At 54.9% G+C, this 51,646-nt stretch carries 35 protein-coding genes; 20 read left to right on the top strand and 15 right to left on the bottom strand.

Annotation, left to right across the window (positions count from 1 at the left end; all coding sequences use genetic code 11):
* The 4 genes from JW953_07630 to JW953_07615 all read right to left on the bottom strand — a co-directional run.
* Positions 1–365: hypothetical protein (locus JW953_07630; protein ID MBN1992562.1), on the bottom strand; the 365-nt coding region annotated here is incomplete at its 3' end.
* 35 nt (positions 366–400) lie between these two features.
* Positions 401–2,818, bottom strand: a complete 2,418-nt coding sequence (locus JW953_07625; protein ID MBN1992561.1) for an SUMF1/EgtB/PvdO family nonheme iron enzyme — start codon at positions 2,816–2,818, stop codon at positions 401–403.
* 83 nt (positions 2,819–2,901) lie between these two features.
* Complete coding sequence (locus JW953_07620; protein ID MBN1992560.1) at positions 2,902–3,243, bottom strand: hypothetical protein; 342 nt, start codon at positions 3,241–3,243, stop codon at positions 2,902–2,904.
* Positions 3,244–3,440: 197 nt separating this feature from the next.
* Positions 3,441–5,765, bottom strand: coding sequence for a sodium-translocating pyrophosphatase (locus JW953_07615; GenBank protein ID MBN1992559.1), 2,325 nt, complete (start codon positions 5,763–5,765; stop codon positions 3,441–3,443).
* A 602-nt stretch (positions 5,766–6,367) separates the two neighbouring features.
* Here JW953_07615 and JW953_07610 point away from each other — a divergent pair.
* From JW953_07610 to JW953_07595, 4 genes are read left to right on the top strand one after another with little or no spacing between them, the layout of a single operon-like run.
* The gene (locus JW953_07610) at positions 6,368–7,294 is read left to right on the top strand and encodes an ABC transporter ATP-binding protein (protein ID MBN1992558.1); all 927 of its coding nucleotides are present in this window, start codon (positions 6,368–6,370) and stop codon (positions 7,292–7,294) included.
* Positions 7,291–7,998 (top strand): ABC transporter permease subunit, encoded by a 708-nt coding sequence (locus JW953_07605; GenBank protein ID MBN1992557.1) that lies wholly within the window; start codon positions 7,291–7,293, stop codon positions 7,996–7,998. The genes JW953_07610 and JW953_07605 overlap by 4 nt, the downstream gene beginning before the upstream one ends.
* The gene (locus JW953_07600; protein ID MBN1992556.1) at positions 7,998–9,560 is read left to right on the top strand and encodes a GldG family protein; all 1,563 of its coding nucleotides are present in this window, start codon (positions 7,998–8,000) and stop codon (positions 9,558–9,560) included. Before JW953_07605 ends, JW953_07600 begins: the two co-directional genes overlap by 1 nt.
* A complete protein-coding gene (locus tag JW953_07595) occupies positions 9,557–10,123 on the top strand; it encodes a DUF4340 domain-containing protein (protein ID MBN1992555.1) in 567 nt (188 codons plus the stop codon). Before JW953_07600 ends, JW953_07595 begins: the two co-directional genes overlap by 4 nt.
* Here JW953_07595 and JW953_07590 read toward each other — a convergent pair.
* On the bottom strand, positions 10,083–12,491 hold the full coding sequence (locus JW953_07590; protein ID MBN1992554.1) for a PAS domain S-box protein: 2,409 nt from the start codon (positions 12,489–12,491) through the stop codon (positions 10,083–10,085). The genes JW953_07595 and JW953_07590 overlap by 41 nt on opposite strands.
* Before the next feature lie 37 nt (positions 12,492–12,528).
* Positions 12,529–16,143: a protein kinase gene (locus tag JW953_07585; protein ID MBN1992553.1), complete on the bottom strand. Its 3,615-nt coding sequence runs from the start codon at positions 16,141–16,143 to the stop codon at positions 12,529–12,531.
* A 319-nt stretch (positions 16,144–16,462) separates the two neighbouring features.
* On the opposite strand from JW953_07585, the gene JW953_07580 reads away from it, so the two are divergent.
* The gene (locus JW953_07580; GenBank protein MBN1992552.1) at positions 16,463–19,333 is read left to right on the top strand and encodes a PD40 domain-containing protein; all 2,871 of its coding nucleotides are present in this window, start codon (positions 16,463–16,465) and stop codon (positions 19,331–19,333) included.
* A 29-nt stretch (positions 19,334–19,362) separates the two neighbouring features.
* Here the strand turns inward: JW953_07580 and JW953_07575 are convergent, their stop codons facing one another.
* From JW953_07575 to JW953_07555, 5 genes are all read right to left on the bottom strand, one after another.
* On the bottom strand, positions 19,363–20,298 hold the full coding sequence (locus JW953_07575; GenBank protein MBN1992551.1) for an alpha/beta fold hydrolase: 936 nt from the start codon (positions 20,296–20,298) through the stop codon (positions 19,363–19,365).
* A gap of 166 nt (positions 20,299–20,464) precedes the next feature.
* Complete coding sequence (locus tag JW953_07570; GenBank protein MBN1992550.1) at positions 20,465–21,700, bottom strand: tyrosine--tRNA ligase; 1,236 nt, start codon at positions 21,698–21,700, stop codon at positions 20,465–20,467.
* Between the two features lie 57 nt (positions 21,701–21,757).
* Entirely contained in the window at positions 21,758–23,329 is a 1,572-nt protein-coding gene (locus JW953_07565) for a cellulase family glycosylhydrolase (GenBank protein ID MBN1992549.1), read from the bottom strand.
* A gap of 56 nt (positions 23,330–23,385) precedes the next feature.
* Complete coding sequence (locus tag JW953_07560; protein MBN1992548.1) at positions 23,386–25,581, bottom strand: glycoside hydrolase family 3 C-terminal domain-containing protein; 2,196 nt, start codon at positions 25,579–25,581, stop codon at positions 23,386–23,388.
* Positions 25,582–25,593: 12 nt separating this feature from the next.
* Positions 25,594–27,756, bottom strand: coding sequence for a LysM peptidoglycan-binding domain-containing protein (locus JW953_07555; GenBank protein ID MBN1992547.1), 2,163 nt, complete (start codon positions 27,754–27,756; stop codon positions 25,594–25,596).
* Positions 27,757–28,054: 298 nt separating this feature from the next.
* Between JW953_07555 and JW953_07550 the strand changes: the two genes are divergently transcribed.
* The 3 genes from JW953_07550 to JW953_07540 are packed head-to-tail and all read left to right on the top strand — an operon-like array spanning position 28,055 to position 31,324.
* Positions 28,055–29,053, top strand: coding sequence for a hypothetical protein (locus JW953_07550; protein ID MBN1992546.1), 999 nt, complete (start codon positions 28,055–28,057; stop codon positions 29,051–29,053).
* A gap of 16 nt (positions 29,054–29,069) precedes the next feature.
* Positions 29,070–30,692 carry an AAA family ATPase gene (locus JW953_07545; GenBank protein ID MBN1992545.1) on the top strand — a complete coding sequence of 541 codons (1,623 nt, stop codon included), beginning with the start codon at positions 29,070–29,072 and terminating at the stop codon, positions 30,690–30,692.
* Positions 30,686–31,324 carry a dTMP kinase gene (locus JW953_07540; GenBank protein MBN1992544.1) on the top strand — a complete coding sequence of 213 codons (639 nt, stop codon included), beginning with the start codon at positions 30,686–30,688 and terminating at the stop codon, positions 31,322–31,324. Before JW953_07545 ends, JW953_07540 begins: the two co-directional genes overlap by 7 nt.
* Before the next feature lie 47 nt (positions 31,325–31,371).
* Here JW953_07540 and JW953_07535 read toward each other — a convergent pair whose 3' ends face one another.
* Positions 31,372–31,773 (bottom strand): zinc ribbon domain-containing protein, encoded by a 402-nt coding sequence (locus tag JW953_07535; GenBank protein MBN1992543.1) that lies wholly within the window; start codon positions 31,771–31,773, stop codon positions 31,372–31,374.
* Between the two features lie 84 nt (positions 31,774–31,857).
* Between JW953_07535 and JW953_07530 the strand changes: the two genes are divergently transcribed.
* The 8 genes from JW953_07530 to JW953_07495 all read left to right on the top strand — a co-directional run bounded on the left by JW953_07530 (position 31,858) and on the right by JW953_07495 (position 45,967).
* Entirely contained in the window at positions 31,858–32,481 is a 624-nt protein-coding gene (locus JW953_07530; GenBank protein ID MBN1992542.1) for a guanylate kinase, read from the top strand.
* Positions 32,478–33,257, top strand: a complete 780-nt coding sequence (locus JW953_07525) for a rhomboid family intramembrane serine protease (GenBank protein MBN1992541.1) — start codon at positions 32,478–32,480, stop codon at positions 33,255–33,257. The genes JW953_07530 and JW953_07525 overlap by 4 nt, the downstream gene beginning before the upstream one ends.
* A gap of 29 nt (positions 33,258–33,286) precedes the next feature.
* Entirely contained in the window at positions 33,287–34,126 is an 840-nt protein-coding gene (amrB, locus tag JW953_07520; protein MBN1992540.1) for an AmmeMemoRadiSam system protein B, read from the top strand.
* Between the two features lie 2 nt (positions 34,127–34,128).
* Positions 34,129–37,248, top strand: coding sequence for a primosomal protein N' (gene priA, locus JW953_07515; protein ID MBN1992539.1), 3,120 nt, complete (start codon positions 34,129–34,131; stop codon positions 37,246–37,248).
* Between the two features lie 23 nt (positions 37,249–37,271).
* Positions 37,272–38,585 (top strand): hypothetical protein, encoded by a 1,314-nt coding sequence (locus tag JW953_07510; GenBank protein MBN1992538.1) that lies wholly within the window; start codon positions 37,272–37,274, stop codon positions 38,583–38,585.
* A 336-nt stretch (positions 38,586–38,921) separates the two neighbouring features.
* The gene (locus tag JW953_07505; protein MBN1992537.1) at positions 38,922–42,464 is read left to right on the top strand and encodes an SBBP repeat-containing protein; all 3,543 of its coding nucleotides are present in this window, start codon (positions 38,922–38,924) and stop codon (positions 42,462–42,464) included.
* Between the two features lie 38 nt (positions 42,465–42,502).
* Positions 42,503–43,693, top strand: a complete 1,191-nt coding sequence (locus tag JW953_07500) for a hypothetical protein (GenBank protein MBN1992536.1) — start codon at positions 42,503–42,505, stop codon at positions 43,691–43,693.
* A gap of 177 nt (positions 43,694–43,870) precedes the next feature.
* Positions 43,871–45,967 carry a glycosyltransferase family 39 protein gene (locus JW953_07495; GenBank protein ID MBN1992535.1) on the top strand — a complete coding sequence of 699 codons (2,097 nt, stop codon included), beginning with the start codon at positions 43,871–43,873 and terminating at the stop codon, positions 45,965–45,967.
* An 11-nt stretch (positions 45,968–45,978) separates the two neighbouring features.
* Here JW953_07495 and JW953_07490 read toward each other — a convergent pair whose 3' ends face one another.
* The 3 genes from JW953_07490 to JW953_07480 all read right to left on the bottom strand — a co-directional run bounded on the left by JW953_07490 (position 45,979) and on the right by JW953_07480 (position 48,482).
* The gene (locus JW953_07490) at positions 45,979–47,769 is read right to left on the bottom strand and encodes a hypothetical protein (GenBank protein MBN1992534.1); all 1,791 of its coding nucleotides are present in this window, start codon (positions 47,767–47,769) and stop codon (positions 45,979–45,981) included.
* Entirely contained in the window at positions 47,766–47,954 is a 189-nt protein-coding gene (locus JW953_07485) for a hypothetical protein (GenBank protein MBN1992533.1), read from the bottom strand. Before JW953_07485 ends, JW953_07490 begins: the two co-directional genes overlap by 4 nt.
* Before the next feature lie 126 nt (positions 47,955–48,080).
* Positions 48,081–48,482, bottom strand: a complete 402-nt coding sequence (locus JW953_07480; GenBank protein MBN1992532.1) for a response regulator — start codon at positions 48,480–48,482, stop codon at positions 48,081–48,083.
* A gap of 381 nt (positions 48,483–48,863) precedes the next feature.
* On the opposite strand from JW953_07480, the gene rpsF reads away from it, so the two are divergent.
* The 4 genes from rpsF (at position 48,864) to JW953_07460 (ending at position 51,432) form a co-directional block, all read left to right on the top strand.
* Positions 48,864–49,151, top strand: a complete 288-nt coding sequence (rpsF, locus tag JW953_07475) for a 30S ribosomal protein S6 (GenBank protein MBN1992531.1) — start codon at positions 48,864–48,866, stop codon at positions 49,149–49,151.
* 35 nt (positions 49,152–49,186) lie between these two features.
* Positions 49,187–49,612 carry a single-stranded DNA-binding protein gene (locus JW953_07470; GenBank protein ID MBN1992530.1) on the top strand — a complete coding sequence of 142 codons (426 nt, stop codon included), beginning with the start codon at positions 49,187–49,189 and terminating at the stop codon, positions 49,610–49,612.
* Between the two features lie 194 nt (positions 49,613–49,806).
* The gene (locus tag JW953_07465) at positions 49,807–50,052 is read left to right on the top strand and encodes a 30S ribosomal protein S18 (GenBank protein ID MBN1992529.1); all 246 of its coding nucleotides are present in this window, start codon (positions 49,807–49,809) and stop codon (positions 50,050–50,052) included.
* 882 nt (positions 50,053–50,934) lie between these two features.
* A complete protein-coding gene (locus JW953_07460) occupies positions 50,935–51,432 on the top strand; it encodes a peptidyl-prolyl cis-trans isomerase (protein ID MBN1992528.1) in 498 nt (165 codons plus the stop codon).
* Positions 51,433–51,646: the final 214 nt, after the last annotated feature.

The raw sequence follows: 51,646 nt of genomic DNA, 5'->3' as shown, positions 1-51,646 counted from the left end.
GGTAATGAAATAAACGGGGGTTTGCTCGGTGATTTTATATCTTGAACGCATGGGCGGATTAAAATCCGATAAGACAGGTTACGGTTTGAAAACCGTAACCAGCGATAAGCCGCGATAGTGATGGTTGCAGTTTTGAAACTGCAACCGGTATTAGGCCGAGTTAACTCGGCATAGAGGCTGGTTACGGTTGAATAACCGTAACCATCGGTAAGATTCAGATTTTCAGCGGGCCAGAGACCAGAGGTTTCAGAGACCAGATTCCCCAAAAACTGGGGGGCGCACCACCCGAAAACCGAGATACCAGAGCCTGCCGTTCGGACCGTGCCCGAGGCGCGACGCGCAACACACGTGCTCAGCGTTCTCATAAAACGATCCTCCCCGCAACACCCGCCCAACATTTTTACTCAAATAGTCCGCCGTCCACTCGTCCACAACCCGAAAAGGATAAGGTTTTTTTTTGCCAAAACGTGCTGCACCATTCCCACACGTTGCCGCTCATATCAAACACGTTGTAGGGGCTGGCTCCTGCGGGGAACATGCCCACGGCGCAGGGTGCGCCCAGGCCGGTTTGGGCCATATTGCACCGGGTGGCCACCTTCTGGTGGTCTCCCCACGGATAGGGCCGGCCGTCGGCGCCACGGGCGGCTTTTTCCCATTCGGCCTCGCTGGGCAGGCGCGCCGGGCAGCCCCACAGCTCGCCCAACCAGCGGCAAAAGGCCACCGCCTCGTACCAGCTTACGCCCACCACCGGGTGGTTGGGCAGGTTAAAGGGCGGGCCAAAATCATAGGGCCGGTCGCGGGGTTCTTCATCCGCCCATCCTTTGAACTTGCCCTCCCGCCAGTAACCGGCGGCAACGGCTTCGGGCCAATAATCTTTATGCTCATACCCGCCGGCCGCCACAAACGCGCCGTATTGTACATTGGTGAGGGGATATTGGCTAATTTGAAAGGCAGGCAGGGTAACGGGGTGGGCGTCTTGGCCCTGGCCCATGATAAATTCACCGGCGGGGATGGCGCGCCAGGCAATATGGGGCAATCCATCTTCCGTTACCCCTACACCAGGCCGCGGGTCGCCCAGGGCGGCCAGGGTTTGCCCGGCTTCGGCGCGTTCGGCGGGCTGTAATTGGCCGTGGGCCAGCAGGGCGGCCAGGCAGGCCCGGGCCTGGGGCAGCAGCTTTTGGCCCTGGCGATACTTGGCGGCGTCTGCTGCGCCCAGCACGGCCAGCATTTCGCCCACGCGCCACGCCAACTGCCAACCGGGGGCGTCGCCGGGAGCGGGTTGGGTTTCGGGCAGCATGTCGGCCAGGGCCGCCAATAAGGCCCGGTGGCCCAGGGTTTGCATGTTAAAAACCAGGTTGCCGGCGGCCAGCAACAGGGCTTCGCGCCAGGTGTCGTCACCGGCCAGGGCCGCGGCCTGCTCGCCAAAATCGTCCTGGTTAGAAAGGTAACACCCGGCCAGGTATTCCTGAAAGGTGCGGTGGGGGAAACTGTAGTAGGGTTTGTCCTCGCCGCCCCGGCCAATCAGCAGGTGCGCCCGTTCTTCGGTGTACTGCATAAAGGCGGTTACCTGCTCGATGTCTTTAAGATGTTTGCGGGCAAGGGCAAAAACGCGCTCGCCGGGAATATCGGCGGCGCGGCCGGCCGCGCCGCCGGGAGCATGATGGGCCTCCCAGCCAATCTCTTGCAGCAGGGCTTGCAGGGTTTCCAGGCTGGCCCCTTTGAGGGAGGCGGGCAGTTCGTGCTGCGGGCCTTCTTTTTGCACCTGCCAGCGCACCAGCATAATTTCAATACAGGCCTGGTAAAGTTTGGCCCGCTCGCGGGGCAACGCGCCCCGGTAGGTTTGCACAATGGCCATAATGGTCAGCAGCATGGGGTTTTGGGCCAGGGAATGGACGCGGGGGTCCTGGGTAGCCACGTTGATCAAATGGGTGGTCAGTTGTTCGGCCTCGCGGGGCGATTTGTTGCCTTTTTGCACCAACACCTGATACCAGGCTGTGATAAAGCCGGTGATTTGGGCCTGCTGCAACGGAGCCAGGATCACCCGCTCGTCGGCCCTGGCGGCGGCTTCTGTTTCAATAAAAGAGAGTTCGCGGCAGGTGGCAATCCAGGGGCATTGGTTGAAGGCGCCGCGGGCCAGCGCGCCAATGGACTGCCAGGCCTGGCGGCGGCGGTCGGGCGGCACTTCGTCCACGCCGTCCAGTAGCAGCATGGCCTGGCCCCGACGGAGGGTTTCGTAAAGCGCGGGGGCGGTATCGGTTAAGCCCCTTTCGGCCAGGTCCAGTTTTATCAGTTCCCACAGGGCCAGGGGCGAGGCAACATTGAGCGAGACGTCAACAAATCGGCGCATCACTACCAGCACCGGCACGTACAACGGGCGCTGCCAGGCCAGGTAGCCCAAGGGTTCATCTTTTTCCTGCGGGCCGCGGGCCTGGCGTTCCGGCTGCTCAGGATAAACGGGCCAGCGCAGGCGGGCCAGCCACTCCGCTTGCTGCGGTGGGGCCAGGTGGGTCTGGGCCAGGCACAGCCCCAAAAATTTCAAAAAGGTAAACTTGCCGGAGCCGGGGTCGCCCAAGACAATCAACTTATCGCGCTGGTTGGCCGCGGCCAGCACAGCCTGGGTTTGCCCGGCCTGCCCATCCTCAAGCGTTATGGGCCGGGCGGTCTGGGCATCCAGGCTAACGTACACCTGGTTGAGGTTGATATTAACGCACTCGCCGGTGGGGTCAAAGGGGGCCAGCGGCAGGTCGTCAAAGATTTTGACCATTACGCCCAAATATTTAGCCAGTTGCTCAGCCCGGTCCGGCTCCGACGGGGGCATAAAGATATTCTGCTGGTTGACGTTAATGTCGCCGCCGGCCTGCACATTCTCAAAGTGAGTTGAACGGCCGCCCTCCCCCGCGTCTACGTCAGGGGCCGGTCTTTTGGGGAACCGCTTTGGCCTTTGCCAATGACGATGTCGTCTTTTACCTCAACGCCTTCAACGTCAATGCCCGTTCCCTGCGCCGATTGGCCCTCTTCAATCAGCAAGCCGCCTGCGGTAGCTTTGGCATCTTTTACCCTAACCCCGGCGGGGGGCGGCGGCTGGGTTTGAGCCTGGGGCGGGCGGCCTTCATTTTCGGCTTCAACTTGCACGTCAAGCCCCAGAAATTTCAAACTCAGGCCCAATCTCTGGCGAAAGGCAATGATTACGGCCAAAATGACCAGGGCAATAATGATCAGCGCGATAACCTGGAGCGTGTCCATAATGTTCCCTCCTGATTGATGTTTATGGAGCGCAAAGCCAGCTTTGCAACCCTATGACTTAGGCTTTTTGCCACTACGATTATATCACACAAAAGAGAGATTGCCGAACAGATTATAGGGTGAACTGCTACCTGGTTAAAAAAAGGCCTGCCCGGTCTTAAAGACCGCCAGGCCTTTTGATAAGGCAACAGTAGCTATTACCCGCCCAGAATCATGCCCAACAAACCGCCGGTGCCTAACTGCGAGATCAAACCGGCAAACACAATGGACACCATTGACATCAACTTGATGAGGATGTTGAGTGAGGGGCCGGTGGTGTCTTTGAAGGGGTCGCCGACGGTATCGCCCACCACGGTAGCTTTGTGCGAGTCGGAACCTTTGCCGCCGTACGCGCCTTTTTCAATGCCCTTCTTGGCGTTATCCCAGGCTCCGCCGGAGTTGGCCATCATCACGGCCACGGTAAAGCCGGTGGCCAGGCCGCCGGCCAGCAGGCCCATCACGCCGGGCACGCCCAAGAATAAGCCCACTACAATAGGCATCCCAATACCCAACACCGACGGCGCAATCATTTCTTTCTGCGCGCCGGCGGTGCTGATCTCAACACAACGAGCATAGTCCGGCTTTTGTTCGCCTTTCAAAATGCCGGGAAATTCTTTGAACTGGCGGCGCACTTCTTGCACCATTGACCCGGCCGCGCGGCCTACCGCGCTCATGGTCATGGCGGAGAAGAGAAACACGGTCATGGCCCCCATAAAGATGCCCATTAACACCGCCGGGTTTAACAGGTTGATATTGTAGTAAGCGGCAAAGTCGCCCATGGTCATCTCGGCCACTTTTACCATGCCGCTGTAACCCGGAATGGGCACTTCGGTTACTTTTGTGCCCAGGTGAATCAGGCCAAACCGGATTTCTTCCAGGTAAGAGGCCAGCAGCGCCAGCGCGGTGAGGGCGGCGGAACCGATGGCAAAACCTTTGCCGGTGGCGGCGGTCGTATTGCCCACCGCGTCAAGCTGGTCGGTGCGTTGGCGCACTTCCGGCGGCAGGTGCGCCATTTCAGCGTTGCCGCCCGCGTTATCGGCAATGGGACCGTAGGCGTCGGTGGCCAGGGTTAAACCCAGGGTAGAAAGCATGGCTACGGCGGCCAAACCAACCCCGTACAGGCCAATCAGGGTGTTGCTCGCCCCACCGGGGAGATAAAAGCTCACGGCAATGCCCAGCACCACAGAGATAACCGGGATAGCGGTGGAGCGCATGCCCACGGCCAAACCTTCAATAATCACGGTGGCCGGGCCGGTTAAACTCTGGTCGGCAATGCGTTTGGTAGGCGGCCTATCGTCAGACGTATAATACTCGGTGGCGCGGCCAATGATGACCCCCACCACCAAACCGGCCACAATTGCCAGCCAGAGCATCAACGGCTTGTTCAAATCCAGTAGATAAACAATGCCCAGGCTGACAATGGCAATACCGATGGAACTATAGGTAATACTGTTATTAATTGCGCCCATCAGGTCGCTCATGGTGGCGCCTTCTTTGGTGCGCACCAGGTAAATGCCAATAACCGACAGAACCACGCCCACGGCGGCCAGGGCCAACGGCGCGGCCATATAGCGCAACTGCATGCCAATTTCGCTAAAACCCTGCAAAAACGCTGGATTGGTGGCGGCTTCGGTGGCTACGGCGGCCACGCCCAGGGCGGCGCTGGCCAGGATAGAACCGGCATAAGATTCATACAGGTCGGCGCCCATCCCGGCCACGTCGCCCACGTTGTCGCCCACGTTGTCGGCGATGGTGGCGGGGTTGCGGGGGTCGTCTTCGGGGATGCCGGCTTCCACTTTACCCACCAGGTCCGCGCCCACGTCGGCCGCTTTGGTATAGATACCGCCGCCCACACGGGCAAAGAGCGCCTGGGTAGAAGCGCCCATGCCAAAACTCAGCATAATCACTGTAATTTGGGGCAGGGGATTCATCTCCCCAAAGAAGGAGACAGGGAAGAGATAGTACAAAATCAAGAACCAGGCGGCAATGTCAAGCAGGGCAAAGCCGACCACGACCAGGCCCATTACCGCGCCTGCGCGGAAGGCCACTTGCAGGCCGTCGTTCAAACTGCGGCGGGCCGCATTGGCCGTGCGGGCCGAAGCATTGGTGGCCGTTTTCATGCCAATAAAGCCGCACAAACCGGAGAAGAACCCACCGGTGAGGAAGGCAAAGGGAATAACCTGGTTCTGCACGCCAAAGCCGTAAGCCAAGATGGCAAACAGCAAAAAGAGCACCACAAAGGCAATGATTACTACCTTGTATTGGCGCCTGAGATAAGCCATGGCGCCTTCGCGCACGGCCTGGGCAATTTCGGCCATTACCTCGGTGCCTTCGCTTTCCTTCATCACCGAATTATAGAAAACGAAAACAAAAACAAAGGCAATAAGAGAACCAATTGGCCCTAACCACCACAGCCAGGGTAGTGGTTCGGGCGCATCCTGTGGCAGCGGCGCCGCCAGGGCGGTTGGCGCAGTAAAGAGCATTATCAAAAGACTAAATAGAATAACTTTAAAACGCGACATAGATTGACTCCTCAAAAACTGAATGTATTTTTATGAACGCCTTGGCTAAGGCGAAATAGCCTGAAATGTTACCGAGGGCCGCAGGGCTTTTTGCTCGTATTTACAATTTTGCTTATCGGTGTGTCTTTTTAACCCTAACAGTATAGGTCAATTAAGGTATCAAATCTAGTGGAAAATGTCACTATTAAAGCGGACAAATGACACATGCCGGGCAAAAACTTTATCCGGGCAAAAAAAATGCTTCGCCGGTGCTGCGAAGCCTGAGCTACACTGCTCGATATTTTTACTCTACATTAAATCCCTTGCCAAGCAGCGATTGTAAATCAGTTATGGTCAATTGTCAAATCGAAAAGAATCCCGAACTATTTTGGGCTTTCTCATTGACTTTTTATTGAATCTTAATCTTGCTTTAATCACAAACCCGTACTATTTTAAGGGTAGACCCGACCGCTACCAGAGGTGGTTCTGGTTTGTTTACCTCTTTGCCCGGCCAAACCCCGGACAAGGCAAAGGTGTCTGCCCAACTATATCCCCAATCTGGTCAGGAGATTTTTCGCCTCGCTATGATTCAAGCCGACAACCTCACCAAGTATTACGGCCCGCGGGCCGCCATTCAAAACGTCAGTTTTCACGTTAACCCGGGCGAGATCTTAGGTTTTCTGGGTCCAAACGGCGCAGGGAAAACCACCACCATGCGTATCTTAACGGCCTATATGCCCCCCTCTACCGGCACAGCCTCCATCAATGGTTTTGACGTTTTTTATCACAGTTTGGAGGTGCGCAAACGGATTGGCTATTTGCCGGAATCGGTGCCGCTTTACCAGGACATGACGGTGGGAGATTATCTGGATTACGTGGCCGCTTTGCGTAAAGTAAATGGCCGGGGCCGGCAGGTGAAAGAGGCGCTGGAAAAGGTAGACCTGGGGCATCACTGTAACGTGTTGATCGGCAAACTCTCCAAAGGAATGCGCCAGCGGGTAGGCATTGCCCAGGCCATTGTCCACGACCCCGAAGTGCTGATCCTGGACGAGCCGACCATTGGCCTGGACCCCAAACAAATCATCGAAGTGCGTAAGTTGATCAGGGCTTTGGGCGCCAACCACACCGTTATTTTGAGCACCCACATCCTCTCGGAAGTAGAGCAGATTTGTAACCGGGTGCTCATCATCAACAAAGGCCAGATTGTGGCCGAAGATACGCCTGCCGGCCTGGTCGCCCGGTTAGAGGGCGGCGAAAGAATCAGGCTTAAAACCGTGACCGCGCCAAACAATGCTGTGGAGATATTAAAATCTCTGCCGGAGGTGAGCCAGGCCAGCCAGATAGAACCCGGCGAGTTTGAGTTGGAATGTGTAAGGGGCCTTGACTGTCGCCCGGCCATTGCCCAACGGGTGGTTGAAAACGGGTGGGGTCTGCTGGAATTACGCGCCATCAGCGCCAGCCTGGAAGATATTTTTCTGCAACTCACCGCCGACCAGGAACTCAAACAATGAATACTTTGGTTGTGGCCAAACGCGAACTGGCCGCTTTTTTTGTTTCGCCTGTGGCCTACGTGGTGGGAGCGGCTTTTTTATTTATCACCGGCTTATTCTTTGTTTTTACGGTGGTCCTGGGCGGAGTGGCTACCCTCGGCCAGGTTTTTCAGGTGATCAGCATTGTTCTGTTATTTGTCGCCCCCATCCTGACCATGCGCTTGCTCTCCGAAGAAGCGCGGTCGGGCACGCTGGAGTTGCTATTAACCGCCCCCGTGCGCGATGGGGAGGTGGTGGTAGGCAAATTCCTGGCCGCTTTTCTCTTTTTTCTGGCCATGCTGACCCCCACGCTGTACTATCTTTTTCTGTTGACCCGCTACGGCAATCCCGACCTGCCGGTCACGTTTTCCGGCTATTTGGGCGTGATTTTGCTGGGCGCGGTTCTGCTTGGCTTTGGTATGCTTACCTCGGCCATGTCGGCCAATCAAATTGTGGCCGCGGTTTTGGGGGTGGCGTTGGGGTTGACGTTTTGGCTGGCCGGCGGCCTGGGCAATACCTTCCCGGGTTTCCTGGGCAGCCTGCTTGAATACCTCTCACTTCAGCAGCACTTTTTTGACTTTCTGCTGGGCCTAATCACCTCTACCAATATCGTCTATTTTCTCAGCGTTACGGCGGCCTCGCTCTTTTTGGCCACCCGGGTGCTGGAAATGAGGAGATGGCGATAATGGCCGAAAAAGCTTCACCCCCAAACAGCTACTCGCTTCGCGCTTATGCCGGGGTGATTGCCCTGGTGGGTTTACTGGTTTTAATTGGCAGCGGCATCACCTACTTTCTGAACCCGGCCTGGGCGGCGCAAACCCAAATTGGAGCTGGTATTGGCGCGGCGCTATTGTTGACCGCCGCATTTTTGCGCCCTGAGGCCATTCGCGCCGCCTTGACCGGGCGACAGGTTAAATATGCCTCCAACGCCGCGGTCAAAAGCCTCGCCTTTATCGGCATTTTGGGATTGATCAATTTTCTGGTTGTTAAGTATGAATGGGAATACGACCTGACCGAAACCGGCCAATTTACCCTGTCTGAACAGACCATGCAAATTTTGCAGCAATTGGATCGCCCGGTAGAAGTGATTGGCTTTTTTCAAAACAGCGACCCGCGCCTGAAGCTGGCCAATGATTACCTGGAACGTTATCGTCATTACAGCGACCGTTTGCTGGTTGAATTTCACGACCCCGAGATAGAGCCAATTCTGGCCGAAAAATACGAACTCAGCAACTACGGGTTGGTATTTGTCAGCGGCGATAATCGGTACGAGACTTCCGGCGTAGACGAGCAATCTATTACCAGCGGCCTGGTCCGGGTAACCAACAATGCAGACCGAAACGTTTATTTTATCACCGGCCACGGCGAGCACAGCCTTAACGACGGCGCGGAAGAGGGTTACAGCCAGGTCAAACAGGCCCTGGAACAGGAAGGTTACCGGGTTGAAACCCTTAACCTGGCCGCCAGCGAAACCATTCCCGCCGATGCCACCGTGCTGGTTCTGGCCGGCGCCGACCGCGAACTGTTAAATACGGAAGTTAAACTTGTTGAGGATTGGTTGACCGCCGGCGGCAAGCTGATGCTTTTGGTTGACCCCCTGGAGCCGGCGCCGTTGGCCGGAATGTTGAAAACTTACGGCCTGGCCCTGGGCAATGATTTTGTAATAGAAGACGCCAATTATTCTCTGGTTACGTTAGGGCCGGACGGGCTGGTGCCGCAAATCATTGCGCCGCTGATTTACCAATACCCCTATCACGAAATTACCCGCAGCCTGAACGGTTTTCAATCCTTCTATCCCATGGCCCGGTCAATTACCATAACGCCAATAGAGGGCATTGGCAAAATAACCTGGCCGCTTCTGTCCACCAGCGCGGGCAGTTGGGCAGAAACAGACTTAGAAACGGCCCAACCTGAGTACACTCCAGACGTTGACCTGGTCGGCCCCCTGCACCTGGCCGCAGCCGCCGAAGACATTGAGAATGGGGTCAGGCTGGCCGTGTTTGGCGATGCCGGATTTGTGACCAACCAAAACGCCTCGCCGCAGTGGGCCAATCTGGACCTATTCGTCAATACGGTGGATTGGCTGGCCGAGGAGGAAGACCTGATTTCCATTCGGCCCAAATCGCCCACCAATCGCAATCTGTTCCTCACCTCCATGCAAATTACCGTCACCATCTTGACCACGCTCATTATCATCCCCCTGGCCGTATTAATAGCCGGGCTGGGCCTCTGGTGGAAACGACGATGAACTTTAAAACCACAATAGGCCTGATTATTTTATTGGTTGCTTTGGCAAGCTATATCTACTTTTTTGAAATCAGGGGAAATGATGATGAGGCGGGGCCAACCGACCCCACCATTTACGGCCCGGAGTACGGCGAATACGACCTTGTGGCCCTGGAAATTGAAGGCCCGCAAGGGACAGCCCACTTTGCCCGGACCGATGAAACCCTCACCCAAGAGTGGGAGATGTTAGCACCAACGCCGGTTCCGGCGGAAGCGATTGATCAGGTTCGGGTTAATGGCGCGGTAACGCGGCTGGGGTATTTAAAACCCAGCCGGGTTATCACCCATGTCACCAACCTGGCCCAATACGGCCTTAACCCGCCCCAGTTAACTGTTACGCTCATTATCTCAAACGGACAAAAAATCATTCTCTACACCGGCCATGAAACGCCGGTCAAAGACAATCGTTACCTGCGCCTGGCCGGAGACGAGCAGACAGTCTATTTGGTATTTAGCTTTGCCATTAATGAACTGCATCGCCTGCTTAACGAGCTACCCCTGGCATTGACACCGGTTGCGCCGTAGGGGATGATAATGCTTTTTCTATCACTCTGGCTAACTCTTCCACATTGAACGGTTTAGAAATGACGCCCTGGAAGCCATACTGTTCCGGGCTGGCCATAACGGGATCGTTGCTATAGCCACTGGCCACAATGGCCTTAAGCTGCGGGTCGTGCTCTCTCAGCCTGGCTATTGTTTCGCGCCCGCCCATGCCGCCGGGGATGGTCAAATCAAAGATAACCAAATCAAACGGCTCGCCGGACTCTTTGGCCTGCAAATAGCGTTCAATGGCTTCTACCCCGTCTGCCGCAGTTTCAACCGCACAGCCTATTCGTTGTAACATTCTGCCGGCCGTATCCCGCACCGTATCCTCATCGTCCATGAGCAATATTTTACCGGCCAAGGTGCCGGCGCAGCCCGTTGCCTCTTTCTTTTCCGGCTGTTTGCCCGAAGCGGGGATATACAGGGTAAAAATAGAACCTTTTCCTTCCTCAGACTCCGCCTCAATAATGCCCCCATGTTTGGTCACAATGGAATAACAAGAGGCCAATCCCAAACCACTGCCTTCTTCTTTGGTGGTAAAGTAGGGATCAAAAATTCTTTCCAGAGTTTCCTCAGACATGCCCACTCCCTGGTCTTTAACCGAAATTTTAACATAGCGGCCCTCTTTGAGGCCGCGCGGGTCAGGTTGAGTGTTGCTGACCACGTAATTAGAAGCCGAAATGGTAACGGTTCCTCCGGCGGGCATGGCCTGGTCGGCATTGAGCACCAGGTTATGAATAACCTGGTTGATCTGATCGCTGTCTACTTCGGCAAAATATAAATCCTCGGCAAAATCAAGGGTGTAAGCCACGTTACTGCCGCGCAAGGCAAAACCAGCCGATTCTTCGATAAGAGACTCCAGGGAGGTGGCTTTGGTCACCGGGGTGCCGCCCTTAGAAAACGTCAGCAGTTGTGAGGTGAGGCTGACGGCATGAGACACGGCCTTTTCGATAGCGGTTAAACACAGCTCCATATTCTCTTTGTCGTCCATGTTGACTTTGGCCATTAAGGCATTGCCCCGAATAACCTGGAGAATGTTGTTGAAATCATGCGCAATACCTCCGGCCAACACGCCGACCGATTCCAATTTTTGCGCCCGGAGCAACTCCTGTTCCATCCGCTTACGCTGGGAAATATCCCGAAAGATAACCAGGGAGGCCGGCCGGCCTCTAAAAACAAACGGCACGCCAATAACCTCAACTTCAACGGGGGTGCCATCTAGCTTCAAGAATCTTTCTTCCAGGGGAGGAACCGCATAACCTTCATTCTCCATCCGGATTCGTTCAACCACCACGTCCCGGAAATCAGGATGCACCCGTTCAAAAACCGGCGTACCGATCAGGTTTTCAGGTTTTTCCGCCCCCAATAATTTCACTGCGGCCGGATTCACAAACAGAATTTTCCCTTCACTGTGAACGGCTATGGCTTCCGGCGAAAACTCAACCACCTGGCGATACCGCGCTTCAGATTCTTCAATCTCGGCCCGCAATTCTTGGTTGGACCGCTGCACCTGGTTATACAGCTTGGCATTTTTTATGGCAATAGCCGCATAATCCGAGAGCGTGGCAAAAACAAATTGATCAACTTCGTTAAAATCGGCCACCCGGGAGCTGGAATCCACATACAAGAGGCCAACCAACTGGTTGCCAAAAATAAGAGGCGCGCACATCACCGATCTGAGATCGAGTTCAAGGATACTGTCAGAAAGATGATCTGCCTCTTCCTCGGTGTTTAACAAGAATACATTTTCTCTGCTTTGAATGGCTTGTTGCACAATTGAACGGGCAAAAACAGCCTGGTGCGGATCTTTATCCTGCAAAGAAAGATGATGGCTGACACTGGTCTTTGTTTGAATCTTTCCTTGCTCATCTGTTAAAACAATAAAACCCCGTTCGGCGTTTACCAAACGAATAACATTGGCCAGGATAATGTCCAAAATATCTTCCAAACTGTCTAAAGAAATGATTCGGTCCGTAACTTCTTTGAGCCGCAAAAAGTCCTGCTTGTCCACAATCTCCCACACCCGATTCAAGATGTGGGTAAATTTTTCGTCAACCTCGTTTTCAATCAAATAAACCAGCGAGATGTCCTGGGATAAATCTATTTTGTCACCGGAGGTCAAACGTTTCTTTTTCACTCGCTCCCCATTAACAAAAACGTGATTTTTGGAATCTTGATCAACAATACAATAAGTATCCCCATCTTCAACCAGCAACGCATGCACCCGCGATACCTTGGCCCCGTCAAAAACCAGGTCATTTTCCAGGTCTCTACCCAGGCTATACCGGCTCTTTTGCAGGGAAATTTTTTTGATGATTTTATCGCCTTCTAATTGAACTAACTCTTTCATGATACGAGACCTTAATAATTCTATTTTGAATAGCCCCCTATATCTCCGTGTCCGTTTCTTCTAACGGCTTACTTGTGGCTTTAGGTTGAGTTTTTCTGGCTAACTCTTTGAGTTTAGCCATAACCTTATCTTCTAACCGGATATCGCTTCCTTCTTCTGAGCCGGTTTCAGTAAATTGACGGTTGTCTAGAGTTTTGGCCGGTTTGGGAGCCAGGGAGGGCGGGTGGGGCAAAGACTCCAGAATTTTGACCACCTGTCCGGCCTGATATTTATTATCCAGCGATAGAAAAATAGCGCTGGCCTGGCCTAACCGCTGCCTGGCCTGCTCAAAATCCTTTTGCCGAAGGCATAACTCGCCCCACATCTTCTGAATAAAAGCGGTCTGGATAGGGTTATCCAGCCACTCGGCCAGCACCAAACTGAGGGCCAGGTATTGGGTTGCCTGGATATAATTGGCTTTGGCCATGGCCCATTCAGCCTTTAATAGCCAAATTTGAAGTTGGTACAAGGGGTTTTCATAATTTCCGGCGACGGCTAACGGCACGCCCTGCTCAATATACCTCCCGGCCTGGTCGAGCTGGCCGGTGGCCAGGTATGTTTTGGCCAGGTAAATAAACCCTTCCAGGTAAGAATTATCCTGGCTCTCTTCCTCCAACCAGAGGAACTGTTGAAAGCTTTTTTCGGCGGCCTGGTACTGGCCCTGGATCAGGTCTAACCGGCCCTGGAATAGATAAGCCAAACGCACCTGATAGGGGTCGGGACTGGCCCGGACTCTTTCGATATGGTTTTTTAATTGGGCCAATTCGCCATGTTGAAGCGCGCCGTAGAGGTAAGAATGAGAAATCCAACACTCAAACCAGTAGATTTTGCCCATTTCCCGGGATAATTGGGAAGCCAATTGTTTCCAGGCCAGCAAATCGGCCCAGCGGCCGGTAAAAGCGGCCCTGGCCCCCACTGCGGTTAAGGTATGCCAGTAAATGGTCTGGTCCGATTTGCCTTCAACCATCAATTGGTGGATTTTTTCGATATTGGCCATGTCAATGGGCTGGCCCAGGTAAGCCCTGGCTTTATCGCGCCAGAACAAGGCCCAGGAATAGGCCGGCCACACCTCTGCCGGCAGTGTTTCCAGTTGCGCTTCAAAAATATCAATGGCCGCCACGGCATGCGCCAAACAATCATTTTGATAACCCTGGTACCAATCCACCAGGCAAACACCTGCGCCATGCAAAATAGCCCAGGCCGTTGTCCCGGCGGCCACCTGCCCAGTCTGAAGCACTGCCGCAATTTTGTAACGAGCCGCCTGGTAGTTGCTGGTAATGGCGCAGGTAACAATATAAGCCAGGGATAGGTCAAATACCTTCTCTCTGTTCTGCTCTTGGGCATAAAATTCAATGGCCTGTTGCAACCATTTAAGGCAGGTAGCCGCGTCAATCCAGGCGGCGCTGCTGAATTGGGCAGCCTTTTCGTAAATCTCCAATAACAGGACGTGCCGGTTTGGGTAAGTAGGCTCTGTTTCCAAAAAACGGGCAGCGTTTTGGTAATGGGCAAAGGCTTCCCATTCCGCTCCATTCTGCTCGGCGGCCCGGGCGGTTTGCAGGGAATAGTCAATTGCTTGAACCCCGGACTCCGCCGCCACAAAATGCCGGGCAATGGTAGGCACAAGCCGGCGCTGGCTTTCCGGCAATTTCTCCTCAAAAAACTTGGCCGCCCGTAAATGATAATCCTTTTTCTGTGCTTTTGACAAGTTTTTGTACAGGATGTGCCGGATACGGTCGTGCCCAAATTGATAATCGCCGTTGGTTTTGATCACAATTTGCTGCGCCAGCAAATCATCAATAGCCCGGAAAAAGGTGTCCTCGGCATAACTTGAAACAGCCTGCCAGCTTTCCAGATTCAGTTCGTCACCCAGGATAGAGGCTGCGTCGGCCAGTAAGCTGGCCTCGTCACTCAGCTTATCCAGGCGGCGCGCCAACCGATCGGCCAACGTTTTAGGCAGCGAAAGGGTGTCAAGATTCACCGGCTCCTGCCATTGGCCGCCTGATTTGGTCAGGTGTCCTGCGGTAATCATATACCGTAAAAGTTCCAATACATCAAAAACATTGCCGCCGCTGTTGTTGAAAATATAGGTTGAAAATTCGGCGGAGATGGCCGTTGGATAAAGGAGTTGCTCCAGCAAAGTGCGGGCCAGGGGTTCGGTTAAGGGGGCCAACTCCAGATACTCGGTCAACCCTTCTTCAAGCGTGTGCCAGAGCGGCGATGTTTTCTCCACTTCGTCATTTCTGAAAGCGCCAACAACGGCTATCCTGAGCTTGTTTTGGTTACGAATCAACTCGTTCAAAACCCGCCCGCTTTTTAAATCCAGCCAGTGCAGGTTGTCAAGAAACAAGATAAGGGGTGTTCTTTGAGTAACAGCCCCAAACCAGGCGATCACAGCCACCACGATTTTTTCGTCAGAAAGCGGCTGGCCATTACCATTACCCGGCGCAGGTCCCTGAAGTTCACCGGAAACCCGGGCCAGGGCCTGACCATACTGGCGGATTTCTTGTTCTGTTGAAAGCGAGGCTAATTGCCGCAACAACCCGGCCGTCCAACCATAAACGCGGTCATCCGCCCGCTGGCCACCGAGATAGAGCGGCGACACTCCCTCCAGTTCGGCCAGGGTTCTCATCTCATTGAGCAATCTTGTTTTACCCATTCCGGCCGGCGCGCCAATAAATAAGGAGGTACTTTGGCCCTGGTTTAATTGCCGGAGACATTTTTGGTAATATTCAATTTCTTTGGTGCGACCCACTAATTTACGGCTATATAAGTAACCATATTTTTGGCCCGTTGTTTCAATCAGCCCACCCTTACCGCTAATGAGCTGTAAATCCTCCAAAACAGCGGCGCTGTTCCGATAACGCTGCTGTTTGTCTTTGGCCAACAGTTTCAACACCAGGCTATTTAGAGAGGGGGGAACATCGGGGCGAAGGGTCATGGGGGCAGGCGGGTTTTGTTTGAGATGACCTTGTAAGATTTCTGCGCTGTTGCCAGTGAAAGGCCGGGCGCCGGTCAAAAGTTCGTAACCAATCACGCCCAGGGAATAAAGGTCGGTGCTTTCATCAATAACGCCCCCTACAATAACTTCCGGGGCCAAATAATACACCGTGCCCGAAATTTTGCCGGGGGCCGGAATGCCCAACTGGCTCATTAGCCCGTAATCAAGCAGTTTAATGGAGCCGTCGTCTAAAAGTTTGATATTGCTGGGCTTCAGGTCTCGATGGGCATACAACCGCGAATGAATCACGGCCAGCGTTTGGCAAACCTGGCTCAAGATGTCAACCACCTGTTTCACCGAAGGGTTGGCCAGCGCCGATAAATTGTGGCCAGGCACAAATTCCATGGTCATAAAGGGGATATTATCGTGGCTCAGGCCAAACTCAAACACCCGCACCATATTGGGGTGCTGAAATTCCGACATGATGCGGAACTCATTTTTGAACCGGAGCACAGCCGCAGACGAGTCCACGTGGCGCCGGCTCAACTCTTTCACCGCCACATATTCCGCCCGCACCGTATCATAAGCCTTATAAACCCGGCCTCCTCCCCCAGCCCCAATCTCTTCGGATTCGGTGTATCGCCTGCCAAAACGAGAAACAGAGGAATTTTTCATGGCTCATCCTCTTGATATTGTCCAGAACAACGCTTATATCTTTTAGTTTACACCATCGTCCTATGGTGTCAACCCCACAAACATGTCGTTTTTTAGAGGCCTGATATTTCCTACCCCTAACCTTTTGACTATTGATTTTGACTCAACAAGTGTGGTAATCTTTCTTAAGGTAGTGATACTCCCATTTTGTTCTTTAACAACCACAATTAAACCGGGCCAGGTCGCTGACGCCATAAAGCGTGCTGACGTATCTCTAATTGGCTGTTCTCATTCTCTGTTGAGCCAGGCGGAGATGGCACAACCAAAGGAGAAACCTTCAATGAACGACGAAACACGACAGATGCGGGAGATGTTGTTTGATCGGATTGTTTTTGGCCTGATTCTGGTGGGTCTGATTACGGCCTTGAGCAGCCTAGTCATCGGCGGGTTTTCGTCGCCCTGGTTTTTCCGCGCCATTGCCTTGATGATTGTGGCCCTGGTGGCCTTTGGCCTGCGGCGAGTTAGCCGGCTTGTGGTTGCTGTTTACATATTGGTGCTGGAACTGTTTGGCATTGCTACCGCTATATTTCTCCAGTCCAGCGTCGTTGGTTTTATCCCCTATCTTTTTATCCCCATTATTATCATTGCGGGGTTGCTTTTAAATCCGCTGGCCACTATCCTCATCGGCCTGCTGGCCGTGGTGATGATTGTGCTGGTGGTGGCCCTGACGCAGCAACTATCGGGCGCGGTTTTCATCACCCTTTTACCCCCTTTTAGCCTGATTATTGTAGCTTTGCTCCTGGTGATTGAAGGGAGACGCCATATAGAAAAGTTGGGCGAACACCTATTAGAAAGCAGAAAGCTGCTCCGCGAGCGCACTCTGGAAATGATGGAAGCTCAGGACAAAATTACCGAACTTCAGGCCAGAACCGAAGAACTCAAACAACAATTATTGACCGGCCGGGGCGAAGCCCATCAAGCCCACCAACTGGCCTTACAAAAAAGCCAGGGGCTTCACCAACTCATCAAGGGCGCCATTAATGAACTGGATACATCGGTGGAAGAGTTGGAGCGACTGGTTGATCAGATCGGCGAGAGCGCTTCCCCCAACGAGCAGGCCGGTTTGCTGGAAAAAGTATGGCAAAGAATCTATCATCTCAACAACCTGGTGGTCAACCTGGAAGATATGGCCCAACTCAAAAACGAGCGAGTTGCCCTGAACTACCAGGAGGTTGACATTACCCACCTGATTAATGAAGTGGTCAGCACCACGCGCGGCCTGGCCCGGGGGAAGAACTTAGAAATACGCTGCCAGGTACCAGAGAATTTACCCAAGCTCAAACTGGACCCGGTACGTATCCGGCAAGTCTTGTTATACGTTTTGAACAACGCGGTCAAATACACCGACCAGGGCATCATTGAAGTGCAAGCCGAGTTGAACGCCAAAGAACTGCTCATTTTTGTCTCCGACACCGGCATTGGCATGCACCGTGAGGAAATGGAGCTGGTTTTCCAGGAATTTGGGCGCGGCAGCGGCACCCTGGCTAAACAACGCCAGGGCACCGGCCTGGGCCTGGCCATCAGCAAGGGCCTGGTTGAATTGCACGGGGGGCACATGTGGGTCACCAGTGTTTTGGGCGTTGGCTCTACCTTTTACATCAACCTGCCGCTTGAACCGCCGCCCGCTAAAACTCCGGCGGCCATCCCCGCCCCAATGCCCGCAGCCGCAATACCGGCGCAGATACCGCTTGCCGTGACCGTCCTTGAACAGGAGGAACCCGTGTCGCTTTGGGATACAATTAACAAAAAAACAGAAACGCAGGTAGCTGTTTCCGACCAAGAAGAAACCCTGGCCGCGGCAGAACCGGCCACGATTGCACCCACCGCCAAAGGCGGCTTTGGCTCGCCCGTTGGCCGCTACAGCCCCACCTATATTGGCCGTTTTGGTTTTATCTTATTGGGATTATTATTGATTATTGCCTCCATTGTGGCCATGCTGGCCGTTATCTACGGCCCGGTTGGCGAAGAAGAAGTGGCGGCTACAACAGTCGCTTCGCCCACCAGCATCGCCGCCGGTTTGCCAGATACAGCCACCCCAGAGGAAAGCATAGCCCCGGCGCCCACCGCAACACCTTCAGCAACATCTTCCCCAACCGTTGCCCCCCCAGCCTCGGCTACGCCTACCCTGCCGCCCACCGAACCACCTACCCTGATTCCAACAGATACGCCTGCGGCAACCATTCCGGCTACAAACACTTCGACGCCTACCCAGGAACCGCCAACCCTCACCGTAACCTCAACCAAAACGCCTACGCAAACCCCAAACCTCATCCCCCAACCCACGGCCAAGGAAACGCCCCCTGCGGCCCTTGTTGAACAACCCCCGACCCGTCCCGCCGCCCAAGGATTATCCTTTGTAGCCGGTCAATTGGTGGCTCTAAATCCATTGGGCGACACAGCAAGCACTTCCCTGGAAACAGCCGGCAGCATCGTTCCCGACAGCGGTCTGAGTTGGTCGCCGCAGGGAGACCGGATACTTTTCACTTCCAAGCGCGATAACAACTACGAGATTTACACGGCCAACGCCGATGGCAGCCAACCGCTCAACCTGACCAAAGCGGCCGCTTATGATACGCAACCCTCTTGGTCGCCGGACGGACATAAAATAGCTTTCAGTTCCGGGCGAGACGGCAACGTTGACATTTACATGATGGATGCTGACGGTGGCAATCTGCAAAAACTGACCACCAGCCGGGGCTACGACGAATGGCCGGTCTGGTCGCCCGACGGCCGCAAAATCGCTTTTGTGTCTGATCGGGATGGCAACGTGGAAATTTACGTAATGAATATTGACGGCAGCAACCAACAGCGCCTCACCGATAATCCGGCAGCCGATTGGCCTGCCACCTGGTCGGCTGACGGGCACCGATTGGCCTTTGGCTCCGACCGCGACGGGAACTGGAATCTATACCTTGTTAGCGTGACCGATGGCGGAGTGACCCGGTTGACCAATGACCCGGCTGACGAACGCGAACCGGCCTGGTCGCCCGATGGTCGGACGATTGCCTTTGCCTACAACGGCGGCGGCAATTGGGATATTTACACCATCCCCGCTCCTACCGGCGCTTCCGGCGAGATCCCCAAAAGCGAGTGGACTCAATTCACCGACACGCCTACAGTTAATGAACACTATCCGGCCTGGGCGCCCTGATTTTTGGGGCCTTTAAAAGGCAAGGATTATCACTGATCCGCAAAAACTGTGTCAAAAAATGTGACCACTCGCTGCCTGTATTCCTCCTCCCGGCCCAAGGCGGGATTATCATGCCCCATGTCCTCAATGATCCACAACTGCTTTGGCTCTTGGGCCGACTCGTACATTTTCTGCGCGTGATGCAGGGGAAAAAGAGGATCGTGCGCTCCATGAATAATCAACACTGCGCGAGGGGAGAGGGAAGCCAGGTCGCGGGCTGAATTGACCTGGGTGATTTCCAGGCCAACCCTTCGTTCCGCCAAACTGACCAGCAGCGGCGCAAAGGGCCACTGGGGAAAGATGGAAAGGTCTGCAAAAGCATCGTCAACCGCCTCCGCTAAACTACTGTAACTGCTTTCAATCACCACCGCCTTAATCCGCTCGTCTGCGGCGGCAGCCCGGACTACCGCCGCCCCGCCAAACGAGGTACCCAAGGCCCCAATCTGTTCCACCTCCGGCGCAGCCGCCAGATAATCCACGGCGGCCTGCACATCCCAGGCTTCCCGATAACCATAAGTAGCTATTTCTCCTTCGCTGCGGCCGTGCGCCCGCAAATCAAGCATCAACAAATGATACCCGGCCTCAGCCAATATTTTTGCCTCCGGCACTAACGCCGAGCGATTGGCGTCAATGCCATGCGCCAGCACCAAGCCACCGGGTTTTGAACCAGGGATATACCAGGCCGATATTTTTAAACCGTCGGCCGTGGTCAGGGTAATATCTTCATAAATTGAACTGATCTCTGTGGGCGAACCAATGTTGGCATTTCGGTGAGGGGTTACAAAAACTTTAACCTGGAGATTTATAAAATAAATCAACAAGCCCAGCAAGGCCACAGCCAGGGTAACGGACAGAAAAACGACCAGCCGCAGCCAATATCGGCGGGAGAAACGGCCGGGGCCAGGAGAAGATTTTGGAGGCATCATTAATAACCCTGTTTCGAATTTTCCCCCTTGACAAAACACAAAGAGTTGGGTATAAATGTGGGTAACAGGCGGTATACGCTCCTCGTTGTTCACTCTCCCTCTCTAAATGCGATTGCCCTGGAACCTCCCAGGGCAATTTTTATTTAGGCCTAATCACCCTTTAGCCTTAACTTTCCTCAAGCGCCAAACGGTGATATTTCTTTTTCCCGGCCCGTAACAAAATCCCGCCATCGGTCAAATCATCGGGAGTGAGAACTGTCTCAACCTGCTCTATTCGCTGATCATTCACATAAACCCCGCCCTGCTGCAACATCCGCCGGGCCTCGCCGCGAGAGTGGGCCAGACCAACCTCGGCAAAAATCTCCAAAACGCCAATACCGCCTTGCAGCCTGGCCGGCGACACCAGGGTGGTCGGCATCGCTTCTAAATCACCCCCCTGGGCAAAGGCGGCCTGAGCGGCTTGTTGAGCCGCGCGAGCCTCGGCCTGGCCGTGGGTGATGGCAGTGGCTTCGTAGGCCAAAATTTGTTTGGCTTCCCGCAATTCGGCTCCGGACAGAGCGGCCAAACGTTTGATTTCCGTCATCGGCAAAAAAGTAAAAACTTTAAGCAGTTTTTCAATATCGCGGTCGTCGCAATTAATCCAGTACTGGTAGTAGTCATAAGGGCTGAGTTTATTAGCATCCAACCACACCGCCCCGGCCGCCGTTTTGCCCATTTTGGCGCCGCTGGCCGTCGTCAACAGAGGGTAGGTCATCGCATGCACCGTTGCCCCTTCAACGCGGCGAATGAGGTCAACCCCGGCCAGCAGGTTGCCCCACTGGTCGTCGCCGCCCATCTGCATGGTGCAGCCGTATCGCTGGTAAAGGATCAAATAATCATAGGCTTGCAACAGTTGATAATTGAATTCAATAAAACTCAACCCTTTTTCCAGGCGCTGCTTGTAAGCTTCGGCAGCCAGCATGCGATTAACGCTAAAATGGCGGCCAATATCCCGCAAAAATTTGATATAGTTCAGGCTCAACAGCCAGCCGGCATTGTTCTCGGCAATGGCCCGGCCCTCATCAAAATGCAGATAATGATTGAGTTGCGCGTGCAATTTATCCACATTGGCCTGAATTTCCTCTTCCGTTAGCATCTTGCGCATTTCGGTTTTGCCGCTGGGGTCGCCCACCATGGTGGTGCCGCCCCCCACCAGGCCAATGGGCCGATGACCGGCCCGCTGCATGTGCAGCATAGCCATAATGGTCACCAGGTTGCCAACATGCAGGCTGTCGGCGGTGCCGTCAAAGCCAATGTAAAAGGTTATTTTTTTCTCTGCCAGTTCTCTCCGCACGGCTTCCTCGTCTGTAACCTGGGCGATGAAACCGCGTTCTTGGAGAATATCAAATACACTGTTATTCATGGTCTGGTATCTCTTTTTCGTTATGGAATTTAGGAGGATTTTACCTCAAATTGGCCGTTATGCCAATGGCGTTACCAGGCGGGGGAAATTATCTTGCAGGGAGATCGGTATCTGCTGACCGGCCGGCCAGGCGCCTTCAGGGTTGAAGGTGTTGCTGTACAAGCGATAAACGCTGGCTCCCTGGTTGTCAGGCCAATCAGGCACAACGTCAGACGGAGCAAACTCAAGGTCCATGGCCGCGTCGCTTTCCAGGCGCGTTTGGCCGTCCGCCAACCAGGTGAGAAAAAGATGGGCTGGATAAGGTGTTTGCCAATTTAAGCCGGCCTGGGATGAACCGCTTCCGCCGGCCAAACCCCCGGTAGCCGTTCGATAGACAAACCGGATCAGGCTGCGTTCGTCGGGTTGAAGGGCCAGTTGGCCGGGGTTCTGGTTATTGCGCCAGAGGGTGGCCAGGTGGGCAAACATCCGTTGAGAGGGTTTGGCCAAGTCGCCGTTGGCGTAAAGGCCCAGCCCGGCTTCAAAAGGATTGGGCGCGGCCCGCACGTCGTTGAGCATCCATTTATGCCCTCCGGCCAAACCCTCGGCCCGCAAAAAACAGAGCGTGGCCGCTTCATGTAAGGCCACGATCCGGGGGTCAACCGGGCGCGATGTTTCAGCTTTTTTACTTTCATCCGTGGAATAACCATACTCGCCCATCATCACGGGCATATCGGGAAACGTATCTCGCAGGGAACGAAGCATAGCCAGGATGGTTTGCAGAGTGTCGTAGCCAACGTTACCGTACTGGTGAATCTGGTGAAAATCAAGCATCCGATTGGCGGGCAGCGCCGCCAAAATCGGCCAGTTCCAGCCGATGGTAAAAAGCCGGGTGGGGTCGGCCGCTTTCATCGGTTCAAGTTGCGGTTTGAGCCAGGCGGCAATGGTCTGATCAAGCAATTGCAGAAAAGGCTGCCACGGTTGAGCTTCGGGCGCCCGCATGTAGTCTATCAAGGTGCCATGGTAGGCCGAGGCTTCGCCGCTGTAACGCACGTAAGCCTCTACCGCGTTCACGTAATAATAGGCCAGGTCGGGTTTGTCACGCAACAGGCCAGGAATATTGCGGCTGCCCATCTCGGCCCGCGAAACCAATTCACCATAAGCATCAACCAAGGCGGATGTCAATAAGGGCGGCAGTTGGTCGGGATAAGTGGCGACGAGCAAGTTATAAAGGCGCGGCTCATTTTCCAAATCCCAGCCCAATACAATCGGGTTGCCTTTAAAATGCGTCACAATTTTACTATTAAAACGGCCCACGTCGGCCAAGTGCGGACTGTGATAATCGTTAAAGGTAAGCAGCACGTATAGGCCATGCTCGCGGGCCAAATTAAAAACGGTATCAAAGCGGGTAAAATTGCCGTTGTTGACTTCATCAAGGTTCTCTTTTTGCACAAAGAAGCGCACCGAATTGAAGCCGCTGGCCCGGGCTTTTTGAAAATCGTGGGCAATGAGGCCGGGGTCGTACAGGTCGGGCCGCCACATGGCCCAGGCGCGGTCATAAAAGCCCTCGTAGTTTACCCCGTGAATCCAGAGAGGTTGACCAGACGGGTCCAGAAAACCGGCTTTGGCCGGGTTGAGCGTGACAATAGACATATCCTTTGACTCGAATCACCCCCACACTCATTAATTCATCCGGGAACCATCACCTTTTAAGCGACCACGGCAAACGTGTCTTTGAGCAAATCCTGGTCGCGGGAGGAACCGCCCACCATCACCTCAAATTCGCCCGGCTCTACCACGGTTTCCAGGTATTGATTGACCAGGGCCAGATGTTGGTAGGGCACTTCCAGCAAAATGGTCTTTTTTTCGCCGGGTTGCAGGTCAACCCGGGCAAAGGCTTTGAGTTCTTTCACGGGCGTGGTCACCGAACTATAAACGTCGTTAAGATAAAGCTGGACGATTTCGACGCCGGCGCGCCGGCCGGTATTCCGCACCTCAATTTCAACCTGGAGGTTCTGGCCTGGGGCCAACTCTTTGGCCCCAAGTTTCAGATTGGCATAGGCAAAGCTGGTGTAGCTTAAGCCATAGCCAAAGGCAAACAGCGGCTCCGGCGGCATGTCAACATAACGATGGGTGTGCCAGCCCGGAATCTGGTTGTAATAAACCGGCTGCTGGCCAACGTGATAGGGGAAGGAGATAGCCAGTTTGCCGCCGGGATTGCGGTCGCCAAAAAGAAGGCCCGCAACGGCGGTGCCGCCGGCCAAACCGGGATTCCAGGCTTCCACAACAGCGTGAGCATGCTCCGCCACCCAGGGGATACTCAATGGTTTGCCGTTGATGAGGACTACTACCAACGGCGTGCCGGTGGCATGAACGGACTGCAAAAGCTGCTGTTGGCCGCCGCTCAAATCAAGATTGGCCCGGTCGCGCACCTCGCCGTTTTGGGAAAGGGTATCGCCCACCACCACAATCGCTACTTCGGCCTGGCGGGCCAGTTCCACTGCTACTGCAATTTCTGAAGTGTCCGGTTTGATGACATCACAGCCCCGGCAATAGTCCACGCGAGAGGCTGCTCCGGCTCGCTGCCGGATTCCCTCTAAAACAGTGACCACATTTTCTCGCTCAAGCGCTTCTAGAAATTTTTCCTGGTTGCCCGACATAATACTTTCCATGACGCCCAAAAAGACCCAATCACCAAGTTGGGCAATGACGTCATCTGCATTGGGGCCAATCACGGCGATACGTTTGAGGTCATTAGCCAGGGGCAGCAGATTATCCTGATTTTTGAGCAAAACTATTGACTGGTAGGCGCTCTCCAGGGCCGCCTGCCGATGCTCGGCGCAACCAATAATTTCCCGACCTTTCTCCAGGTTAGCGTAGCGGTTCTGGTCAAACAAGCCCAACTCAAATTTGAGGCGCAAAATGCGGCGGCAGGCTTCATCAATTTGGGCCAGGTCCAACGCCCCACTTTGGGCCAGTTTTAAGGCAATATCGGGAAATGCGGGCGTACTCATCATCATGTCATTGCCCGCGGCCACAGCCTTTTGCACGGCTTCGGCCAGGGTGGCGCAGACTTTTTGGTTCAGGTACATCTGGCCGATATTGTTCCAATCCGTCACTACAAAGCCAGCAAAGCCCCACTCCTTTTTTAGCACCTCGGTCAGCAACCAATGATTGGCCGTGCAGGGCACGCCGTCAATGGACTGGTAGCCGGCCATAATAGTGGCGCAGCCGGCCTTGACTGCCTCGTGGAAGGGCCGCAAGAAGATGGAACGCATGTGGCGTTGCGATAGGTCGGCTTCGGAGGCGTCGCGCCCGCCCTGAGTGCAGGAGTAACCGGCGTAGTGTTTGGGACAGGCCAAAATGGTTTCGGGGTCGGCCAGGTTTTGCCCCTGGTAACCGCGCACCAGCGCCCGGCCCAACATGCCTACCAGGAAGGGGTCTTCGCCAAAGGTTTCGTCAATGCGGCCCCAGCGCAGGTCGCGCGCCACATCCAACTCCGGCGAGAATGTCCAGTGCATGCCGGTATAGCTGGCCTCTCTGGCTGTAATTTGACCCATTTTCTCGACCAGGTCCGGATTCCAAGAACAGGCCATTGCTAACTGCGTGGGAAAAACCGTAGCGGTGGGCCAAAAGCAGTGGCCGTGAATAGCATCAATGCCAAAAATAAGGGGGATGCCGAGCCGGGTTTGTTCAGCCAGTTTTTGCAGTTCATTAGTTTTTTCGCCAATGATGTGCAAGAACGAGCCGATGTGTTTTTCTTGCAGCAATGCTTCGGCGTTCTGCCGGCCATCCAGTTGGCACATCTGGCCGATTTTTTCGGCCAGGGTCATCCGGCTCAACAAGTCGGCCACTCTTTCAGCAGTAGGGCGCTGGGGGTTTGTGTAGGTAGGTGTTTTGGACATTTAGGTTTTCCTTTATCCCCTCTCCGGCAGGCGCAATTCCATTCCCACCCGGATCAGGCCGGGATCGGAAATTTTGTCTTGATTGGCTTCAAAAATGAGCCGCCAGAGACGATAGTCGCCGTATATTTGCTGGGCAATTTTGCTCAGCGTATCGCCGGGTTGGACAACGTAGGTATCGCCTGTCCCATCGGGACCAGGGGTAGGCTCTTCGGGTTGGGCGGGGGGTTCCTCTTGGGGCGGGACAACGGCAGTGAGAAAGCGGCGGCCCTGTTGGGCCATTTCATTTAATTTTGTTTCCGTGGCCGCCGGGGTATCGGCCGCCACCCGCTCAACCAGCACTGCGCCCAAACCGCGAATGTTGTCCAGAACCTCATCCGAAATTTGTTCCGGCGAAGCGACCACCGTTACGTAAGGCCAGCGCCCGGCCACCTGGTCTGCCACAAAAGTAAAATCGGGGATAAAACGTTTCAAATACTTGAGGGCGGCATGTAAATAGTTCTCAAAATCACCAAAAAGCACCACGTGCTCACCCGGCTGGGGTTGTATCTCAACGGTATCGCCGGGTGGGGAATAAAGAGGCGTTTCGACGCCCATCACCACAGCATATTGAGCGCCGGGCTGGACGTCGAGCACCACGCTCTCCCCCGCGGCAAAGGTCTGTTGGCGCGTGCGATGCTGCTGGCTAAATACCCGGTATACTTCAGTTTCCCTGGCTCGATTCCAGCCGGGCGCTAAATCCCAGGGGGCAAGGGAGAGACGCCCGGCCTGCTGCGCGTCAATCAATAGTTGTTGATGGTCTATATTAATAAAACAGTGATCGGCGTTTTCCGCTTGCCAGCTAAGGTTATCATCCTGATAATTTTGGCCGCCAAGCGTGATGTGGGGCGGCAGGTCAAAACGATAAGCCAGACCGGTCTCCACTTCGCGGAGATGGATAAAGTCGCCTTCCTGGCCAACCGGGAGCCATTCCGCGCTAAAACGCTGCACCAGATTGCGGACAGGTTTGGCCTGGTCGCCAACGCTGAAAACGCCAAAGCTGGCTTCATAAGGATTGTCCGTGCTCGCTACGTCGTTGAGCATCCATTTGAAGCCCCCGGCAAATTCATTGGCTCGCAAAAAAGCCAGCGTGGCGGCTTCGTAAAGGGCGGTATACTCGGCCGGCACCGGACGGCTGCCGGAAGACGTGGTCCCACTTTGGTTGCTCCAGCCAAATTCGCCAAAAATGATAGGCTGGTGGGGAAAGGCTCGCCGCAGACCCTCTAAGTGAGCAATATTGGTATTGAAGCCGTGCATCGAGAGCGGGGTATAGTTATGGTAAGCCTGAAAATCGAGGAGCCGATTAGCCGGCAGCCCGGCAAAGTGGAGCCAATTCCAACCCACGGTCAACAACTGCCGGCAGCCCGTGGCCCGGATAGGCTCAAGGCGGGCCTGGAGCCATTTTTCCACGGTTCCATCCAGCACACTGATAAGCGGATACCAGGGCCTGGAATCATCTGAGAGCATAAAGTCTATCAGCGTACCTTGCCCCTGCTTCACAAAGGTGTTTACGGCAGCATCATATTCCAGGAAGATGCGCAGGGCGTTGATGTAATAGTAGGCGGTTTCTTCGTCCAGGTGGCCGGGGATGCGCCGCTGGCGCTGCAACTCAAGCGCTTCGGCGGGGCCAACTCGCTCGCCGTAGTGGTCAATCAATTGGCCGGTATGCACCGGTGGGCGATACGCCTCTGGATACACGGCAGCCACCAGGTTATAAAAGACCGGCTCATTTTCCAAGTCGTAAGCGCAAAGCGTAGGCACATCCCGGTAACGCGCGGCAATTTTGGCGTCCAATTGGCCCACTCGTTCCAGATTAAGGGCATGGGCGTCGTTGAGCGTGAGCAGCACCAATAAGTGATGGTCTTGGGCAATGGATAAGGTTTGGTCCAATTTGTCAAACTTATCCCGGCGAATCTCCTCCAAAAGGGCGGCGTGAGCAAAAAGGCGGACGGTATTAAAACCGCTCTGTTGAGCTTTACGAAAATCGCGGGCAATCAAAGTGGGGTCGTATAGTCCAGTTTCCCACATCTTCCAGGCGCGATCAAAATAGCCGGAATAATTAACGCCAATGGCAAAAAAAGGCCCGCCGTGCGGGTTGACCAGATAATGCTTATCTGCTGAAACAGTGACCAGGGCCATAACCTGCCTCCAAATACAGTTTGGCGACTCTCTCGCCTGACACTTTACGGAGAATATGGGAGTCTGTTACCAGTATACCAATAAACGGCTGATTTGGCGAACAATGTTAAGTAAAGTTAAGGTTGGGGCGGTCACACTGCAAATGAGCATTAAACTCTACTTGCCAACCCCTCTTATCCTGAGTACAATACCTTAATCAACTAAGGTTATCAAAAAAAGCGCCCTGCCCCCAAAGCAGTGGCCCTTAACCGGGTATTGAGCCTTGATAAGACCCTTTAATTTGCGCGACGCAAAACTTGTGACGCGCCTACAGCAGGTGGGGACGCCTTTAAACATTGAAGAGCAGTTGACTCACCCGCGTTCTTTGCTACGCTCGGTGCTGATTAATAGCCTCTTTTTTCCCCGCACAGGCCCTTCAACCTTCATTCTTGACCAACAAGATGAAAACGGCCGGCTGCTGGGATTGGCCCAAATACGCACGCGACCAGGCCGCCCTGACCGCGATGTAGTGTTTATGTCGCCCGCGCTTGAGACCGGCAACGGCAATCACGCCATCTGGCAACGGCTGCTTACCCACCTATGCGTACAAACGGCAGAACGCGGCTGCTTTCGGCTTTACGCCAGCCTACCCGTAGACAGCGAAGAGTTCCATCTGTTTAAAAATATTGGTTTCATCAAATATAGCCAGGAAGACATCTACCAATTTAACCCAACACCCCCCGGAACGGCCCTTGAAACAAACATAAGCTTGCGTCCGCAGCAGGCCAGCGATGGCTGGGGGCTGCAACAATTATATGCCACCGTAACACCCCGCCCGGTGCAAAATATTGAAGGATTGGGCCAGGGATTATGGGCCTTGCCCCAACAACGCTGGGGCGAACCGGGATGTCAAAACGGTTACGTGTGGGAAGAAAACGGCGAACTGCTGGGCGCTCTGCACCTGCGCACGGGCAAGCGGGGCTACTGGATGAGAACCTTGTTGCATCCAGAGGCCATAGACCAGGCTAAAGCCCTGGCCAAAGCAGCCTTGAACCTGACCGGCAACAAAAACCCTCATTTGCCTGTCTATTTTGCGGTCAGACAATATGAAATCGGCTGGCGCTCGGTGCTGACGGATTTGGGTTTTGTGCCGCTGACTACCCAAACGTTGGTAGTTAAACCAATGGTGGTGCGGGTTCGAGATAAATCACCGGCCTTAATCCCGGGCCTGGAAAGCTCATCGGAAAGCGCCGCCACACCGGCCATCTCTCACGCCGAAAGCATGGAGCCACGACCCGTACCGCAACATAGGCCCTAATTTGGAAACGCAACCAATGTCAAACCCAATTGAAATCAAAAACGAACCCCTGCACCAGGTAAAGATAACCGACGACCTGGATGCGCTCTTAGGGGTGCTGCCGCCTTACATCAGAGCAGTGCTGGATAAGGTTAATGAGGGGGAAAAACTCATCGAGATCATCATGGACCTGGGCCGGCAGCCCGAAGCCCGCTTTATTGACCGGGAAATGATCTTGAGCGAACAGGAGATCACCCAGGCCGACATTGACTATGTGATCCAGCGGATTGGCCAATTTATGGGCGACAATCGGGCCGGGATCGAACGGACCCTGCATCGCATTTCGGGTATCCGTAACCGGCAGGGGGAAATTGTTGGCTTGACTTGCCGGGTCGGCCGGGCGGTTTTTGGCACAGTTGACATTGTTCAGGATATTTTGGAATCGGGCAAGAGCCTGTTACTGCTTGGCCCGCCGGGGGTGGGCAAAACCACCCTGCTGCGTGAAGCAGCCCGCGTGCTGGCCGAAACAAAGCGGGTGATCATTGTAGACACCTCCAACGAAATCGCCGGCGATGGCGACATCCCCCATCCGGCCATTGGCCGCGCCCGGCGCATGCAAGTGGCCAAACCCAGCCTGCAACACGAGGTAATGATTGAGGCCGTGGAAAACCACATGCCGGAAGTGATCATTATTGACGAAATTGGCCGCGAACTGGAGGCCGAGGCCGCCCGCACCATTGCCGAACGCGGCGTACAGTTGGTGGGCACCGCGCACGGCATCACCCTGGAAAATCTGCTCATGAACCCCACTCTGGCCGACCTGGTGGGGGGCATTGACAGCGTTACCCTCTCAGACGAAGAAGCCCGGCGGCGTGGCACCCAAAAAACCGTTTTAGAACGCCGCGCGCCGCCTACGTTTGATGTGCTGGTGGAAATCCAGAACCGCTATACCTTTGCCGTCCATTATGATGTGGCCCGCGCCGTAGACACGCTGCTGCGTTTAAGGCCGCTCGTGCCCGAAATTCGGTATCGTGATGAGGGGGGGGAAATCCAAATAGAGACTCCGCCGTTGGAGCGCCCGGAAAAATCAACCGCTAAAACCGTTAGCGGTGATTATGGAGATTTTAGGGGGAGAAGAGCCGCCCAGGGCTTGCCTGAATTTGAAGATACCAAAACATTGCCGCCCCAAAAAATCTTTGCCTACGGCGTGGGGCAAAACCGGCTGCGACAGGCGGCCAGGTCGCTCCAACTGCCCGTTATTTTGGTAGACGACCTGAACCAGGCCGATGTTTTGATGACCCTCAAAAGTTACTATCGGAAACGGCCCCAACCTGTAGCCGAAGCGGAACGATTGGGCACGCCGGTTTACGTGCTTCGCTCTAACACGGTGGTGCAAATAGAGTCCTGCCTGGCCGACATTTTTGCCCTGAGCGCCGAGGAAATTGATCCTATGGCCATTGTGCGCCGGGAAACGCAAGATGCTATTCGCCGGGTTTTGTCGGGCGCTCGCAATATCGAGTTGTCGCCACAAAGCGCCTATATTCGCCGCGAACAACACCAGATGGCCCGCCAGGCCAACCTGGTTTCCCACAGTTTGGGCCGGGAGCCAAATCGGCGGGTACGCATTTACCGGGACGCGCCGGCCGGGGGTAAATCTTGAGTCTATTCATCACCTTTGAAGGCCCCGACGGTTCAGGCAAAAGCACCCAAATTGAGTTAGTGAGCGACCACTTGCAACAGCAAGGCTACCGGGTTTACCACACCCGCGAGCCAGGCGGCACGGCCATTGGCGATCAAATTAGAGAGATATTGCACAACATTGGCAACGCCGAAATGACCGCCAGGGCTGAAATCCTGCTTTATTCGGCCAGCCGCGCCCAATTGGTGGAGCAGATCATTTTACCCCACCTGGCCCAAGGGGAAATTGTTTTGTGCGACCGCTATGCCGATAGCACGTATGCTTACCAGGGTTATGGTCGCCAACTGGATTTTGACACGCTGCGGGTGATCACCAATTTTGCCACCCAAAGTTTAAAGCCAGATTTGACCATCTATCTTGACTTGGAGGTGGAGGAGGGACTAAAACGCAAAGCCTCGGCCAATACCGCCGGCCAGGGCGAGTGGAATCGGATGGACCGGCTGGAATTGGCCTTTCATCAACGAGTACGGCAGGGCTACCTGGAAATGGCCCGGGCCAAGCCGGAACGCTGGCTGGTGGTGGAGGCTACGGCCTCTATAAAAGAAATCAACCGGCTTATTTGCAGCCGGTTGGGAAAAATCATCAAACGTTAAACGGCTCAGTTTGGGGCCACACCGAGTTTGAGCATAAGACTAATTCCTTAACCAAACCAATCGTCATCTGCGCCGCCAGCGCCAGCGCCGCCCAAATCTGGCATTGATTTTTCAATCGAATCGGGGTCCTCGCCCGCCTCTAGCCGGTCAACAACCTCATTAAATTCATCGCCTAAATCTTCACCCATCTCGTTCCCCATCTTGCGCATCCAGCGAGCGAGTGATTTGGGATCATTTTCATCCAGGCCGGCCAAACTACCGGGGTTGGCCAGATTTTCCAACCGGCTTTCTTCGGACCGCACAAAGGCCACTTTGGAGACGAGGCGTTTTAGATTGCTGCCGCCGCAGCGGGGACAGATCGCCTCTTTGGTCTCAACATCGGCAAAACTGCGAAAAAAAACATTGACCCGTTTGCGGCAGTCGTAACAGCCATATTCATAAATGGGCATCATTCACCTCTCTGGCGCACAAAAGCTGATGGGTGTATTATACCATTAACAATTCACCATTTACAATTTTTTAGGGAGCGTCCTTTGAGCCATCGCATTGAACCGTACAATTATCAGCAAAACCCCCTCCTCATCGTCATCTCCGGGCCGTCGGGAGTGGGCAAAGATGTCACCATCAACTGCCTCAAAGCATCCGGCTCCCCCTTTCACTTTGTGGTCACTGCCACCACCCGCCCCCAACGCCCCGACGAAGTGGAGGGAGTTGATTACTTTTTTGTTTCAAAAGATGAATTTGCCGACATGATTGAAAACGACGAACTGCTGGAATATGCCCTGGTTTATGGCGATTACAAAGGCATTCCCAAACAACAGGTGCGCCAAGCCCTGGCTACGGGCCAAGACGTGATCATGCGCCTTGACGTGCAAGGCGCGGCCACCATCCGGCGGTTGGTGCCGGAGGCCGTGCTCATCTACCTCTCGGCCGAATCCGAAGAAGCCCTGATCCGGCGGCTTAAACAGCGCCAAACCGACCCCAACGACCAGCTCAAAATACGCATCGCCACGGCGCGGGAGGAATTAAAACGGCTTGATTTATTTGATTACCTGGTCATCAATGCGGAAGACAAATTGAACGAAACCTGTCGCACCATCGCCGCTATCATTACCGCCGAAAAGTGCCGGGTAAAACAAAGAGAGATTAACTTATGACCAGTCAGTCAGACATTAACCGAACTCCCCCGTCGTCAGCAGGAACTTCTTTGCCGCTGCCGCTGCATAAACCTTTTTTTACCTACATCTTGATCGGCCTCATCGTCGTGGTTTGGTTAGCCATGGGCCTGGCCGGGGGATCGCAGGATAGCGACGTGTTAGTTGCATTTGGGGCCAACGTTGGCGTGTTGATTTTGCAGGGCCAAACGTGGCGTTTATTTACCTCAATGTTCCTCCACATCGGTTTAATGCACCTGCTGTTCAACGCCTACGCCCTTTTCATTTTTGGGGTAGAGATGGAACGGCTTTACGGGCCAGATCGTTTCATTACCGTTTACATCCTGGCCGGACTGTTTGGCAGTTTGGCCAGTTTTGCCTGGCGCGGCCCATTGGTTTTCTCTGCCGGGGCTTCCGGGGCCATTTTTGGCGTGATTGGCATGAACCTGGCCTTCTTTTTGTTGCACCGGGAAACGTTTGGCCATTTTGGCCGCCAACGAATGATGAACACAATTTTGATCATTGTGATCAACGTGATATTTGGTTTTACGGCTCGCAACATTGACAACATGGCCCACCTGGGCGGTTTGCTGGCCGGTTTTGTTATGGGTTACGGTTTGGCTCCCCGCTATGACATCATTGACCGGTATACGCTTAACCCCCGCGTGGTAGACACCACCTCTTTACTCAAACGCTGGTGGATGCCGGCGCTGGCGATTGTCACGTTGTCCGGCGGGGTGTCGCTGGCGATGTCGTATTGGTCGGGCATTTTAGGCTAAAATATTCAACAATTTTTGGGAGGTGAAAAATGTCTGCACTGCGTATTCGGGAACCGCGCTTTGCCGATGGAATGTGGTACAGCGGCAATGCGCCCCAATTGGCCAACAGTATTCAAAGCTATCTGCACGGCGCTCCGGCTGAAGTTGACCCCGGCGAGATCGTGGGTCTGGTGGCTCCTCACGCGGGGCATCGTTTCAGCGGCCACGTGGCGGCAGCGGCTTTCGCCGGCCTGACCCCTGGCATTTTTGAAACCGTTATCCTGATCGGTCCCGATCACCGGGGCGCAGCCTGGGGGCAGATTGCCACCGTGGACGTTGACGCCTGGCGCACCCCCCTGGGCGACATTCCCGTAAACCGAGATTTTTTACAAACCCTGCAAAATGAAATCAAACTCAAATGGCTGCCCACCGACGCCGAACACTCCCTGGAAATTGAACTGCCTTTTTTGCAGATGACCCTGCAAGAGTTCACCCTTGTGCCCTTGATCATGGGCGATCCATCCCCGCCAACCTGCCGCCAATTGGCCGACGCTCTGGTCAAAGTAATTGATCCCAAACAATTCAACCCAACCCTGTTCGTCGCCAGTAGTGATTTGAGTCACTTTTTTGACGACGCCACCGCCCGCTGCCTGGATGAAACCACCCTCCAATTTATGCTCAATTTAGACGCCGACGGCCTGGCCCGGCACGCCCAAAATTGTCAACGTGGTGAAGGAGCCTGTGGGGCCGGTCCGGTGGCTACGGTTATTCACGCCGCCAAAGCCTTAGGCGCAACCCAGGGCCACTTGCTCAAATATGCCACCAGTGGGAATGTCCATCCAGATAAAAGCAGCGTGGTTGGTTATGCTGCCGTGGCCTTTAGCAAATAGTTATGTACGTTGAAGTTGTTGTAGACCGCCCCATTATCAAACGCGACCGGCGCAGTTTCATTGAGACGCCCCAAGACGCCGCCATGCCCTACCCCGAAACCGAAACTCTAGCGGAGCCGGATTTACCCATCCAACCCGACCCAAACCCCCTGGCCCTAACCTTCCACTATCACCTGCCCCCTCACCTGGAAAACCAAATACAAATTGGTCAGCTTGTGGCCGTGCCCTTCCGCACGCAACAATTGCCGGCCATTGTCGTGGGGTTGAGCGACAGCTCACCGGTAGCGGAAACCAAACCAATCGCCGCAATCCTTGATCCAGAGCCTGTACTCACCCCGGCCCAAATCAACCTGGCTTATTGGCTTTCACGGGAAACGCTGGCGCCCCTGGCCATTTGCCTGAAATACTTTTTGCCGCCCGGCTCCAGCCGCAAACCGGAATGGACGCTGAAACCCACGCCCGTTGCCGGCGCTCAAGCAGAACTCAACGCGCCGGAACAGATTTTGTTAACCTATCTCCGCCAGCACCACACCGCCCCCCTGGCCGAAGTTGACCAAACTGCGGCCGAAGCTTTAATCCAAAAGGGTTTGGCCCGCAAACAAGCCACCCTGGGCAAACCTCGCGTTGGCCCCAAACTGGAACGGATGGTGGAACTGCTCATTCCCCCCGACGAGGTTGAGGCCGTGCTGCCCACCCTCGGCCACGCCTCAAAACAAGCCGATCTCTTGCTTTACCTGGCCAACCTGGATGATCCCCTGCCTGCGCTGGCCGACGTGTTGGCTCAGACAGACTGTTCCTCCAAAGAGCAGGTCAAATTATTGACCGAACCAAGTTGGGTAGAAATTATCCCTGCTCAAACGCGGTTAGCCATTTCCCCTCATCAAAAAGACATTATCAAAGCCGCGCTTTTTTCTCAATATAAAAAAACTGGCACCAAAAATTTATCGGGGGGTGAGACCGAACCACCTAAACTCAATACTCTCATTAAATCTAAGACCGGACAACAGATCATACGTTATCTGAGTGTCCAAAAGCAACCGGCGTTGATTGATGAGGTTATAACTGCCACTAAAGCTAATCGAAATCATATCTACACCCTTTTGAAAAAAGGCTTGATCATTCGTTTTGACGAACCGGAACGCATTGCCCTGACCCTGCCCGTTGAGCAACTCACCGAGGCCATTGTCCAATTGCGCGGCGCGCAAAAACATGCCGCCGTGCTGCGCCTGCTGGCCGAAGAGGACGGCCCGGTCTGGATTGGCTGGGTCTATGCCCAAACCGATGCCACCTTGCCCACCCTGCGCGACCTGGCCAAAGCCGGCCTCATCAGTCTGGACGAAGCTCGCCGTTGGCGCGACCCCCTGGCCGGGCGCAGTTTCACCCTGGACGCCCCACCCAAACTGACCGCCGAACAGCAAACCGTGTGGCAGGAAATCACCCGCTGCTGGCAGCCGGATTTTACCGACCACCGCCCCGTTCTGCTGCACGGCGTGACCGGCTCCGGCAAAACCGAAATTTACCTGCAGGCCATGTCCGCCGCTCTAAAAGCTGGTCAAGGAATCATCATGCTGGTGCCGGAAATCACCCTGGCCACCCAAACAGTAGAACGGGTCTCGGCCCGCTTTCCGGGCAAAGTGGCCGTATGGCATTCCGCCCTATCGCCGGGGGAGCGATACGACACCTGGGAGCGCGTGAGGGCCGGCGAACTGCCGATTGTGGTCGGTCCGCGCTCGGCCCTGTTTGCGCCGGTTAAAAATTTGGGCGTGCTGGTAGTTGACGAGGAACACGAACCGGTCTACAAACAGCGCGATCGCCCGCCCATTTTCCACGCCCGCGAGGCCGCCCTTGAACTGGGCCGGTTGAGCCAGGCCCTGGTGATCATGGGCAGCGCCACCCCCGATATCGTTACGTATCGCCGGGCCGAACGCGGCGAGTACAAACTATTAACCCTGCCCACGCGCATCCTGGCCCACACCAAACACCTGGCCGTGCAGCAGGCGTTGATCAAACGCCGAAAGACGGCAGGCGGCAGAATGAAACCGATGGAACCGGCAACAGCCGATGGCCAGCCGGCGGATTTTGTGGCGCTGCCCCTCCCGGAGGTCCGGGTGGTTGATCTGCGCGACGAATTGAAAGCGGGCAATCGCACCATCTTCAGCCGGGCGCTGCAAGACGGCATCCGGGAAACGCTCGGCCGCGGCGAACAGATCATTCTGTTCTTGAACCGGCGCGGCGCAGCCAGTTTTGTCATCTGCCGCGATTGCGGTTACGTGATGGCCTGCCCCCACTGCGAAAACACCCTCACCTACCACACCAGCGGCGAATTGATGGTGTGCCATTACTGCGGCTATCGCGCCCGTCCCGCCCAGGTTTGCCCGGAATGTCAGAGTGAACGCATCCGTTACTTTGGCCTGGGCACGCAGCGCGTGGAAGAAACGGTCAAAAAGATGTTTCCCCAGGCCCAAACTATTCGCTGGGATTGGGACACCACCCGCCAAAAAGGCAGCCACGATGTTTTTTTGCGCCACTTTATGGCCGGGCAGGCCAACGTGATGGTGGGCACGCAAATGGTGGCTAAAGGGCTGGACCTGCCCCTGGTTACGCTGGTTGGCGTTATCTCCGCCGACACCGCCCTCTACCTGCCCGACTTCCGCGCCGCCGAGCGTAGCTTTCAATTATTAATGCAAGTGGCGGGCCGGGCCGGGCGCAGTCCCCTGGGCGGCCGGGTCATCGTCCAAACCTACAATCCCGACCAGGTGGCCATCGAAGCCGCGGCCAATCACGATTACGAAGGCTTCTACCACACCGAACTGGCCTTCCGGCGCGAGCAAACCTACCCGCCCTTCAAACGCCTGGCCCTGCTGCTCTACAGCGGCCCCGGCCCGGAACGCAGCGCCGCCGAGGCTCAAAAATTGGCCGACCGGCTACGGCTGTACATCGAACGGCAGGGGCTGCCCGCGGTTGAGATCATTGGCCCCACGCCCGCTTACGTGCGCCGGGTGCGCAATCAATACCGCTGGCACATTCTGCTCCGCGCCCAGGACCCGGCCGCAATTCTGCGCCCGCTGACGCCCCTGCCCCAGGGTTGGCGGGTTGATATTGACCCGGTAACGTTACTATAAATCTATCAAAAAAGGACAAATTCATGAACAAAACCCTCCTATTCATTAGCTTAATTTTACTGCTCACCATAACCGCTTGCGGCCAAACATCCACTCCCCCCCCACCCACCAACACGCCAATTCCTGTCGACACGCCAACCTTCACCACAGAACCGCCCTCGCCAACGCCCGAACCGCCCACCTCTACCCCGGAGCCGCCTACGTCTACTCCCACGCCGCCTCCCTCCATAGATGAGTTGGCCCAACAACTTATGGCCCAAATTTACCCGGATGGGCCGCTGGCACCTGACAGCTTTGGCATTGAGGGGGTCAAGGTTCTGCCCCTGACCGTGGGCGAGGGGCAACAACCGTTGTGGGCCGCCTTCAGTTACGGGTTGCGTAACTTTGAAAAAGAGCAAATGCAATTTGTGGCCATTTATGCTTATGACAACGGCCAGTGGCAAGAACTCAGCCAGGTGGAAATGGACGATGCCGACTACGTGGGTGAAGACACGGTGCAGCAGGTAAGATTAGAACCGGAGAACATCTGGCTGGAGTTACAGGCAGGGGTCGGGGCGCACAGCGGCACGTACCATTTATTCAAATTTGATAGCCAAGACCTGCAAATTGCCCTGAGCGGTTTTAGCTCCAGCCCCGGCGCGGGCCAAACCGCCGATGTAAACAACGATGGCACCCTGGAAGTGGTCCTTAATACCACCGACCCCTACGTTTTCTGTTACGCCTGCGGGGTGTGGCTGCCCGGTTTCCAGGTGTGGCAGTGGGATGGCGAGCAACTGGTTGAAGTCACTCTGACCCCGCTGCCCGACTCCGCTCCCGCCGACCTGCGCGAAGCCAACAACAGCGCCGTCACCCTGGCCGAAGCCGGGTTGTGGAAAGACGCCCAGGCCGCCATTGACCAGGCTGTAGCCATTGACGCCTCAAACAAAACCGTGGTCTGGAACAACATCCTCATCAGCATGCAAACCGAAGACCTAATTGAGCAAATTAACATCGGAGCCTATCCCCTTTTGAGCCACGTATTTTATGGCGATTACGCCGCCGCGCTTGACTTGATGCGGCCCTATCCGGTTGAAGAACTTTTTGGCCCAATGTCGCCGCTGGTGGTGGAAACCCCGGCCCAAGGCTGGGAAGACACTCTGCGCGACCGGATCGTTGGCCGGGCTACCGCCGCCCTGGAGGTTCAACCCGATTTGGCCGCCGCTTACTTTTTGCAAGCCTGGGCCAATTACCTGGTTGACCCGCATGACCCGCAGATTTTGGCCGACCTACAAAAAGCCGCCGTCCTTGATCCCTCTGAGCCACCTTTTGCCGACAGTCTGGCCTATTTGAGTCAATAACCGGAAATCCTAAAGGTTTTTGAAACCCTTAGAGTCTGTACGATTTTGGAGCTAGGCCCAAGGTATAATTGAAAATCTCTCGATTTTATGTTATGATAGATTAGGATGGGTTTATCTCTATTCAGCCCATTCTACCTGATAGCTCTTTAACAACTCATCCAAATAGGTGAAGCATTGTGACCCACCAATGTTCTTTTGGCGATGCCGTTCAATACGCGGGCAGCCCAAAAGGTGCTGCTTTGCCTGTTTGGGATTCAATTCAATATCAATAATGGAGCCGGCCCGTTACGGGTTTGGCTCTTTTTGTTTCCGGCCAAAAGAAAGGGGAAAGGAATTATGAACACGCAAAAAAATGTTTATTGGATCGTCGGCAAAATCATTATTTTGACTTGTCTGGTTTTGGTTTGGGCTACATCATCGGAATCATCCCCCCCCCTGGCCCTGGCGCAGCCGGCTGCGTCGGCCCTGTTCATTGAAAATGTGGGCCAGTTTTCCGGCGATGAGCAGTCTCGCTTTCAGGCCAGCATGGGGCAAATGAACCTCCGCCTCACGGATGACGCCCTGTGGCTGACCGTGCTGGAAGACCCCAATCCTATGGCCGAGATAGAGGCCATCACGGCCCAATCAACGGCCCAAAACGAACCGCGCCAGGGAGTCAATCTTAAGCTCACTTTTATGGAAGCCAATCCCCACCCCCGCCTGGAACCTTTCAACCGGCAAAATACGCGCGTTTCCTATTTCCTGGGCAATAACCCGGCCCAGTGGCAGGCCGACGTGCCGGTGTGGGGCGGCGTGCGCTACATAGACCTTTACCCCGGCCTTGATTGGGAAGTGACCGGCGAAAACGGCCGGTTGGTGCAGCGCCTTATTGTGCGTCAGGACGATCTGGATAATCCTGAAAATCTTGACGCGCTGCTCCAACAGATCCGTTTAGAAGTTGCCGGGGCCAACCACATCGCCGTGGACAACCAGGGCCTGCTGCACCTGGACACTGCCGTGGGAGAAGTCGCGCTGCCTCTCTTAGAAGTTGTCACCGCCGACGAGCAGGCCGTGGACACCTCAACTATCAAACCCATAGTAGAAGACAACAAAATTGTGGCCCCTTACCTGACCACCGTAAAAATCATCATTAGCGGCCAGCCAGCCTTGAGCATTGCCGGGGCCACCGACCTGCAATACAGCACCTTTTTGGGCGGAGAGGGGCTGCTAGAATCGGGGCTGGGGCTGGCCGTTGACGCCGATGGTTACGCCTATATCACCGGCCAGGCCTACCCCGGTTTTCCCTTCACCCCCGGCGCGTTTGACGCCACCGTTGAGGGCGACGAAACCGACGGTTACGTGGTCAAACTGACACCCGACGGCACTGGCCTGGTTTACGCCACTTTCATCGGCGGCAACAACTTTGAATACAGCCGGGGCCTTGAGGTGGACGCAGCCGGCTATGTGTACCTTACCGGAAACACGGCTTCAACCGACTTCCCTACCACCCCCGGCGTTGTTGACAATATGATGGAAGGCAGCGCCGAAGCTTTTATTGCCAAACTCAACCCCACCGGCACGGCCCTGGTCTACTCTACCCTGCTCGGCGGCAGCGACGGCGATTTTGGCTGGGATTTGGATGTTGACGAAGCCGGATACGTTTACGCCTCCGGCTCCACTTTTTCTGATGACTTTCCGGTAACGCCAGGCGTTTTGGACCGGGTCAATGAACTGAATGAAGCCTACGCGGTTAAGTTGAATCCCGACGCCACCGAATTAATTTACGCCACCTTTTTGGGCGGCGCCAACGGCGACTACGGCTACGATATTGCTGTAGACGAACAAGGATACGCCTATGTGACCGGCTGGACCGTTTCACCCGACTTTCCTGTAACCGAGGGCGCGTTTGACACCACCTACGAAGGGAGCGATGGTTACGTGGCCAAACTAAACCTTGATGCCTCAGACCTGGTATACGCCACCTTTATCGGCGGCAGCATGTCAGACTACGTGTACGCCCTTGACCTGGATAGCTTGGGTAATGCCTACCTCTCCGGCCATACGGCCTCGCCCGACTTTCCCGTAACCGAGGGCGTGTTTGACGATGCTTGCACCGAATGTGGCCCCAGCCCCACCTACTCCGACGCTTTTGTGGCCAAACTCAACCCCGCCGGCAATGCCCTGATTTACGCCAGTTACCTGGGCGGCAGCAGCTACGATTACGGCTTTCACCTGGCCGTCAGCCGGGCCGGCAGCGTTTATGTGACCGGCTACACCTACTCTACGGATTTTCCCACCACGCCCAACGCTTTTGATACCGTGTGCGAAAGTTGCGACGAGTCGCCCGCCCGCTCTGATGCTTTTGTGAGCCGCATCAACTCCAACGGCTCGACCCTGACCTACAGCACCTTTTTGGGCGGCAGCGATGGCGGCGACCGGGCCGAAGGATTGGCCATAGACCAGGCCGGCCATGTGTACGTGGCCGGAACAGCCGGTTCGCCCCAGTTCCCCATCACCGAAGGGGCGTTTGATTCGGTGCTGGAAGGCATGGACGCGTTTGTGGCCAAACTGGCTACCGGCAGCGACGAACCGGAACCCGAACCCACCCCCACGCCCACGCCAGAACCCTCGCCCGTGCCGGCCCACGATTGCGGTCCCGCTCATCTGGGCGACATCACCGTGGGCGACACCCCGCGCGGCGTGGCCGTGGACCCCAGCCGCAACCGGGTTTACGTGGCTAACTTTGGCGGCAACAGCGTTTCGGTGATAAACAGCAACACCAACACGGTGCTGCAAACCATCACCGGCATCACCTCGGCCAACGGCCTGGCCTACGATGCCACCAACAACATCATCTGGGTCAGTAATTACGAACTTGATCTGTTGACCCCCATCCAGGCCAACCAGGAGGCCACCGGTTTTAACGTGCTATCTTCTATTCAGGTTGGCCAGGGGCCGTGGGGCGTGGCTTACAATTCCACCAATAACCGGGTATACGTGGCCAACAGCCAGGACAACTCGGTGACGGTGGTAGATGCCGCAACGCTATCGGTGACCGCTACCCTCACCGATACGCTGCTTCAACCGCGCCATTTGGCCGTAAATCCCAACACCGGAAAAGTTTACGTGGCCAACTTTGGCGACAATTGGGTGACCGTTATTGAGGGCGACACGGTGAGCAAAAAAGTGTCTCTGTGGGACAGCGGCCGGCCCTACGGCATTGCCATTGACGAAACCCGAGACATAGTTTACGTGGCTACGGTGCACACCAACCGGATTGTGCCCATCAGTTGGCTGCACGGACAGCCCGACCAATTTCTGGGATGGGCTTCTTTCCAACGCGGCTTCAATCGCTACCGCCCTCTCCCCCTTCGGGCGATTGCGGTTAACCCCAACCTCGGCTCCTGGTTTGACGGCGGGCACGTGTGGGCTACCACCACCACCGGCGACGGTAGCGAGGCCAACCAGGCTTTACTGATTCCTAAAGGTTGGGCCGGGTACTTCCACGTTCCCTACCCCTCCAATGTTGGAGCCGGGCCAACCGAAGGCATTGCCGTGGACCGGACCACCAACCGTGTTTACGTTTCCAGCGGCACAACGCCGGGAATTATCACCATCATCGGCGATCATACCAACCCTTGCTGGGGCGTTCAACCGGCGGCTCAACCAGACCACAGCGACCAAATCAATATTGATATTTTCTCAATGGAGGATTTAGCCCGGAGTGATGTAACCGACGACCGCCAGGTTGACATCTTTGACCTGACCTTCATCGCCTCCCGGTATAACGGCGATGACGCCACTGCCGACCTCAATGAGGACAACGTGGTAGACATCTTTGACCTGACCTTTGTCGCCAGCCATTACGGCCAACGTCATCCTGAGCTTGAGCAGGAATGAGAATAAAAAGCGGATTAACCCAAGAGGAGGTTAAACAAATGAATAGACGTAGTTTTTATTGGCAGTTTAGTAAACTGGTAATTGTGGCCACGTTAGTGATCCTCGTGATCGGTTGGAGCCAGGCCGGCCGGTTGGCCTGGGCGCAGGAACCTGACTCGGCGCACGAAGAAATTGCCACTCCGGTAGCGCCGGTCTCGCCGCTGGCCACGCCGGAGCCAACCACCAAAACGGGTGACCAGGCAATTGACCAACACCCCACCGCCGCGCCGGTGGATGTCGGCCTGATCCTGGAGCCGGAGGTGACGCCGGAACCAACTACTGAAACCGAACCCACCACCGCACCGCCGGACACAGACATCATCATTGATCCGCCCAGCGCAGCGGAGTTAGGCGAGCCGGTCAAGGATGAGCATGCGGTAGCCCGGGACGATATAACCGATGAGGAAAATCAACCCATTGATATTTTTGATCTTGCCTTTGTCGCCGCCCGCTACGGCACAGACGACCCAACTGCCGACATCAACTTTGACGGCGCCGTAGACATTTTTGATTTGGCCATCCTGGCCAGCAACTACGGCCAGCTTGAACCGGCGGCAGGCGCAATCGTAGTCACCCCCACCCCGCTGCCCGAAGTTGAAGTTAGCGGCGTGGAGTTTGGAGCTTTTGACCTGCCCGTTGAAGCGAACGAGTTTGAGGCCGAGGCACAGTATTACCAATACCGACCGCTCCGGGTGGGGGTCAGCCTTAATTACCTAAAAATATATGACGCGACAGATTCAACCTCCGCCCCCGACCCTTATGCGATGGTGTCGGTAAGCCAGGTTCCAGTTCGTACGTCTACGGCCTATGATAGCTACGAAATCTGGCCCTACTGGCGGTTGGGGTGGTGGCGATACGCCTATTTTCCCTGGGCGTCACGGTACTCTTCCGCTGCCAATTCCTATTACTTGCCCATCAACATCGAAATCCGGGACGACGACGGGTACGTTTGTTATGGCTACTATGGCTGCCGTTACCAATACCAATCTATTGATGTGAGTCCGCCCCGTTACAGTTACAGCAAAAGATTAACCCTTTATCCGGCAAGTTGTATGCTGACGGATGAAGCCGGAACCCGCACTTACGGCACATGGTTCAACAGCAACCACTGCCGGGTGTACCTGCAATCTTGGGGCAGCGAGTGGCCCAGGGGTTACATGAGTTATTATGTTGATGCTGTGTGGGAGTAACCAGCCAACAGTTTATTGCCAACCAATGAAAAACTCAGCAAAAGGCCGGTCTGGTAAACCGGCCTTTTTGTGACTCGCCGGGCCGTAAACGCCCGCACACCACCCGGCCCATATTGGAGCGATTGCCGACAACGTGCTACAATAGGCCCCATCATCAATATTGCCTTAAGGTCAAATATGCGCTCATCCAAATTTTGGTACACCTTGCTCATTTTTCTGCTGGCGCTTATCGTGGCCCGTTTTGCTGTGGTTGGTTTGCCCAAAATACTGTTCAATCATCTCTCCAGCGACGGCGATGAAAGCGCCTACCTGGCCCTGGGCCTGGCTTTGCGCGAGTCTGGTGTTCTCAGCGACGGCACTCGCCCCCCGCTGTACGCCCTCCAACTCGCCCCTTTTGCCAAGCGGGAGTGGAGTTATTTTACCACGGCTAAACTGGTCACCCTGGGCACCGGCGCGCTGGCGGTGCTGGCGGTTTTTGCCGCCGGAGCAAGCCTTTTTGGCTGGCGGGCAGGGCTGCTGGCCGCTTTTCTGCTGGCCGCCAATAAAGAGTTTCATATCCGCGCCGCCACCGTTTATGCCGACACCCTGTTAGCCTTGATCATGGTAGGGGCCTGGTATTTTTTGATCAAAAGCCTGGCCAGGTGGAAATATTGTTTACTGGCCGGCCTCTTTGTTGGCCTGGCTTTTCTCACCAAGGGTTCGGCCCCGGTTCTCTTGGCGGCCTGGGGCTTGACCGCGCTCCTATATTACCGGCTCAAGGTCATCCGCCATTTTGAACTGCTGCTGGTGCCGTTGGTCTTTATCATTGTCTCCCTGCCGCTGTTGATTTATAATGCCAACGAGTTTGGCAGCCCCACCTACAATTTTGCCACCCAACACATTATGTGGATGGACCAACTGGAACAGATCAACACCGAAGACCCGGCGGATTTACCCACTTTTTCCACCTACATGGACACGCACACCCCTGCCGACATACTGGCGCGTATCCAAAAAGGATTAAGGCGACTCAACCCGGTTGTGGCCCACAGCCTCATTCCAGGCCGAACTTTTAAGCCGCCCTGGCTGGGGCCGGTTTTAGGGGCCTTGGTTATCGGCCTCTTTATTTTCCTCATTGTTTTTCAGCGCCGGGGCCTGCGGGCGTACCTGGCCCGGCGCAAAAACATTCTCTGGTTCACCTTTTTCCTCTGCGCCCTTTTTTATCTCTTTTTCACCTGGTACGTGGCCGGCTCTTCAGCCGAGACCCGTTTTATTGTGCCCTTGTTAGGGCCAATTTACCTGGTTCTGGCCGATGCGGTGGTCAACTTGATGGGGGGAGTAGAACGCCACTTAACCTCATCAAAAATCACGGCCAACCGGCGATCTTTGAGTAAAACCAGACTCTACCGGCTGGTCCTGGCCCTGATCATCGGAGGAGGGACGTGGTGGCTGATTGACACGTTCCGGGTTGAGGCCTGGGCCTTGACCGTTAATCCCTACGAATCCGACCGCAGCCACAACGCCGAGGAGGAAGAAATTGTGCAGTGGCTCTCGACGGATCGGCCTGCCGGTAAGACCCTGGTGACATTTGGGCCGAGTAAGTCGTTGCCTTTGTGGAAATTCCCGGCCCATTTTACCTTTGAACGGCTGCCGGTTGAGGTGGATAGCTGGCCCGCTATGGAAGGTTACGTGCAGGCCCGCCGGCCGGATTACCTTATTGTTGACGACGATACGGCTCGTCGCCGCCGCCAGGCCCTGGCCGGTTATTTTCAACGCGATAATGAATTGATCGTGTTTGAACAGCTTCCCCCCAATTGGGCGTTGGATTTGGCGTACCCCGGCTTGCCCTGCAAATGGTGCATTTTTTCGCCGGTGAGGGAAGTGGAGCCGTTGGCCGCGCTGGAGGGGGGTCTTGAACTGGTGGGCTACGAAGTTATAAGTCCCCCAAACAACCCAGCTTCCCGGCGGGTCATCCTCGCCTGGCGCGCCCAGAAAACCCCGGCCGTAGATTACACTGTTTTTGTGCACCTAACCGCGCCGGATGGTTTTGTCAAGGCCCAGCAGGATCAGCAGCCTTTTGGCGGGACGCTGCCCACCTCGCGCTGGCGTCCCAACGAGGTGCTGGCGGACCGCTATGACCTTACGCTGGAAGCCGGCGTTACCCCCGGCCAGTATTTGCTATTGACCGGTATGTACAACCCGGCCACCAGCGAGCGGCTGAAAGTAATTGACGGGCCATCTGGGCCGGTTCCTGATAGTGTGTTGCTGGGCACCTTAGAAATTGCGGGTGATTGACAGCCATCCTCTCATCGCCGGACCCGGTACCAAATCACCACCTGGATACCGTAAGTCACCGTAAAAATAATCAGGCCAATAATCAGCAACCATAATATCCGACGGGGGGTCATAACGGTGCTGAAGGTGACGGGGGGCACCGGAGTCAATTCGGGTACAGCGGCTTCTCCTTCGTCCGGCGCTGAGACCCCAACGTCTGGGTCTGGCAGCACAGCAACTGCGGCTGGCGCCTCGGTCGTTGCTGCCGGAGAAACTTCCTCACTCGTGGCCTCGCCAATTACAGGCGTGGAGGTTGCGACTGGCGATTCTCCGGCTGCGCTTTGTTCAAGAACGGCAGTGGAAGTCAAGGTGGGGGGCGGCAAAGGGGTAGGGGTGGGAACGGGCGTATCTGTTGGGGCCGGTGGGGTAGGCGTTGGCGTGGAGGTCAATACCGGCAGCAGCGGGGCGCGCTGGTCCGGCGAACCGGTTTCCACAAGCAAACGGGGCGCGCCGCCGATAAAACAGTCGGGTTTGTTGCTGCATAACGCGCCGGGTAAAGGGATGGTATAGGCATTGCCATTGGCTGCCAGGGGCTGTTGGTTGCCGCGCTCGTCAACCAGCAAGGCTTGAGGGGCAATGGCGTTGAGGGTGAAAATGGTGGGGGCGGTGGCCATGTTCCACAGCACCGTAGTGGTTTGACCGCCGCGATCTAGCGTGACAATGTAAACGCTGCCTTCTTGCAACCAGCTTGTATTTTGCACTCCGGCAAAATAGGTAGTGACCACCTGGAAGGCCTGAAAAGCCGGGCGGCGAGAGTTATCGCTACGCAACAGGCCATAAGGCGTTTCGTCGCGCTCGTTGCACATTTTAAAAAAAGCGGTTCGCTCCGCGCCGCCGGCTAGGGCCAGGGCAAAAGCCTGAATCACAAATGCGCTTTGTTCCTCTAGTGTCACCTTAAAAGGTCCCGGTATGGCCACCGGCTCAATGTAATCTTCAGAGGGAGGCGCGTTGGTTTCGGTGATCCAGATGGGCTTTTGCCCCAGGCCGTAGGAGTCAAGAATACTGCGCACATCGGTGATGACATCCAGGATTTGGCGCGGCGAGTAGTAAACGTGATAGCCGACGGCATCAAAATAGTAATTTTCGTTGGCCGCCTGCGGGTCGGTGATAATCACGTCTAACAGGCGGGCCAGGTATTGTTTTTGGCCCCGGTTGAAATCCCAGGTGTAGGTCAACCCGGCCAGGTGGACTTGCATTTGTGGATCAACGGCCTTGATTTTGAGATAAGCTTCTTTGAGCAGGCGATAATACTCTTCTTCGCTCCCGTCCCAGGTATGGCCGGCAGAAGCGGGATCGGTAATATCAGGCTGGTGCCACACCACCCAATGCCGGATCCGCCCCTGGTACTGGGTGGCAATTTTAAACACAAAATCGCCCCACGCTTCAAGCGGTGGCACAGCGGTTGACACGGCCCGGTCGGTGGCCCAAGTGGGCGTGCCAATCAATACGGCCACCACTTCCCGGCCGGCGGCAATTTCGGCGTCCAGGAAAGTGTCGGGCACGTTGCTTGGTTTCCAGTCAAAGGAGCCGGCGGGTTGAACCACATCCCAGCGGAAGAAAACGCGCGTCCAGCCCGCGCCGGCGGCGTTGGCCTCCTGAGTATTGACAAAACTGTCAACCACACCAAAACGAGGGTCAAAGGGGGTAGGCGCAGCAGGGGAAGACGGTTCTTGGGCCACGGCAGCAGGCGCAAACAGGGTCAAGGTTATTAGCCAGAGCAGGCCAATCAGTTTTGCGGAACGGTCGAGGTTTCCTGTCGTCATACCAGAAAGTTTACATAAAAAATGGAGTTTTGTAAAGTCAGGCCAGGTTGACCCGCTTGAACAGCCACAACGCGCCGCCACTCACCCAAAAAAATGACGGCATTAAAAAAGCCGTCCAGGACAGGATTGTGGACGGCTTGAATAGAAATAATGAGCTGGTTGCCCCACTCCCAGATTGGCGCCATAGGCGTAAACGATTCTCCTGTTCAAGTCTGCCTGGAGCACAAGCTGCCGCCTACTTTAGCCCGACAACAGGATAAATTGCCGGAAGTAGCCAAAGTAAACTGATACCGGGCAAACGCTGGCTATGTTTACCCCTGAGAAAGCGCCTGCTGGGGCGAGCCGATGCGACCGGCCAGATAATCTCTAACCACGCTCACCAATTCAACCGGATCATAAGGTTTGGCAATAAATTCCAGCGCCCCAGCACTTCTGGCCCGCTTCCGGTTGTCGCCGGTAGACCAGGCCGAAAGAACAATAATGGGAATATGGCTGGTTTCGGGGTCGGATTTTAATGCCTCCATCACGCCATGGCCATCCAGTTTGGGCATAAACAGGTCCAGCAAAACCAGATCGGGGTGTTGATGCTGGATCTTCTGCAAAGCTTCCTGGCCGTTGGTGGCTTCAACAAGGGTGATGTCGGTGTCTTTTAGGATGACGCGCATCATTTCTCGGTGTTCAACGTCATCTTCGGCGTAGAGAATGGTGGGCATTGATCCTGGCTCCTGTGAAAAATATTTTAAAAGTTCAGGTGAATGAGAAGTTTTCCCCGGAATATTGCAAAGATTATCCAGCTAAACTTCTTATCGTTAGCTTACCACAAATTTTTTAATATAAGCATTACAATCCGGTTACAATTTGTCATTCTGACCAACGACCAATGGCCAGGTTTCGTCGTCCGTCGTTCGTCGTTGGTCCTTCGTCCTTCGTCGTTTTTCCTTAGGGATTGCCGGTCCGCCAAACATAGCGCATTTTGCGTTCAATAGAATTTGTGATATAGTATTGTTTTGCCAAATGGAGCCACTGACCGGCTCCATTCTTTCTGCTCCTGGCAAAGACTAGGGGCTAAATCCGTAGAAAGGAGGTAAACTGGCATGCGAGACTATGAGCTTGCGTTCATCATCAAGCCCACGATCGAGGGTGAAGACGTCACGGGTGTCGTTGATCAGGTCACCAAGTTTGTCGGCACGGTCAACGGAGAAGTGACGTCTGTTGATGTATGGGGCCGAAGAAATTTGGCCTATGCCATCAACAATTATCGGGAAGGCACTTACGTGTTGTTCCAGGCCAAAATTCCCCCAGCCTCAATCATAGAATTAGAGCGCGAACTAAAATTGTCAGAGGACATTATCCGGTATCTGCTGGTTAAAGTTGAAAGTTAATTTCTGATTTGGTCTTAGATAGAGAGGCTAATAAAATGTCAAGAGGATTGAACAAAGTAATGGTTATCGGTAATATCGGGCGAGACCCCGAAATGCGGTACACGCCCTCTGGCAAGCCGGTTACATCATTTAGCCTGGCCTCCAGCCGCACCTGGACGGCCCCCGATGGAGAACGGCGGGAGGAAACGGAGTGGTTTAATGTTGTAGCCTGGGGAAATCTGGCTGAAATTTGCAATCAAATTCTGTCTAAAAGCCAACAGGTTTACGTGGAAGGGAGATTGCAAACGCGCAGTTGGGAAGATGAAAACGGTCAACGGCACTTTCGTACGGAAGTTGTGGCCAATGAAATGATTATCCTGGGGCCCAGAAATAAAGACCAGCAGGATAAAGCTGAGAATGATGGTTATGGCGACAAAGACCTGGCCTTTGATTTTGTTGACCATTTAGATTTTGAAAAATAGATAGGAAAACAGCTATGGCTGAAGAACTTGAAACCAACAATGAAATTGAAGAAATTGAAGACGACATTGACGAGGGCGACGAGAAGGACGAACCGGCGCGCCGTAAGCCCCCACAGAGGCAGCAACAACAACGACGATCCCGGTATAACCGGCAACAACGGGATCGGGACACCTCCGACGATTACAAACGACCGATGGGCCGTTTTCAGCCGCGCCGTAAAGTCTGCACTTTTTGCGTAGACAAGGTGAAAGTGATTGATTGGAAAAACATTGACACCTTACGCCGCTTTATGAACAGCAATGGCAGTATTCGCGCTCGTCGCAAAACCGGCACGTGCGCCAAACATCAACGCCAGTTGGCCACGGCCATCAAACGGGCGCGGCACCTGGCCCTGGCCCCGTTCACCGACGAACACCATCGCCTGTACGGCAAAAATTAGAAACAACTTTACTGACGCTTTTTTGCTGCGGGCGACCCAGCTGGGTCGCTCGCCTCATTCTTTCTCAAACAATTATCGAGGAGATTTATGACCAAACGCGAAGTTCAGCCCGGTAGAGCGCCCACCCGTAAACAATTAGCCCTTTCCCGTAAAGAACAAAAACAACTGCGCCTTATTTATACTGGTTTGGGCATAGTAGCGGTCCTGGTGGCCATTGTTTTGGGCTTTGGCCTTTTGCAAACATTTGTCCTTGAGCCTAATTCGCCGGTGGCTACGGTAAACGGCGTAGAAATTTCTACGCGTAATTACCAAACCAGGGTAAAGTATGAGCGCTTTATGCTCGATCAGCAGCTCCAACAGCTTTTGACCCAACGGCAAGAATTAATCCAGTCCGGCGACACCCAATTGGCCGAATTGTTGATGGGTCAAATTGAGCAACGAGCCAGCCAGCTTCAACAGCAACGTTTCCTTGTTGACCGCGATACGCTTGAGGTGATGATAGAGGACGAATTGATAGAAACCGAAGCCGCCCAACGAGGGATCACCGCTTCTGAAGCAGAAGTCACCGAAGCCATCAATCGTTTCCTGGCCAGACAATCAGGCGGACTGACAACCGCGGCGGCCTCGGAAACCAGAACGGCCCGGGTGGAGGCCTCGGCCACAGCCGCCCTGTGGACGCCCACACCCACTTTTACCCCTTCGCCCACCCTCACCGTCACCGAGGAAATCACACCGACGGCCACCCCCGTGGATACACCCACCTCGGCTCCCACCCCCACCCTGAACGTGATTGATGAAAACAGCCTGAGCACGCAGTACACAAACTGGCTGAATATATTGGCCGAAAACGCCGGGGTTGATGAAGCTACCTATCGGCACATTATGGAGATGATGATATTCCGAGAAAAGCTGCAAGAAGCCATAGGCAGCGAAGTTCCCAAATTGGCCGAGCAAGCCCATGCCCGCCACATCTTGGTTGAAACCGAAGAAGAAGCCCAGGCAGTGATCAACCGCCTCCAGGCCGGCGAAGATTTTGCCGACCTGGCCGGCGAATTATCTCAAGACCCAGGCAGCGCCATGTCCGGAGGCGATTTAGGCTTTGTGCCGCGCGGACGGTTTGTATCTCCAATTGATGAAGCTATTTTCACCCTGCCCATTGGTGAAATTAGCGAGCCAATTGAAACCCAATTTGGCTGGCACGTGCTGGAAGTATTGGCCCGCGAAACCCGCGAATTATCTCCGGCTGATTATCGTTTGAGCCAGCAACTGGCCTACAGCGAGTGGTTAAGCGAATTACGCGCAAACGCAACCATTGAGGATTTCTGGACAACGGACAAAGCGCCTGCTGACCCTGTGCTTGAGCAGCAACGGTCTCAATAATTTTCGCAAGCCCTCAGGCCTTAACCTCTTAAAAATAAAAGACTTGCCCAAGGAGCAAAAAGTTTAACGATTTGGGAAATTAGAAATTGCCAACTCATCAATCCTCACGCCAAATTCCTCATATTTTATTTCTCATTTCTCACTCGACTTTTGCAGGAGAATAGGAAAGGGAAAAAAGGGATAAAAAAGGGGCAAAATAGTTGGGATTGAAGGG

The sequence above is a fragment of the Anaerolineae bacterium genome (assembly GCA_016931895.1).
GTDB lineage: Bacteria > Chloroflexota > Anaerolineae > 4572-78 > J111 > JAFGNV01.
This window is presented reverse-complemented; position numbering and strand designations above follow the sequence as displayed.

Coding starts and splice junctions, on each gene's coding strand:
- JW953_07625 (MBN1992561.1), bottom strand. CDS start 2,818: ATGCCCCCGTCGGAGCCGGACCGGGCTGAGCAACTGGCTAAATATTTG.
- JW953_07620 (MBN1992560.1), bottom strand. CDS start 3,243: ATGGACACGCTCCAGGTTATCGCGCTGATCATTATTGCCCTGGTCATT.
- JW953_07615 (MBN1992559.1), bottom strand. CDS start 5,765: ATGCTCTTTACTGCGCCAACCGCCCTGGCGGCGCCGCTGCCACAGGAT.
- JW953_07610 (MBN1992558.1), top strand. CDS start 6,368: ATGATTCAAGCCGACAACCTCACCAAGTATTACGGCCCGCGGGCCGCC.
- JW953_07605 (MBN1992557.1), top strand. CDS start 7,291: ATGAATACTTTGGTTGTGGCCAAACGCGAACTGGCCGCTTTTTTTGTT.
- JW953_07600 (MBN1992556.1), top strand. CDS start 7,998: ATGGCCGAAAAAGCTTCACCCCCAAACAGCTACTCGCTTCGCGCTTAT.
- JW953_07595 (MBN1992555.1), top strand. CDS start 9,557: ATGAACTTTAAAACCACAATAGGCCTGATTATTTTATTGGTTGCTTTG.
- JW953_07590 (MBN1992554.1), bottom strand. CDS start 12,491: ATGAAAGAGTTAGTTCAATTAGAAGGCGATAAAATCATCAAAAAAATT.
- JW953_07585 (MBN1992553.1), bottom strand. CDS start 16,143: ATGAAAAATTCCTCTGTTTCTCGTTTTGGCAGGCGATACACCGAATCC.
- JW953_07580 (MBN1992552.1), top strand. CDS start 16,463: ATGAACGACGAAACACGACAGATGCGGGAGATGTTGTTTGATCGGATT.
- JW953_07575 (MBN1992551.1), bottom strand. CDS start 20,298: ATGATGCCTCCAAAATCTTCTCCTGGCCCCGGCCGTTTCTCCCGCCGA.
- JW953_07570 (MBN1992550.1), bottom strand. CDS start 21,700: ATGAATAACAGTGTATTTGATATTCTCCAAGAACGCGGTTTCATCGCC.
- JW953_07565 (MBN1992549.1), bottom strand. CDS start 23,329: ATGTCTATTGTCACGCTCAACCCGGCCAAAGCCGGTTTTCTGGACCCG.
- JW953_07560 (MBN1992548.1), bottom strand. CDS start 25,581: ATGTCCAAAACACCTACCTACACAAACCCCCAGCGCCCTACTGCTGAA.
- JW953_07555 (MBN1992547.1), bottom strand. CDS start 27,756: ATGGCCCTGGTCACTGTTTCAGCAGATAAGCATTATCTGGTCAACCCG.
- JW953_07545 (MBN1992545.1), top strand. CDS start 29,070: ATGTCAAACCCAATTGAAATCAAAAACGAACCCCTGCACCAGGTAAAG.
- JW953_07535 (MBN1992543.1), bottom strand. CDS start 31,773: ATGCCCATTTATGAATATGGCTGTTACGACTGCCGCAAACGGGTCAAT.
- JW953_07525 (MBN1992541.1), top strand. CDS start 32,478: ATGACCAGTCAGTCAGACATTAACCGAACTCCCCCGTCGTCAGCAGGA.
- amrB (MBN1992540.1), top strand. CDS start 33,287: ATGTCTGCACTGCGTATTCGGGAACCGCGCTTTGCCGATGGAATGTGG.
- priA (MBN1992539.1), top strand. CDS start 34,129: ATGTACGTTGAAGTTGTTGTAGACCGCCCCATTATCAAACGCGACCGG.
- JW953_07510 (MBN1992538.1), top strand. CDS start 37,272: ATGAACAAAACCCTCCTATTCATTAGCTTAATTTTACTGCTCACCATA.
- JW953_07505 (MBN1992537.1), top strand. CDS start 38,922: ATGAACACGCAAAAAAATGTTTATTGGATCGTCGGCAAAATCATTATT.
- JW953_07500 (MBN1992536.1), top strand. CDS start 42,503: ATGAATAGACGTAGTTTTTATTGGCAGTTTAGTAAACTGGTAATTGTG.
- JW953_07495 (MBN1992535.1), top strand. CDS start 43,871: ATGCGCTCATCCAAATTTTGGTACACCTTGCTCATTTTTCTGCTGGCG.
- JW953_07490 (MBN1992534.1), bottom strand. CDS start 47,769: ATGACGACAGGAAACCTCGACCGTTCCGCAAAACTGATTGGCCTGCTC.
- JW953_07485 (MBN1992533.1), bottom strand. CDS start 47,954: ATGGCGCCAATCTGGGAGTGGGGCAACCAGCTCATTATTTCTATTCAA.
- JW953_07480 (MBN1992532.1), bottom strand. CDS start 48,482: ATGCCCACCATTCTCTACGCCGAAGATGACGTTGAACACCGAGAAATG.
- rpsF (MBN1992531.1), top strand. CDS start 48,864: ATGCGAGACTATGAGCTTGCGTTCATCATCAAGCCCACGATCGAGGGT.
- JW953_07470 (MBN1992530.1), top strand. CDS start 49,187: ATGTCAAGAGGATTGAACAAAGTAATGGTTATCGGTAATATCGGGCGA.
- JW953_07465 (MBN1992529.1), top strand. CDS start 49,807: ATGGGCCGTTTTCAGCCGCGCCGTAAAGTCTGCACTTTTTGCGTAGAC.
- JW953_07460 (MBN1992528.1), top strand. CDS start 50,935: ATGGAGATGATGATATTCCGAGAAAAGCTGCAAGAAGCCATAGGCAGC.